Source organism: Streptomyces sp. NPDC001750 (assembly GCF_042892615.1).
GTDB lineage: Bacteria > Actinomycetota > Actinomycetes > Streptomycetales > Streptomycetaceae > Streptomyces.
Map to the genome: position 1 here is coordinate 172153 of NZ_JBIAUE010000014.1, position 50555 is coordinate 222707.

At 71.4% G+C, this 50555-nt stretch carries 50 protein-coding genes (1 of these 50 running past the window's edge); 29 read left to right on the forward strand and 21 right to left on the reverse strand.

Annotated features, from left to right (window positions below; genetic code table 11):
• The 3 genes from ACFYY6_RS22275 to ACFYY6_RS22285 all read left to right on the forward strand — a co-directional run.
• Positions 1-487, forward strand: the end of a protein-coding gene (locus tag ACFYY6_RS22275) for an ABC-F family ATP-binding cassette domain-containing protein (protein WP_351518263.1). It extends 1112 nt beyond the left edge of the window; 487 of the gene's 1599 nt are visible here — the last part of the coding sequence; its start codon lies beyond the left edge, outside the window; it ends in the stop codon at positions 485-487.
• A gap of 355 nt (positions 488-842) precedes the next feature.
• Positions 843-1064 carry a helix-turn-helix domain-containing protein gene (locus tag ACFYY6_RS22280; RefSeq protein WP_199883310.1) on the forward strand — a complete coding sequence of 74 codons (222 nt, stop codon included), beginning with the start codon at positions 843-845 and terminating at the stop codon, positions 1062-1064.
• A gap of 327 nt (positions 1065-1391) precedes the next feature.
• On the forward strand, positions 1392-2183 hold the full coding sequence (locus ACFYY6_RS22285; protein ID WP_389194755.1) for an enoyl-CoA hydratase/isomerase family protein: 792 nt from the start codon (positions 1392-1394) through the stop codon (positions 2181-2183).
• A gap of 143 nt (positions 2184-2326) precedes the next feature.
• On the opposite strand, the gene ACFYY6_RS22290 is transcribed toward ACFYY6_RS22285, so the two are convergent.
• Positions 2327-3061, reverse strand: coding sequence for a hypothetical protein (locus ACFYY6_RS22290; RefSeq protein ID WP_351518261.1), 735 nt, complete (start codon positions 3059-3061; stop codon positions 2327-2329).
• Between the two features lie 93 nt (positions 3062-3154).
• On the opposite strand from ACFYY6_RS22290, the gene ACFYY6_RS22295 reads away from it, so the two are divergent.
• The 5 genes from ACFYY6_RS22295 (at position 3155) to amaP (ending at position 5512) form a co-directional block, all read left to right on the forward strand.
• Entirely contained in the window at positions 3155-3625 is a 471-nt protein-coding gene (locus ACFYY6_RS22295; protein WP_351518259.1) for an Asp23/Gls24 family envelope stress response protein, read from the forward strand.
• Between the two features lie 63 nt (positions 3626-3688).
• Entirely contained in the window at positions 3689-3880 is a 192-nt protein-coding gene (locus tag ACFYY6_RS22300) for a hypothetical protein (RefSeq protein WP_073788426.1), read from the forward strand.
• Positions 3881-3885: 5 nt separating this feature from the next.
• Complete coding sequence (locus ACFYY6_RS22305) at positions 3886-4236, forward strand: hypothetical protein (RefSeq protein WP_389194757.1); 351 nt, start codon at positions 3886-3888, stop codon at positions 4234-4236.
• Positions 4233-4928, forward strand: coding sequence for a DUF6286 domain-containing protein (locus tag ACFYY6_RS22310; RefSeq protein WP_351518256.1), 696 nt, complete (start codon positions 4233-4235; stop codon positions 4926-4928). The genes ACFYY6_RS22305 and ACFYY6_RS22310 overlap by 4 nt, the downstream gene beginning before the upstream one ends.
• 5 nt (positions 4929-4933) lie before the next feature.
• Positions 4934-5512, forward strand: a complete 579-nt coding sequence (gene amaP / locus ACFYY6_RS22315; protein ID WP_351518314.1) for an alkaline shock response membrane anchor protein AmaP — start codon at positions 4934-4936, stop codon at positions 5510-5512.
• A 110-nt stretch (positions 5513-5622) separates the two neighbouring features.
• Here the strand turns inward: amaP and ACFYY6_RS22320 are convergent, their stop codons facing one another.
• The 5 genes from ACFYY6_RS22320 to ACFYY6_RS22340 form a co-directional block, all read right to left on the reverse strand.
• Positions 5623-6378 (reverse strand): SDR family oxidoreductase, encoded by a 756-nt coding sequence (locus ACFYY6_RS22320; RefSeq protein WP_351518254.1) that lies wholly within the window; start codon positions 6376-6378, stop codon positions 5623-5625.
• Between the two features lie 5 nt (positions 6379-6383).
• The gene (locus ACFYY6_RS22325) at positions 6384-8198 is read right to left on the reverse strand and encodes a glycoside hydrolase family 15 protein (RefSeq protein ID WP_351623476.1); all 1815 of its coding nucleotides are present in this window, start codon (positions 8196-8198) and stop codon (positions 6384-6386) included.
• Positions 8199-8301: 103 nt separating this feature from the next.
• Positions 8302-9117 carry an SURF1 family protein gene (locus tag ACFYY6_RS22330; RefSeq protein ID WP_351518251.1) on the reverse strand — a complete coding sequence of 272 codons (816 nt, stop codon included), beginning with the start codon at positions 9115-9117 and terminating at the stop codon, positions 8302-8304.
• A 174-nt stretch (positions 9118-9291) separates the two neighbouring features.
• Entirely contained in the window at positions 9292-9525 is a 234-nt protein-coding gene (locus ACFYY6_RS22335; RefSeq protein WP_073788416.1) for a hypothetical protein, read from the reverse strand.
• A 64-nt stretch (positions 9526-9589) separates the two neighbouring features.
• Positions 9590-10588 carry a DEDDh family exonuclease gene (locus tag ACFYY6_RS22340; protein ID WP_389194762.1) on the reverse strand — a complete coding sequence of 333 codons (999 nt, stop codon included), beginning with the start codon at positions 10586-10588 and terminating at the stop codon, positions 9590-9592.
• Positions 10589-10692: 104 nt separating this feature from the next.
• On the opposite strand from ACFYY6_RS22340, the gene ACFYY6_RS22345 reads away from it, so the two are divergent.
• Positions 10693-11406 (forward strand): VIT family protein, encoded by a 714-nt coding sequence (locus ACFYY6_RS22345; protein ID WP_351518249.1) that lies wholly within the window; start codon positions 10693-10695, stop codon positions 11404-11406.
• 121 nt (positions 11407-11527) lie between these two features.
• Here ACFYY6_RS22345 and ACFYY6_RS22350 read toward each other — a convergent pair whose 3' ends face one another.
• A complete protein-coding gene (locus ACFYY6_RS22350) occupies positions 11528-14626 on the reverse strand; it encodes an NACHT domain-containing protein (protein WP_389194765.1) in 3099 nt (1032 codons plus the stop codon).
• Positions 14627-14796: 170 nt separating this feature from the next.
• Here ACFYY6_RS22350 and ACFYY6_RS22355 point away from each other — a divergent pair, with 170 nt between their 5' ends.
• The gene (locus ACFYY6_RS22355; RefSeq protein WP_351623473.1) at positions 14797-15735 is read left to right on the forward strand and encodes a sterol desaturase family protein; all 939 of its coding nucleotides are present in this window, start codon (positions 14797-14799) and stop codon (positions 15733-15735) included.
• Positions 15732-16424, forward strand: a complete 693-nt coding sequence (locus ACFYY6_RS22360) for a lysoplasmalogenase (protein ID WP_351518245.1) — start codon at positions 15732-15734, stop codon at positions 16422-16424. The genes ACFYY6_RS22355 and ACFYY6_RS22360 overlap by 4 nt, the downstream gene beginning before the upstream one ends.
• Before the next feature lie 226 nt (positions 16425-16650).
• On the opposite strand, the gene ACFYY6_RS22365 is transcribed toward ACFYY6_RS22360, so the two are convergent.
• Positions 16651-18081 carry a CoA transferase gene (locus tag ACFYY6_RS22365; protein ID WP_351623472.1) on the reverse strand — a complete coding sequence of 477 codons (1431 nt, stop codon included), beginning with the start codon at positions 18079-18081 and terminating at the stop codon, positions 16651-16653.
• A gap of 85 nt (positions 18082-18166) precedes the next feature.
• Complete coding sequence (locus ACFYY6_RS22370; protein WP_351518242.1) at positions 18167-19702, reverse strand: S8 family serine peptidase; 1536 nt, start codon at positions 19700-19702, stop codon at positions 18167-18169.
• A gap of 312 nt (positions 19703-20014) precedes the next feature.
• Between ACFYY6_RS22370 and ACFYY6_RS22375 the strand changes: the two genes are divergently transcribed.
• The 3 genes from ACFYY6_RS22375 to moaA all read left to right on the forward strand — a co-directional run bounded on the left by ACFYY6_RS22375 (position 20015) and on the right by moaA (position 23288).
• Positions 20015-20383 carry a DUF485 domain-containing protein gene (locus ACFYY6_RS22375; RefSeq protein WP_351518241.1) on the forward strand — a complete coding sequence of 123 codons (369 nt, stop codon included), beginning with the start codon at positions 20015-20017 and terminating at the stop codon, positions 20381-20383.
• Positions 20380-22023, forward strand: a complete 1644-nt coding sequence (locus ACFYY6_RS22380; protein ID WP_351518240.1) for a cation acetate symporter — start codon at positions 20380-20382, stop codon at positions 22021-22023. Before ACFYY6_RS22375 ends, ACFYY6_RS22380 begins: the two co-directional genes overlap by 4 nt.
• A 275-nt stretch (positions 22024-22298) precedes the next feature.
• Positions 22299-23288 carry a GTP 3',8-cyclase MoaA gene (gene moaA / locus ACFYY6_RS22385; RefSeq protein WP_351525953.1) on the forward strand — a complete coding sequence of 330 codons (990 nt, stop codon included), beginning with the start codon at positions 22299-22301 and terminating at the stop codon, positions 23286-23288.
• 9 nt (positions 23289-23297) lie between these two features.
• On the opposite strand, the gene ACFYY6_RS22390 is transcribed toward moaA, so the two are convergent.
• The gene (locus tag ACFYY6_RS22390; RefSeq protein WP_351525955.1) at positions 23298-23540 is read right to left on the reverse strand and encodes a hypothetical protein; all 243 of its coding nucleotides are present in this window, start codon (positions 23538-23540) and stop codon (positions 23298-23300) included.
• A gap of 353 nt (positions 23541-23893) precedes the next feature.
• Positions 23894-24256 (reverse strand): DUF3099 domain-containing protein, encoded by a 363-nt coding sequence (locus ACFYY6_RS22395; RefSeq protein WP_351525956.1) that lies wholly within the window; start codon positions 24254-24256, stop codon positions 23894-23896.
• 234 nt (positions 24257-24490) lie between these two features.
• On the opposite strand from ACFYY6_RS22395, the gene ACFYY6_RS22400 reads away from it, so the two are divergent.
• Entirely contained in the window at positions 24491-24802 is a 312-nt protein-coding gene (locus ACFYY6_RS22400; RefSeq protein WP_351525957.1) for a GlsB/YeaQ/YmgE family stress response membrane protein, read from the forward strand.
• Positions 24803-24956: 154 nt separating this feature from the next.
• On the opposite strand, the gene tyrS is transcribed toward ACFYY6_RS22400, so the two are convergent.
• The 3 genes from tyrS to ACFYY6_RS22415 form a co-directional block, all read right to left on the reverse strand.
• Positions 24957-26222 (reverse strand): tyrosine--tRNA ligase, encoded by a 1266-nt coding sequence (gene tyrS, locus ACFYY6_RS22405; RefSeq protein ID WP_351525959.1) that lies wholly within the window; start codon positions 26220-26222, stop codon positions 24957-24959.
• Between the two features lie 247 nt (positions 26223-26469).
• Positions 26470-27864, reverse strand: coding sequence for a metallopeptidase TldD-related protein (locus ACFYY6_RS22410; protein ID WP_351525506.1), 1395 nt, complete (start codon positions 27862-27864; stop codon positions 26470-26472).
• 82 nt (positions 27865-27946) lie between these two features.
• Positions 27947-29470, reverse strand: coding sequence for a TldD/PmbA family protein (locus ACFYY6_RS22415; RefSeq protein ID WP_351525505.1), 1524 nt, complete (start codon positions 29468-29470; stop codon positions 27947-27949).
• Positions 29471-29813: 343 nt separating this feature from the next.
• On the opposite strand from ACFYY6_RS22415, the gene fabG reads away from it, so the two are divergent.
• A complete protein-coding gene (gene fabG / locus ACFYY6_RS22420) occupies positions 29814-30533 on the forward strand; it encodes a 3-oxoacyl-[acyl-carrier-protein] reductase (RefSeq protein WP_351525504.1) in 720 nt (239 codons plus the stop codon).
• A gap of 5 nt (positions 30534-30538) precedes the next feature.
• Entirely contained in the window at positions 30539-31306 is a 768-nt protein-coding gene (fabI, locus tag ACFYY6_RS22425) for an enoyl-ACP reductase FabI (RefSeq protein ID WP_389194773.1), read from the forward strand.
• Positions 31307-31525: 219 nt separating this feature from the next.
• Here the strand turns inward: fabI and ACFYY6_RS22430 are convergent, their stop codons facing one another.
• Positions 31526-32200, reverse strand: a complete 675-nt coding sequence (locus ACFYY6_RS22430; RefSeq protein ID WP_351525502.1) for a FadR/GntR family transcriptional regulator — start codon at positions 32198-32200, stop codon at positions 31526-31528.
• A gap of 154 nt (positions 32201-32354) precedes the next feature.
• On the opposite strand from ACFYY6_RS22430, the gene ACFYY6_RS22435 reads away from it, so the two are divergent.
• From ACFYY6_RS22435 to ACFYY6_RS22450, 4 genes are all read left to right on the forward strand, one after another.
• Complete coding sequence (locus ACFYY6_RS22435; RefSeq protein ID WP_351623469.1) at positions 32355-33647, forward strand: MFS transporter; 1293 nt, start codon at positions 32355-32357, stop codon at positions 33645-33647.
• Between the two features lie 26 nt (positions 33648-33673).
• The gene (locus ACFYY6_RS22440; protein ID WP_351525507.1) at positions 33674-33784 is read left to right on the forward strand and encodes an SGM_5486 family transporter-associated protein; all 111 of its coding nucleotides are present in this window, start codon (positions 33674-33676) and stop codon (positions 33782-33784) included.
• A gap of 235 nt (positions 33785-34019) precedes the next feature.
• A complete protein-coding gene (locus ACFYY6_RS22445; RefSeq protein WP_351525500.1) occupies positions 34020-34226 on the forward strand; it encodes a hypothetical protein in 207 nt (68 codons plus the stop codon).
• Between the two features lie 74 nt (positions 34227-34300).
• Positions 34301-34819 carry a histidine phosphatase family protein gene (locus tag ACFYY6_RS22450; RefSeq protein WP_351525499.1) on the forward strand — a complete coding sequence of 173 codons (519 nt, stop codon included), beginning with the start codon at positions 34301-34303 and terminating at the stop codon, positions 34817-34819.
• Between the two features lie 187 nt (positions 34820-35006).
• Here ACFYY6_RS22450 and serB read toward each other — a convergent pair whose 3' ends face one another.
• Entirely contained in the window at positions 35007-36263 is a 1257-nt protein-coding gene (serB, locus tag ACFYY6_RS22455; protein ID WP_351525035.1) for a phosphoserine phosphatase SerB, read from the reverse strand.
• Between the two features lie 428 nt (positions 36264-36691).
• On the opposite strand from serB, the gene ACFYY6_RS22460 reads away from it, so the two are divergent.
• Positions 36692-39346, forward strand: a complete 2655-nt coding sequence (locus ACFYY6_RS22460) for an FHA domain-containing protein (RefSeq protein WP_351623468.1) — start codon at positions 36692-36694, stop codon at positions 39344-39346.
• A 151-nt stretch (positions 39347-39497) separates the two neighbouring features.
• Here the strand turns inward: ACFYY6_RS22460 and ACFYY6_RS22465 are convergent, their stop codons facing one another.
• Positions 39498-40235, reverse strand: coding sequence for a transglycosylase SLT domain-containing protein (locus ACFYY6_RS22465; protein WP_389194778.1), 738 nt, complete (start codon positions 40233-40235; stop codon positions 39498-39500).
• Positions 40236-40689: 454 nt separating this feature from the next.
• Here ACFYY6_RS22465 and ACFYY6_RS22470 point away from each other — a divergent pair, with 454 nt between their 5' ends.
• A complete protein-coding gene (locus ACFYY6_RS22470) occupies positions 40690-41835 on the forward strand; it encodes a GAF domain-containing sensor histidine kinase (protein ID WP_351525032.1) in 1146 nt (381 codons plus the stop codon).
• On the forward strand, positions 41828-42469 hold the full coding sequence (locus ACFYY6_RS22475; protein WP_351525031.1) for a response regulator transcription factor: 642 nt from the start codon (positions 41828-41830) through the stop codon (positions 42467-42469). The genes ACFYY6_RS22470 and ACFYY6_RS22475 overlap by 8 nt, the downstream gene beginning before the upstream one ends.
• A 334-nt stretch (positions 42470-42803) precedes the next feature.
• Here ACFYY6_RS22475 and ACFYY6_RS22480 read toward each other — a convergent pair whose 3' ends face one another.
• On the reverse strand, positions 42804-43589 hold the full coding sequence (locus tag ACFYY6_RS22480) for a hypothetical protein (RefSeq protein ID WP_351623467.1): 786 nt from the start codon (positions 43587-43589) through the stop codon (positions 42804-42806).
• Positions 43590-43732: 143 nt separating this feature from the next.
• Here ACFYY6_RS22480 and ACFYY6_RS22485 point away from each other — a divergent pair, with 143 nt between their 5' ends.
• The 4 genes from ACFYY6_RS22485 (at position 43733) to ACFYY6_RS22500 (ending at position 47114) form a co-directional block, all read left to right on the forward strand.
• On the forward strand, positions 43733-44530 hold the full coding sequence (locus ACFYY6_RS22485) for an ABC transporter ATP-binding protein (protein WP_351525029.1): 798 nt from the start codon (positions 43733-43735) through the stop codon (positions 44528-44530).
• Positions 44531-44773: 243 nt separating this feature from the next.
• Positions 44774-45202 carry an NfeD family protein gene (locus ACFYY6_RS22490; protein ID WP_073788349.1) on the forward strand — a complete coding sequence of 143 codons (429 nt, stop codon included), beginning with the start codon at positions 44774-44776 and terminating at the stop codon, positions 45200-45202.
• 149 nt (positions 45203-45351) lie between these two features.
• Complete coding sequence (locus ACFYY6_RS22495; RefSeq protein ID WP_351525028.1) at positions 45352-46284, forward strand: SPFH domain-containing protein; 933 nt, start codon at positions 45352-45354, stop codon at positions 46282-46284.
• Positions 46285-46346: 62 nt separating this feature from the next.
• Positions 46347-47114 carry a sulfite exporter TauE/SafE family protein gene (locus ACFYY6_RS22500; RefSeq protein WP_351525027.1) on the forward strand — a complete coding sequence of 256 codons (768 nt, stop codon included), beginning with the start codon at positions 46347-46349 and terminating at the stop codon, positions 47112-47114.
• A 92-nt stretch (positions 47115-47206) separates the two neighbouring features.
• Here the strand turns inward: ACFYY6_RS22500 and ACFYY6_RS22505 are convergent, their stop codons facing one another.
• The 3 genes from ACFYY6_RS22505 to ACFYY6_RS22515 all read right to left on the reverse strand — a co-directional run bounded on the left by ACFYY6_RS22505 (position 47207) and on the right by ACFYY6_RS22515 (position 49349).
• A complete protein-coding gene (locus tag ACFYY6_RS22505) occupies positions 47207-47713 on the reverse strand; it encodes an HNH endonuclease (protein WP_073788343.1) in 507 nt (168 codons plus the stop codon).
• Positions 47714-47915: 202 nt separating this feature from the next.
• A complete protein-coding gene (locus ACFYY6_RS22510; RefSeq protein WP_351525026.1) occupies positions 47916-48449 on the reverse strand; it encodes a YbhB/YbcL family Raf kinase inhibitor-like protein in 534 nt (177 codons plus the stop codon).
• 117 nt (positions 48450-48566) lie between these two features.
• Positions 48567-49349, reverse strand: a complete 783-nt coding sequence (locus tag ACFYY6_RS22515; RefSeq protein ID WP_351526179.1) for a sporulation protein — start codon at positions 49347-49349, stop codon at positions 48567-48569.
• Between the two features lie 73 nt (positions 49350-49422).
• On the opposite strand from ACFYY6_RS22515, the gene ACFYY6_RS22520 reads away from it, so the two are divergent.
• The gene (locus ACFYY6_RS22520; protein ID WP_351526181.1) at positions 49423-50064 is read left to right on the forward strand and encodes a DNA-3-methyladenine glycosylase; all 642 of its coding nucleotides are present in this window, start codon (positions 49423-49425) and stop codon (positions 50062-50064) included.
• The last annotated feature ends 491 nt before the right edge of the window (positions 50065-50555 follow it).

Sequence of the window (50555 nt, forward strand, 5' to 3'; positions counted from 1 at the left end):
CGGCGGCGCCGAGAAGCCCGACACCGGCCAGATCGTCGAGGGCCACGGACTCAAGCTCGGCTACTACGCCCAGGAGCACGAGACCCTCGACCCCGAGCGCACGGTCCTGGAGAACATGCGCTCGGCGGCCCCCGACCTCGATCTCGTCGACGTCCGCAAGACACTGGGCTCGTTCCTCTTCTCCGGCGACGACGTCGACAAGCCCGCGGGCGTGCTCTCCGGCGGCGAGAAGACCCGTCTCGCGCTGGCCACGCTGGTGGTGTCCTCCGCCAACGTGCTGCTCCTGGACGAGCCGACGAACAACCTCGACCCGGCCAGCCGCGAGGAGATCCTCGGAGCGCTGCGCACGTACAAGGGCGCCGTCGTCCTCGTCACGCACGACGAGGGCGCGGTCGAGGCGCTCCAGCCGGAGCGCATCATCCTGCTGCCGGACGGGGTCGAGGACCTCTGGGGAGCGGACTACCAGGACCTGGTCGCCCTGGCCTGACCCGGGGCGGGCCGCCCGCGCGGCCCGTCCCTGATCCACTCCGCCTGGATCATTCGGCTCATGTGTGATCCGTCATCTGTGTGAGTCCGTCTCGTACCGCGTCGGCCGAGCCCGGCGGACAGTTGTCGGATGCACCCATTTGGGGGTACGACCCCCGTGTGGCCCTGACCTGGTCGTTCGTTTCCAGACCCGTTCTCACCCGGCTCCGCGGCCCTGAGGAATACGGGATTCCGAACGTACCGGGCCGTTTCCATGCCCGGAATCCCGTTGCGCAGACCTTGTCGAATGGGTGGCCAGGAAGCCCCCGAGGGGTGATCATGAGAGTCCAGAGCGCACTTCCCATGAGGAGGCACGGGTGGCCGAGACTCTGAAGAAGGGCAGCCGGGTGACCGGCGCCGCGCGCGACAAGCTCGCGGCAGACCTGAAGAAGAAGTACGACTCCGGTGCGAGCATCCGGGCGTTGGCCGAAGAGACCGGCCGCTCCTACGGATTCGTCCACCGGATGCTCAGCGAGTCCGGAGTCACGCTGCGCGGACGCGGTGGGGCGACACGAGGCAAGAAGGCCACCGCGGCCTGAGGGCCTGTCGTGTGACCTTCGACCGGAAAGCAGGCGCGGCATGGTGCGTGCGATTCCAAGGCGCGGGGGTGCCCTTGTAGTGGAGCTACCAGGGCATTTCGGTAATGCCGGAAGCATGCGTGTCAGGGCGTGGCCGACCGGTCAGAGGTCACCGGACAGGCTCTGAGGGGCTTCACGGATCGGGGCAGGTCGTCCGGACCTGCCCCGGGGTTCACCGGCTTCGGCCGTGGCCACCCGGTCGATCGTGATGTCGATCGGGTGGTTACTGTTCAGTCACTTAGCTCGGCATGCTGTTCGGCAAGCTGACTGACCGATCCGGAGGCCCCCATGACCTCGCTCGACTCCGTGCTCGACAAGGACGGCGTACGACTCACCGTCGACGACGCGGTCGCCACGGTGACCCTCACCAATCCGGCCAAGCGCAACGCCCAGTCTCCCGCTCTGTGGCGGGCGTTGACGGAGGCCGGACGGGCGCTGCCCGGCACGGTGCGGGTCGTCGTGCTTCGCGGCGAGGGCAAGTCCTTCTCCGCGGGCCTCGACCGTCAGGCGTTCACCCCCGAGGGGTTCGAGGGCGAGCCGTCCTTCTTCGACATGGCGCGCGGCACGGACGCCGAGCTCGACGCGACCATCGCCGAGTACCAGGAGGCGTTCACCTGGTGGCGCCGCAATGACATCGTGTCCGTCGCGGCGGTGCAGGGGCACGCGATCGGTGCCGGATTCCAGCTCGCCCTCGCCTGCGATCTGCGGATCGTCGCGCAGGACGTGCAGTTCGCCATGCGCGAGACCAGTCTGGGTCTGGTCCCCGACCTCACCGGCACCCACCCCCTGGTGCATCTGGTGGGGTATGCCCGCGCGCTGGAGATCTGCGCCACGGGCCGTTTCGTGCACGCCGCGGAGGCCGAACGCACCGGTCTGGCCAATCTGGTGGTGCCCGTCGGCGAGCTGGACGCCGCGGCTCGTGACCTGGCCGCCGCGCTGCTGGCCGCTCCGCGTGACGCGGTGGTGGAGACCAAGACGCTGCTGGGTGGTGCCGTCTCCCGCGGTTACGAGGAGCAGCGCGCTGCCGAACGTGCCGCGCAGGGCCGCCGCCTGCGCGACCTGGCGGGCATCACCGACTGACCGCCGGAGTGCGCGTTCCGGGCGGGCCGGGTCCTGCGGCCCGCCCGGATGCGTTGACGGCCACGGCGCATGAGCCGTCCGCGAGCGGTTCACGGACCGTCACCAGCGGACCATCACGAGTCGGACCGTCACGTGCCGGGCCGTCACGGGTCGGTGGGCGTGGCCGTCACCACCGCCGTGACCAGCACGGTCACCGAGGGGCGGCCCGGCACGGCGTCCGCCACCGCGGCCCGCACCGCACGCGCCACGTCGAGCGCCCGGTGGCCCCGCTCCGTCGCGAACTCGACCCGTACCCGCCCGGGTGTCGTGTGCACGGCCTCACCCAGTACCCCGGTCAGCGTCGCCACCCCGGGCACGCCCGCGGCGACGGCCGCCACCTCCCCCTCCGCCTTCGCCGGACGCACCTCGCCCGCCCCGACCGCAGCGGTCCCGCGCGGCGCGGGCGGCGCCTCCAGCAGCTCCGTCACCCGCAGGTCCACCCCGGACACCACCAGGCCCAGGTGCCGGTCGGCCGCCGAGAGCAGCGCCGTGCGCAGTGCCCCCGCCGCGGCGGGCAGCGGAGGGTCGGAGAACGCCGCCATGGTCGCCTCCATCCTCAGCGGGCCCGGCGGCAACGCACTGGGCGGCGGCTGCATCGACTCCTTCGACACCGGGCGCGGATCGGCCGAACGGATCCTCAGTTCCCCGAGCACCGGCATGGGCGTGGATCCTGTCCCCGGCCCGCTCGCCGCCTCCCGCAGCACCGTGACCGCCGCCCGTTCCGCGATCCAGGCGCCGTCCTCCGGGTCACCCAGCGGAAGCAGCCGCCCCAGGCCGGTCCGCCGCCGGATCGTCGCCGCCCATGTGTCGTCCCCGTGCGGGCCGTCAGCCGTCGTCATCAGCCCAGACTGCCGTATCCACGGCGCGAGACGGGGCAAGCACGCCTAATGTGGTCAAAGAGGTCCAATCCGTCCCCGAAGGGAAGAGTGGCGATGACCGACACCACACAACGGGTCCGTCCGGGGAACCCCGACGAGGAACCGGGCACGCTCATCAAGCGCGGCGGGGGAGACCCAGCCACCCGTGGTCGCACGACCATCGCGGACGGCGTCGTCGAGAAGATCGCGGGCATGGCGGCGCGGGACGTGGTCGGTGTCCATGCGATGGGCAGCGGGCTCTCGCGCACGATCGGGGCGGTGCGCGACCGAGTACCGGGCGGCGGCAGGTCCGTCACCCGTGGAGTGAAGGCGGAGGTGGGCGAGTCGCAGACCGCGCTCGACCTGGAGATCGTCGTCGACTACGGGGTGGCGATCGTCGATGTCGCCCGCGACGTGCGGGAGAACGTCATCGCCGCGGTCGAGCGGATGACCGGCCTGGAGGTCGTCGAGGTCAACATCGCCGTGAGCGACGTGAAGCTGCCCGACGAACCCGACGAGGAGCAGCCCGAGCCACGCCTCCAGTAGATCTCCGGGCAGGGAGTCCGAGCAGAGGCCCGGGCGGTCACCGAGGCAGTTGAGGAGCGCACGATGAGCATGGCGATGGTCGGCATGGTGGCCGGCATGGTACTCGCATTCGCCGGATACTTCGGCGGATTCGGGGCATTCCTGCTGGTGGCGGCGCTGGGAGCGGTCGGATTCGTCATCGGCCGGCTCCTGGAGGGCGACCTGGCGCCCGGTGACTTCCTCCGGGGTCGCGAGCGCGGCGACCGACGGCGGTGACGGCGTTGGCGGTGTCGTCGGGTGCGGGCGGCCGGGTGGTCGCGGGCGAGCGCGGAGAGACCAGGATCGCCGACCGGGTGGTCGCGAAGATCGCCGCGCAGGCGGCGAGGGAGGCGATCGACGTGCCGCCGGAGCAGGGTGCCCCGCCGCGTGCCACGGTCACGGTGCGTCGGGGAGCCGCGCGGGTCCGGATCGGCCTGGAACTCGCGTACCCCACGGACATCGGCCGCCAGTGCGGCGGCGTGCGCAGGCACGTCACCGAGCGGGTGAGCGCGTTGGCGGGGATGGAGGTGCCGGAGGTGGCCGTGCGGGTCGAGCGCCTGCACCCGACGGCGGTGGGCGGGAGGGTCCGATGAGCGGCCCCCCCGACCCTCGGTACGGCACCGGGCAACCGCCCGAGGACCGTCCCGGCGACCAGGGCGATGCCCCCGCCCCCGACCCGTCCGGTGCGTCCGCCTCGTCGGCCACCCACGCCCCGGTGCGGGCGCGGCACCGGCGCGGCGCCCGGGCCGGCCGCTTCTGGTCGGTGCGCCGCGTCCCGGCGGCGCTGCTCGCCCTGGTGATCCTCGGCGGTACGGGCCTGCTGCTCTACGACGTGGCGGCGGTACGGGCCGGCCGGCCCGCGATGCGATGGCGCAGGGCGCTGGCCCGTGAACTCGCGGACCGGCCGCTGCACGACGTGTGGGTGCTGACCGGCGCGGCGCTCGCGGTGGCGATCGGTCTGTGGCTGCTCGTGCTCGCGCTGTCCCCGGGGCTGCGCGGCCTGTTGCCGATGCGCCGGGACCGCCACGGTGTACGGGCCGGCATCGACCGTTCGGCGGCGGCCCTGATCCTGCGCGACCGGGCCCTGGAGGTGTCCGGGGTGCGGTCGGCCCGGGTCCGGGTGGGCCGCGGGCGGGTCCGGGTGCGCGCGGTGTCGCACTTCCGGGGCCTCGACGACGTACGGGCCGACCTTGACACCGTCATCGGCACCGGCATCGGGGAACTGGGACTGGCCGGGGTGCCGCGCGTGAGCCTGTCCGTCCGCCGTCCCACGAGGAAGGGGTGAGCCCGTTGCTCAGGACCGTCAACCGGGTACTGCTCGGCCTGGCCGGACTCCTGCTGATCTGCGGCGGGGGCGCGGTGCTCGCCGCCGGGCTCGGCCTGGCCGTGCCGTCCTGGTGGCCCTGGCACGGCGGGGACGACGTGCTGCTCGGCGCGGCCGACCGGGTCCGCCGACGCGACGAGGGCTGGTGGTGGCCCGTGGTGATCGTGGCCCTCGCCGCCGTGGTCGTCCTCGCCCTGTGGTGGCTGCTGGCCCAGGTGCGCCGCGCCCGTCTCGCCGAGGTGCTGGTGGACAGCGGCGACGGCGAGGGGGCGCTGCTGCGGGGCCATGCCCTGGAGACGGTGCTCGCCGACGAGGCGGCGGGCCTGGGCGGCGTGGCCCGCGCCCGGGTGGCGCTGACCGGCCGCCGCGACGCGCCGCGTGCGGCGGTACGGCTGCTGCTGGAGCCGCACGCGACACCGCACGAGGCACTCGGCCGGCTCACCGACGAGGCGCTGGCGCACGCACGGGACTCCGCGGGGCTGGCCGCGCTGCCCGCCGAGGTCCGGCTCGGGGCGGTCGGACACCGCCCGGAACGGGTGAGCTGACGGTGGCGGCCGTGGTGGCCGCCGTCGGCTTGGGCCCGGACGGGCGGACCGGTCCGGGAACCGTGCCGAGGGCCGCCGCCCGGGCGGACCCGGGCAGGAACCGCGCCGGGTCAGAAGCCGTGCCGGAAGCCGCCGTCGACCGGCAGCATGATCCCCGTCAGATAGGACGCCGCGGGAGAGAGCAGGAACGCCGCGGTCCGGCCGAATTCCTCCGGCTCCCCGTACCGGCGCAGCGGGACGAGCGCCGCGCCGGCGGCGCGGGCGGCCTCCGCGTCACCCGACAGGGCGTCGAGTTCACGGATGCGGTCGGTGTCGATCCGGCCCGGCAGCACGCCCACCACCCGGATCCCCCGGGGCCCGAGCTCGTCGGCCAGGGACTTGGCGAAACCGGCGAGGCCGGGGCGCAGCCCGTTGGAGATCGTCAGCCCGGCGATCGGCTCGTGCACGGAGCCGGAGAGCACGAAGCCGATGACACCGCCTTCGCCGAGGGAGGCCGCCGCGGCCCTGGCGAGACGGACCGCCCCCAGGAACACCGACTCGAAGGCCGACCGCCACTGCTCGTCGGTGTTGTCGGCGACGAAGCCGGGCGCCGGGCCGCCGACGCTGATGAGGATGCCGTCCAGCCGCCCGAACCGTTCGTGCGCGCCGTCGACCAGGCGCTGCGCCGAGGAGGGGTCGGCGTTGTCGGCGACGACTCCGACGGCGTCCGGCCCCAGCTCCGCGGCCGCCGCCTCGACACGCCTCTCGTCCCGGCCGGTGATGATCACCCGGGCGCCGTCCTCGGCCAGGGCACGCGCCGTGGCGTTGCCCAGCCCCCGGCTCGCGCCGGTGACGATGTACACACGGTCCTTCAATCCAAGATCCATGCGCCCTATCCTGCCTGGTCGGGCCCCAGGGCGTCGGTCTCCGTCGTGTCCTCGCCGACCAGGGCCATGGCGGTGCTCACCAGCCCGATGTGGCTGAACGCCTGCGGGAAGTTGCCGACCTGCCGGCGCGTGACGGTGTCGTACTCCTCGGCGAGCAGCCCCACGTCGTTGCGCAGCCTCAGCAGACGTTCGAAGAGATCCCTGGCCTCCTCGGCCCGCCCGGTCATCGTCAGGGCGTCGGCCAGCCAGAACGAGCATGCCAGGAACGCCCCCTCGCGGCCGGGCAGCCCGTCGATCGAGGACCCGTCCGTGCTGTAGCGGCGGACCAGGCAGTCGCTCCCCAGCTCCCGCCGGACCGCGTCGACCGTGCCGATCACCCGGGGGTCGTCAGGGGGCAGGAAGCCGGTCCGGGGGATCAGCAGGGTCGCGGCGTCCAGGTTCCGGGAGCCGTAGGACTGGGTGAAGGTGTTGCGCACCGGGTCGAAGCCCTTCTCGCACACCTCCCGGTGCACGGCGTCCCGCATCGCCCGCCACCGGTTCGCGTCCCCGGCCAGTGCCGGGTTCTTCTCCAGGGTGCGCACGGCACGGTCGGCGGCGACCCAGGCCATGACCTTGGAGTGCACGAAGTGGCGGCGCTGCCCACGGATCTCCCACAGCCCCTCGTCCGGCTCGCGCCAGGTGGATTCCAGGAAGCCGAGCAGGCTCAGCTGGAGGCTCCAGGCGTGCGGCTGGTCGTCCAGACCGGCCTCGCGGGCGAGCCGCAGCGAGTCGATGACCTCGCCGTACACGTCGAGCTGGCGCTGGCGGACGGCGGCGTTGCCGATCCGTACCGGAGCGGAGTTCTCGTACCCGCGCAGCCACGGCAGCTCCGCCTCGGGCAGTCGGCGCTCGCCCGACAGGCCGTACATGATCTGGAGGTCGGCGGGGTCACCGGCGACGGCCCGCAGCAGCCAGTCCCGCCAGGCCGCGGCCTCCTCCAGATATCCGGCCGAGATGAGGGCGCCGAGGGTCAGCGTGGAATCCCGCAGCCAGCAGAAGCGGTAGTCCCAGTTCCGTACGCCGCCGATCTCCTCGGGCAGCGAGGTGGTGGGCGCCGCCACGATGCCGCCCGTCGGGCCGTAGGTGAGCGCCTTCAGCGTGATCAGCGAGCGGATCACCGCCTCCCGGTACGGGCCCCGGTACCGGCAGGTGGCCGACCACTCGGTCCAGTCGGCCAGGGTGCTCTCCAGCGCCTCGAACGGGTCGACGAGGTCGGGGCGCGGGGAGTGCGAGGGGTGCCAGGTCAGCACGAAGGCGACCCGTTCACCCGCGGCGACGGTGAACGACGAGCAGGTGGAGAACTGCTGGCCCCAGGTCTTGACCGGAGGCTCGCTGCGCAGCCAGGCCGAGTCGGGTCCGGCGACCGCCACCCGGTGCCCCTGCGAGCGGCGCATCCACGGCACGATCGAGCCGAAGTCGAAGCGCAGCCGGATCACGGAACTCATCTCGACCCTGCCGCTGATGCCCTCGATGATCCGCATGACCTCGGGCTCCTGGTCGCGCTGCGGCATGAAGTCGATGACCTTGACCGTGCCGTTACGGGTCTCCCAGAACGTCTCCAGGACGAGGGACTCACCCGCGTAGCCGCGTCGGGTACAGACGTCGGCGCCCTGCGGCGCGATCCGCCAGTGGCCGTTCTCCTCGTCGCCGAGCAGGGCCGCGAAACAGGCGCCCGAGTCGAAGCGGGGCAGGCAGAGCCAGTCGACGGAACCGTTCCTGCCGACCAGGGCGGCCGTCTGCAGATCGCCGATCAGGGCGTAGTCCTCGATGCGTGGGGTCACGTTCTGGCGTGTTCCCGGACATGGGCCCCGTTAAGCAGTCCCGCCCCACGAGCGACGCTCCGCCGCCCACCGGCGACGCCCGGGGCCGGGCCGGACCCGGGCATCAGGCCGTGGCGGGTTCCGTCCGCTCCGGTTCGGACGCCGATCGCTCCTCGGCGGCCTGGGCCGCCGCGGCCGTGGCCCGGTCGAGCTTCTCCCGGCGGGCGAGGATCACGAATCCGACCGGGACGGCGGCGGCGAACAGCCACCACTGCACGGCGTACGCCATGTGCGGGCCGATCGAACTGTCGTCGGGGGCCGCGATCAGTTCCGGGGAGCCGTCGGACGGCTCGGGCGAGATCTGCTCGATGTAGCCGCCGAGCACCGGCCGGGACAGCCGCTCGGCCTCTTGGGAGCTGTTGATCAGCATCACCTGGCGGTCGGGCAGGTCCGAGATGTCCTTGATGCCGCTGGTGCCCGTCGTCTCGTCGGCCTTGAGCCGTCCGGTGACGGTCACCTCGCCCCGCGGCGGGGGCGGGACCTCGGGGAAGGCGCGCTGGCTGGCGGCGGCGGGCACCCAGCCGCGGTTGACGAGGATCGTGCCGCCGCCCTTGAGGTCGAACGGGGTCAGCACATGGACGCCGACCCGGTCCTCGGTGGAGGTCCTGCGGCGCACGACCACCTGGTGCGCGGTGTCGTACGTGCCGGTGGCCGTCACCGTGCGCCAGTAGTCGGAACGCGGGACCGTGTGCCCCGGCGAGGTGAGCGAGGCGACCGGAACGGGGGCCGCCTCGAGGTTGCGCGAGATCAGGGAGTTCTGCGCGACCCTGTGCTCGTGCCGGTGCAGCTGCCAGAAGCCCAGCTCGACCATCGTGGGAATCAGGACGAGGACGAGGAGGGCGAGGAGCAGCCACTGCCGGGTCAACAGGAAGCGGTACACCCCACGACCGTACAACTGCGTCATGGGGCGCAACGCGCAGGGGTGGGGAAGAGGGAAGGGCCGAAGGGGCGGGAGACGAGGGGCCGGGGACGGGGGGAGGGCCGAAGGGACGAGGGCCGAGGGGCCGGGGACGAAGGGACGGACCGGTGAAGGGGAGCGGACGGCAGCCGGTGGTCAGACCTTGTCGATGATGCCCACCCTCCCCTCGGCGCGGGAGCAGTGACCGCCGCAGTACCAGTGGCCGCCGACCTCGACGCCCTGGCCGATGATCTGGACCCGGCAGTGTTCACAGATGGGTGCCATGCGGTGAATGGCGCAGGCGAAGCAGTCGAAGACGTGCACCGCGCCCTGCGCGTGCACCTCGAAGGACATGCCGTAGTCGTTTCCGCAAACCTCACAACGTGCCATGCGCCACAGGGTCGGACGCGGGGGCGGCGGTGGGCGAGCGGCGGACGGGCGAGTCGCCCCCGGTTCACTCCGATGACGGCGCGTGCGGCCGCGTCGCCGCCGGGGCCACGTCGCGCAGCAGATGGGTGAACGCGCTCTCGTCCAGGATCGGCGTGCCGAACGACTTGGCCTTCACCGTCTTCGACGTCGCCGCGTCCGGGTCGTTGGTCACCAGCAGACTCGTCAGGCGGGACACGCTGGTCGCCACGTGCAGTCCGGCCTCGACGGCGCGGTCCTCCAGCAGCTCGCGGTCTATGGAGGTGTCCCCGGAGAACGCCACCCGCATGCCCTGCATGAGCGGCTTGTCCTTCTCGTACCGGCCAGGGTTCGGATACGGGCACGCCGGGCGCTTGCGCGAGGGACGCCAGCTGTTCTGCCCGTACGAGGGCTGGTAGCCGATCCGGGGCGTGACCGGGGAGTCCGACCACTCGGTCAACGGGCGGCACTCCAGCAACGGCAGCCGTACCCCGCCGTGCGCCGCCGCGTGCAGACTCGGCCGGAACGCCTCGGCCAGCACCCGGGCGTCGTCCAGCGCGTGGTGGGCGCGCCGTTGCACGACTCCGAAGTGCGCGGCCAGCGACTCCAGTTTGTGGTTGGGCAGCGGCAGCCGCAGCTCCTTGGCGAGCGCGATGGTGCACAGCCGCTGATCGACGGGGGCGGTGACCGAGGCACGTGCGTACTCCCGGGCCAGCATCGACCAGTCGAAGGCCGCGTTGTGCGCGACGAGCACACGGCCCGCGAGCCGTTCGGACAGCTGGGCGGCGATCTCCGGGAAGAGCGGGGCGCCTTCGAGGACATCGCTGGTCAGTCCGTGGATCCAGACGGGGCCGGGATCACGCTGCGGGTTGACGAGGGTGTACCAGTGGTCCTCGACGTCGCCCCGCTCGTCCAGCCGGTAGACGGCGGCGGAGACTATCCGGTCGTCACGAGCGAGTCCGGTGGTCTCCACGTCGACGACCGCGTACCCCCGGGGGTACGCGGTCGGCCACGGTGCTGCGGTCTGGCGGTCGTCGAGCATGGTCACAGAGAATACGGGCCGCGACTGACAGTCTCCTATTCCTGCGGGTGTGCGACGGCGGGCCGGGGCGGCGCGCGACCGACGGCCGGGCGGGGTGAGACCATCCCCCGATGACGGATATCCGGACGCATGACGAACCGCACGGCAACGGGCTCGGCGCGCGGCTGAACTGGCTGCGTGCCGCGGTCCTCGGCGCCAACGACGGCGTCGTCTCCACGGCGGGACTGGTGGTCGGTGTGGCGGGCGCCACCGGCGACCGGGGCACCCTGCTCACGGCGGGTCTGGCCGGGCTGCTGGCCGGTTCCATGTCGATGGCGGTGGGCGAGTACGTGTCGGTCTCCACCCAGCGCGACTCGGAACGGGCCGCACTGGCCACGGAGAAGTGCGAACTCGTGGAGGCCCCCGAGGCGGAACTGGTCGAACTCACCGGCCTGCTGGAGGGCAAGGGGCTGAGCCACGAGGTCGCCCGCGAGGCCGCCCTCCAGCTCACCGCCCGCGACGCGCTGCGCGCCCACGCGGAGGTGGAACTCGGCATCAACCCGGACGAGCTGACGAACCCCTGGCACGCGGCGGGCGCGAGCTTCCTGGCGTTCACGGCGGGCGCGCTGCTGCCGTTGCTGGCGATCGTGCTGCCGCCCGCGCCGCTGCGCCTGCTCGTGACCGTGCTCTCGGTGCTGGCGGCGCTGGCGCTGACGGGCTGGTGGAGCGCCCGCCTGGGCGACGCGGCGCCGTGGCCCGCGGTGCTGAGGAACATGGGCGGGGGAGCGCTGGCGATGGCGGTCACCTACGCGGCGGGGCAACTGCTGGGCGCGGTGGGGGTGTAGGGACGCCATGGGCGCCCGGCGTACCGGGCACGCGCTCATGGCGGGGCGGCGCCCCATGTTCCTCCGGTACGCCTGATTTCTCCGGTACGCCGGAACGCTGCCCGATGCGTGCGTTCCGGGTTCAGGAACGCCGGACGATGCGTTCGGGCGGGAAGAGTTCGGTGCCGGTGGCACGGGCGTCGTGGGAGAGGGCGATGGTCAGCTCGTTCCGATCGCTCAGCGGGGACAGGTCGACGGGGTGGGGCAGTGCCGTCAGATCGAGGGAGGTGAGGCGGGGCAGCTCGCGCAGAGGGTCCAGCCCGTCGGGTACCTCGCACCCGGACAGGCTCAGCGCGCGCAGTCCGGTGAGCGGTGACAGCAGTCGGAGGTCGAGCGGTGACAGGCGATTCAGCATGAGCGATTGCAGGTCGGCGAGTGGTGGCGCACCGGTGAGCTGGAGCAGATGCGTGTTGTCCCAGAGGGACAGTGTGCGCAGGGCCGTCCAACACTCCAGTCCCTCCAGGCGCATGGGCCGGTTCTGGGTGCGAAGCGTCAGATTGGTGATCCGTCGGCCGACGGGAAGTTCGCCGATGCACTCGATGAGGGAGGCGTGCCCCAGGGTGAGCCTGCGCAGATCGGGCATGTCGCGCAGGGGGCCGGGGTCCAGGTCCGGATGCAGGTCGACCAGGGAGAGCCATTCCAGACCGGGGCGGGCCAGCGGACCGAGGTCCCTGATCCGCGGGCACATGCTGAGGCCCACCTCGCGCAGCCGGGGCATGGCCGCGATGTGACTCAGCTCGTCGAGGGCGTGGTTGCGGAAGACGAACAGCCGTTCCACATCGCTCCGGGAGGTGATGTCGGGAAAGCATTCGTGATCTCCCTGGACATGCACGCCTCGCGCGGTGGGGATGTGACGCAGCGCGGCCAACTGGGCCTCGGTCCGTACGTAGACATGCGGTCCGGAGTCCCAGGACCGGTCAGCCAGGATCTCGCGCGCGTAAGTCTCCGCGTCGAAGGAACTCCACGCCTCGGAGAGGGCGTCAGTCACCAAGAACCGGTCGTCCGACCGGAAGCGGCCGATGACCTCGTAGGCGGCGTCACCCTTGATCTCCGCCGCCGTCCGCACGATCTCGGCCGCCTCGCGCTCGTTCACCTCGTCCGGGCCCGGCAGCAGTCCCAGCACCAGTTCACCGACCTTCGCGAGCGCATCGGTGTCCTCCGGAGTCGTCGGCGGCAGCAGCTTCGCGGTCCGGTGCTTCACCTCCTCCCGGACGTCCGGGTCCAGCTCCGGGGCGTGCTCCAGGCTCGCCGCCGCGAGCAGCACCAGCCGGTGGCCGAGGTCGGGGTCCTGGTCCGCACGGCGCAGCAACCCGCGCAGGAGCTCGGTCCGTTCGTCCACCCGGGCGTGCCCCACGGCCATCTGCACCACGTCGTCCCAGCCGTCGTCGTGCGCGTTGCGCACCAGCACCCCGAAGTCCCGCGCCTCCACCGCGGCCTTCGCGCCCAGGTGGTCCAGGAACGTCCGGTGCACGAAGTCCACGGCGCCCGGGGCCGGTTCGCGCAGCAGGCCGCTGCGGATCAGCAGGTGCGAGAACACCTGCTCCGCCGTACCCCGCACCTGCGGCATGGCCCGCAGCCAGTCCCCGACCAGCGTCACCGCCTGCGCGCGGTCCGCCTCCACCTGGCCATTGCGGATCAGCCAGTACGCCAGCCGCTGCAACAGCGCCGTCTGCTCCTCGCGGGTCAGATCGACGCCCTCCACGCCCACGATCTCGCGCTCGGTGTCCCGCCGGACCAGCAGCATGTCCAGCGCGGCGTCGTACAACTCCTTGCGGGCGCGCGGGAGCTGCATCCGCCGGTCCCGGTTGAGGGCGCACAGCAGCGCGCACATCAGCGGGTTCGTCGCCAGCCGGCCCAGGTCCCGGCGCGCCCCGACCGCCCGGCGCAGCGCCTCCTCGTACGTGTCGAGCCTCGTCCGCTCGTCCCCTGACGGGCACTCCGTCCGTGCCGCGTCGTGCCAGTGCCCGATGAAGGCGCGGATGTCCTCCCGCTCCATCGGCTGGAGGGAGTGCACGACGAAGCCCTGCCGGTCCAGCCAGCCGTCCGGGACAGCGGAGGGCCGGGTCGTCACCACGTAGCGGGCCTGCGGATAGGCCGCGATCAGGTCCTTGAGCCAGCGCTCGGTCCGGTTGCGCAGCCGCATCGGGACCTCGTCCACCCCGTCCACCAGGACCAGCGCCCGGCCCTCGGCCAGCAGTCGGTCCGCCCAGCCCGGGGGCGCCGCGCCGTGCAGCGGGACGCCGGTCGCGCGCAGGAAGTCGTCGGGCACGGGCAGGGACTCGTACGAGGTGAAGGCGCGCAGCCGCAGGACGAAGGGCACACAGCGGTTCCAGTCCGCGAGCCCGTCGGCGAAGGTGCGGCGCGCGGCGTTCACCGCCAGCCACTGCACCAGCGTGCTCTTCCCGGACCCCGCCGGACCGCGCAGCAGCAGCCGGTTGGTGTCCGCGAGCGCCTGTTCGACCCTGACCGTCACCCGGTCCGGGGCGGGCAGCTCCCACCGCTCCGGATCGGAGGAGTCGTGGGAACTCACCGTCAGGCCGATATAGGCCGTCTCCAGCGGCCATTCGCCCGCCGAGCGCCCCAGCGTCAGGCCGAAGAGACCCATCCGGCTGTGCGTGGCGGCCACGAAGTCCGCGTACCGCTGCTCGAAGTCCAGGGCCGCCGCCTCCGGGCGCGGACCCGTCCGGGAACGGACGTCCTCCATCAGCTCCCTCGTCCGTGCGGCCGAACGGACCTGCTCCACCGCCGCCCGTGCCGCGAACGACGGCTCGGCGGTCAGCTGCTCCACGACGTGCTCGCAGCACCGGCCCAGCAGTTCCTCGTACAGGTCGGTCGCGCGCTCCCCGAGGCCCGCGGCGGGCACCGGCAGTTCGGCGCGCAGCCGTGCCGGATCCAGGTCCAGTGCGAACAGCCGGTCCGCCGTCAGCCCGTCCGCCGCCGCGAACGCGTCCCGTACCGCGTCCACGGCGGCGAGCCGCTCGTGCTCGGGGAGATCCGCGTACGACTCCGTCAGACGCTTCCCGAGCACCTTCGCCAGGCGGTCCGGCTTCGCCGGGCGGGGAAGCGGGCGCACCGGATCCGGGACCAGCCCCGCGCCGGTCCTCGGCCGCACCAACGACCTGGCGACCGCGCCGGCCACCGTCGTGGCCAGCCGGAGCACCGCAACGTCCAAACCCTGCACGACAGTTCCTCCCCCGAGGTGGTTCCGTTCACAGGGATCGTACGACGCCCGCGCCGACGGGAGCGACGGAGGATTTGGCGGAAGCCACCAAAGACTGTTGACATCGCGTCTCGCATACTTGTTGGTAACAACGTCTGGTCCTCGGCGACGTGCGGCTCTACGGTGCTCGCATGCCGTCGAACCTGCCCGATGTCGTGCTCTGGTCCATACCGGCCTTCGTCCTGCTCACCGTCCTGGAGCTGGCCCTCCACCGCTTCCATCCCGACGAGGACGCCGCGGGGTACGAGGCGAAGGACGCGGTCACCAGCGTCACCATGGGGGTGGGCAGCCTGGGCTTCGACCTGCTGTGGAAAGTGCCCATCGTCGCGATCTACACCGCGGTCTACGAGCTGACGCCGCTGCGGGTCCCCGTGCTGTGGTGGACCGTCCTGCTGATGCTGCTCGCCCAGGACTTCCTCTACTACTGGTCCCACCGGGGCCACCACGTCATCCGGATCCTGTGGGCCTGCCACGTCGTCCACCATTCCAGCCGGAAGTTCAACCTCACCACCGCGCTGCGCCAGCCCTGGACGTCGTGGAGCGTCTGGCCGTTCTACGTGCCGCTGGTGGCCTGCGGGGTCCATCCGGCCGCGCTCGCCTTCTGCTCGTCGGTGAACCTCGTCTACCAGTTCTGGGTGCACACGGAACGCGTCGGCAGGCTTCCCGGGCCGTTCGAGTACGTACTGAACACGCCGTCGCACCACCGGGTGCACCACGCCTCGCAGGGCGACTACCTGGACCGCAACTTCGGCGGCATCCTCATCCTCTGGGACCGGCTCTTCGGAACCTTCACCCCCGAGACGCAGCGGCCCGTGTTCGGCCTCACCAAGAACATCGACACCTACAACCCGCTGCGGGTCGCCACCCACGAGTACGCCGCCATCGCCCGAGACGTGCGGGCGGCGCACAGCTGGGGCGAGCGCGCCGGGCGGATCTTCCGCGGGCCGGGCTGGCAGCCGACGGCGACCGCGACGGCCTCCCGGGACCTCCTGGCCGGTGCCGCCGCGGCCCCCGGCGCGCAGGCGCCGGACGCCCCCGCGACCCTTCGCACCGAGGAGCGTGCCGGATGAGCGCCGCCATCGGAACGGACCGCCGGGAACGTCTCGCCCGCGCGCTGCTCACCGCCTTCCTGGTGGTCGCGGCCGTCGACCTCGTCGCCCTGCTCGCCGACATCCCGGTCGCCGCCCGCGTCGCCAAGCCCCTGCTGATGCCGCTGCTGGCCGCGTACGCCGTCGCCCGGCGCGGCCCCCGGCTGCTCGTCGCGGCGCTGCTGTTCGGCTGGGGCGGCGACGTGCTGCTGATGGTCGACTCCGACACCGCCTTCCTCCTCGGGATGGGCTCCTTCGCCGTCGGACACGTCTGCTACCTGTGGCTGTTCGGACGCGCCCCGAGTTCGCTGTCCGTGGCGGTCGCGTACGCCGTCGTGCTGACCGTCGCCCTCGTGCTGCTCTGGCCGGGGCTCCCCGCCGACCTGCGGATCCCGATGGTCGGCTACAGCCTGCTGCTCACGGCCATGGCCTACCGCGCCGGTGTCCTCGGCCGGTACGCGGCCGTCGGCGGGGCGCTCTTCCTGCTCTCCGACACGCTCATCGCCGTCGGGGTCGCCGACGCGCCGAGCCTGCCGGCCCACAGCTTCTGGATCATGCTCACGTACATCGCCGCGCAGTTCCTGCTCGCGGGCGGGGCGCTCTCGCCCGGTACGCGGCCGTGGGCACGCGCCTCGGCCGTCCCCCCGGCACCGGGGACCCCGCGGCCGTGACCCCGCCACCGGGGCCGCCGGGCGGCGGGTGAACGACCCGCGGACGCGTACGGCCCGTTCAGCCCGCGTCCAGTGCTGTGACCGGGAAGGTTTGCCGGGTGGCTCGCGGCGTCGGGCGCGGTGCATCGCAAGGCGCGAGCATCGTCCGCGTACTGGACGTACGCAGGTGATGCGACAACGCCGCGAGGTGCCGTGCCGGGCGTCGCGAGCCGGTGAACCTTCCCGGTCACAGCACCGGCCAGACCGGCGCGTCCGAGCCCAGCGGGCCGGGCGGGCGCGACCAGTCGGCGGGCGAACCGTCGAAGCCGACCGGCGGCAGGGCGTGACGCAGGCGGCCGAGCGGACCGTCCGTCTCCGTCAGCCACTTCTCCGGATCGTACGCATCCGCCGCTCCGTCACGGGGCGCGGGCCGGGGGCCCGTGGGCAGTTCGTCGAGCAGCCACGCGGCGGTACGGGCGAGCGAGAGGGTGACCAGCCGGGAGCCGCCCTCCTCGAGCTGCCCGGTCAACGCGCGCAGCACGGCGGCGGCCAGCAGATAGCCCGTGCCGTGGTCCAGTGCCTGGGCGGGCAGCGCGCCCGGTGGGTGCTCCGCCCCGTCCGGGGCCTCGACCGAGGCGATGCCGGTCGCCACCTGCACCAGGCTGTCGAAGCCGCGGCGTCCCGCCCACGGACCGTGCCCCCACGCCGAGAGCCTGCCGATCACCACCCCCGGCCTATGGGCGGCCAGCGACTCGGGAGTCAGCCCGAACCGCTCGACCGAACCGGGACGGTAGCCGATGACCACCACGTCCGCGCCGGCCAGCAGCTCGTCGAAGACGGCCGAGCCGTGGCGGTCGGCGAGGTCCAGGTCCACGGACCGCTTGCCGAAACCGGTGTCGCCGTGCGCGTCCGGGCTCTCCGGCAGCTTCGGGGCGTCGATCCGCAGCACGTCCGCGCCGAGCAGCGCGAGCGTACGGGTGGCGACGGGGCCCGCGATCACCCTGGTCAGGTCCAGCACGCGCAGCCCGGCCAGCGGCAGCAGGGGGTTCTCGCCGGTGAGCGGCGAGGCGCGGCGCACCGGCGCGTCGTCGAGGCGGACCCGGTCCACCAGCGGCGTGTCCCGGACCGCGGCGCCCTGGGGACCGGCGGCCCACTCGCCGGGCGTACGGGCGGCGACGGCCAGGCCGCCCGCCGCGTACACGGTCTCCTCGATCTCGTCGCCCCGGCGCCCGGCGAACGAGGCGGCGACGGCGTCCGCGGCGGCCGGATCCGGGACGTCCTCGGGCAGGCCCAGCGTGCCGAGCAACCGGGCCCGGTGGTGCGGGTAGTTGGCGTGCGTACGGACCCAGCCGTCCGCCGTGCGCCAGAACCGGGACAACGGGGCGAAGGAGGTCGGCGCGCGCCCGTCGATCCGCAGATGGCGTTCGCTGGTGAACGCCGTGGCGACCGCGCCGTCGTCGACCCGGACCCGGGGCACGGGGCGCGCGGTGCGGAGCGCGGCCAGTTCGGCGGCGGCCAGCGAACAGACCGCGACCGAGGAACGGGCCAGCTCCATGACCGGCAGCCGGGCGGGCAGCAGCCCCGCCGGGCCGCCCGTCACGATGTGCGGGAGGAGCGCGGGGTCCCCGCCCAGCGCCGCCCATGCCTGCCGCGTTCCGGACACGTGTGCGTGATTCATCTCCGCACTATGGCACCGAGTGCCACCGGCCGGAAAGGGAGGGCGGCGGCCGGTGCCGGCCGCCGCCCCGGGATCCTCGCTGTCGCTACCAGCGGACCGCGTTCAGCGCGTTGACGACTCCGGCCCCGTAGAAGCCGTTGTCCTTCTTGCCGCCCTCGCACACGGCGTCGATCTCGCCGTCGCCGTCGATGTCGTACGGCGCGCCGCACGCGGTGGCGTCGGCCTCGACCGCCAGGAGCGCCTTCACCGCGGCCGCCGAGGCGTACGGGTGCTTGGACTTGATCAGCGCCGCGACGCCCGCGACGTGCGGGGACGCCATTGACGTACCGGCCTTGTAGCCGTACCTGCCGCCCGGCAGCGTGGACAGGATCAGACCGCTCGTGGCGGGCGCCTCGGGCTTCTGGTAGATCGTCGAGTCACCGCCCGGGGCGGCGACGTCGATCATGCCCTTGCCGTAGTTCGAGTACGAGGACTTCAGCCCCTTGGCACCGGTCGCCGAGACCGTCACGACACCGGGCAGCATCGCCGGGATGTCGAGGCACTGGCGCGGGTCGATCGTCCGGTCGACCGCCGTGGTGTCGTTCGGGCTGGTCGTGTCCTTGATCGTGGGGGCGGCCAGGTCGAAGGCGCTGTTGCCGGCCGAGGCCACGTTGACCGTGCCCCTGCGCTCCGCGTAACGGGTGGCGCGGGCGACGGCCTCGACCAGCGCACCCTGGTCGAGGTCGTCCTTGCAGTTGAACATCCACGGGTCGGTGTAATAGCTGTTGTTGGTGACGTCGATCCCGTTCTCGGCGGCCCAGACGAAGCCGCAGACGATCGACTCGGTGTAGAAGAAGCCGTCCGGGTTCGCCACCTTGATGCCGGCGACCTTCACGCCCGGCGCGACGCCCGTGACCCCGACGCCGTTCTTCGCGGCGGCGACGGTGCCCGCCACGTGCGTGCCGTGGTCGCTCTCCCCGGTCTTCGGACGCCAGGCGCCGTCCGACGTGTCCGGCGCCCCGGACACGCAGCTGGCCGAGGCCCCGCGGTCGAAGTTCGGCGCCAGGTCGGGGTGGGTGTCGTCGACGCCCGTGTCGATGACACCGACCGTGACCTTGCTGCTGCCCAGCGATATGCGGTGCGCCTGGTCCGCCTTGATGGCGGGCAGGTCCCACTGCAGCGGCTCCATCGGGTCCTGCCCGGCGGTCGCCTCCGCCGCCGCGGCCTCGGCCTGCGCGGCGGTGAGCGGCTGCTCGGCCCCGGTGTCCGTGGTGGCCTGCGGAACGATGGGGTTGGTACGGGTGGCTCCCGCCGAGTCGACGCCCTTGGCACGGCGGATCGTCTTGGCGAAGTCCGGGTTCTGCGAGTGGACGACGATCACGCCTATCTGCTCGTAGGCGGTCACCACCGTGCCACCGGCCGCGGCTATCGCCTTCTTCACCTGCTTGACGGTGCCGTGATGGGCCCGAGTGTTGACCACGTACGAGAGCTTCGGGCCGTCCGTCGACACCGTCGCCGAGGGCTGCGCGTCCGCCGGAGCGGCGGAGGCGGCCCCCGTCGGCAGGAAGCCGAGCGAAGCCGTGAGTGCCAGTCCGACGGAGATCGTCAGGGTGCGCGTCCGTCTGGAACCCAGCTGAGCCATGGGGTCTCCACATCATCAGTGCCGGGCGACCGGACACCGGCCGTACCCGGTCGCGTACATGACCAGTGAAGTTATCGCTGATCATCCCCGTTCATCAATGAGTAAGGCCGACCGATTTGACTGGACGGCCGCGCACGGACGCGTCCGGGGAGTGCGAACCGGCGGTGAACCACCGTCACACGCCGTCCGTGTCGTAGGCAGGGGCACCCGCCGTCACCCCGGGAGAGCGCACCACGCGCCCCCGGCCGGCCGCGGCTCCCCGGCGAAAACCCACCGTTCCCGTTCACCGCACCCGCGTCGCGAGGAGATTCCGTGACTACCGATGCAGCACCACCGCCCGAGAGCGTTACGGACACCCGCCCCGCCGAACCGACGACCGCGGCGTTCGTCGCGACCCAGGAGAGCGCGGAGTTCGGTGAACTGCGCCGCACCCACCGCTCGTTCGCCTTCCCGCTGACCGTGGCCTTCGTCCTCTGGTACCTCCTGTACGTCCTGCTGTCCAACTACGCGGGCGACTTCATGGGCACCAAGGTGTACGGCAACATCAACGTGGCCTTCGTGTTCGGCCTCGCCCAGTTCGTCAGCACCTTCCTCATCGCCTGGCTCTACTCGCGCCACGCCGCCGCGAAGCTCGACCCGAAGGCCGAGGCCATCAAGTCCCGTCTGGAGGCCGACGCATGAGCGCCGCACACCCCTCGCCCGCCGTCCTCGACCTGGCCGCCGCCTCCTCGACCGCCGAGCACCGGCCACTGATCATCACGCTGTTCGCGGTGTTCGTCGCCGCAACCCTCGGCATCACCGTCTGGGCCGGCCGACAGACCAGGAGCGCCTCCGACTTCTACGCAGGAGGCAGGCAGTTCACCGCCTTCCAGAACGGGCTCGCGGTCTCCGGCGACTACATGTCGGCGGCCTCGTTCCTCGGCATCGCCGGAGCCATCGCCCTCTTCGGCTACGACGGCTTCCTCTACTCCATCGGCTTCCTCGTCGCCTGGCTCGTGGCGCTGCTGCTGGTCGCCGAGCCGCTGCGCAACTCCGGCCGCTACACGATGGGCGACGTCCTCGCCTACCGGATGCGGCAGCGCCCGGTCCGCACCGCGGCCGGCGTCTCCACCATCGTCGTCTCGATCTTCTACCTGCTGGCCCAGATGGCGGGCGCGGGCGTCCTGGTCGCCCTGCTGCTCGGCATCACCAGCGACGCGGGCAAGATCCTCATCGTCGCGCTGGTCGGCGTGCTGATGATCGTGTACGTCACCATCGGCGGCATGAAGGGCACCACCTGGGTCCAGATGGTCAAGGCAGTGCTGCTCATCGCCGGTGCCCTGCTGATGACGTTCCTGGTGCTGCTGAAGTTCGACTTCAACGTCTCCGACCTGCTGGGCAAGGCCGCGGCGAAGAGCGGCCACGGAGCCGCGTTCCTGGAACCCGGCCTCAAGTACGGCGCCACCGGCACCTCGAAGCTCGACTTCCTCTCCCTCGGCATCGCGCTGGTCCTCGGCACCGCCGGTCTGCCGCACATCCTGATCCGCTTCTACACGGTGCCGACCGCCAAGGCCGCCCGTAAGTCGGTCAACTGGGCCATCGGCATCATCGGCGCCTTCTACCTGATGACGATCGCGCTCGGCTTCGGTGCCGCGGCGCTGATCGGCCCGGCCGAGATCAAGGCGAAGAACCCGGCCGGCAACGCCGCCGCCCCCCAACTCGCCGAATACCTCGGAGGCGTGGGCTCCACCGGCGGCGCCGTGCTGCTGGCGGTCATCTCGGCCGTCGCCTTCGCCACCATCCTCGCCGTGGTCGCGGGCCTCACCCTCGCCTCCTCGTCCTCCTTCGCGCACGACATCTACGCCAACGTCATCCGCAAGGGGAAGGCCACCGAGAAGGAGGAGATGCGGGCCGCCCGCTGGGCCACCGTCCTCATCGGCGCGGTCGCGATCGTCCTGGGCGTCTTCGCCCGTGACCTGAACGTCGCCGGGCTGGTCGCGCTCGCCTTCGCCGTCGCCGCCTCGGCGAACCTGCCGACCATCCTCTACAGCCTCTTCTGGAAGCGGTTCACCACCCGGGGCGCGCTCTGGTCGATCTACGGCGGCCTGGCCGCCTCGGTGATCCTGGTGCTGTTCTCACCGGTCGTCTCCGGCAACGAGAAGACGTCCATGTTCAAGGGGGTCGACTTCGCCTGGTTCCCGCTGGAGAACCCGGGGCTGATCTCCATCCCGCTGGGCTTCCTGCTCGGCTGGATCGGCTCCCTCCTCTCCAAGGAGGAACCCGACAGGGGCAAGTACGCCGAACTGGAGGTGAAGTCCCTCACCGGCGTCGGAGCCCACTGAGCCGGGCGGGACACCCATCCCGTCGCCGTCGCACCGTCGTGGCCGTGTCGCAGGTTCTGCGACACGGCCACGACGCTCCCGGAGTCGCAGGAGTGCCGTGCGCACCCCTCCGATGCCACAGGTCTCGCGTAGTCTCGGAAGAGTCGGCCGCAAGGGCCGGGCCGGACGTCGCGCCGACGGGCTCCGCCCGACGCCCGGCCGGAGCGGTGCCCGGGAAGCCCGGCCGATACCGCGACAGTCCGGAAACCGAAACCGGAGAACGACGGGGGGCCCACATGCTCATCGACACCTACGGCCGGGTCGCCACCGACCTGCGCGTGTCGCTGACCGACCGGTGCAATCTGCGCTGCACCTACTGCATGCCCGAAGAGGGCCTGCAGTGGCTGGCCAAGCCCGATCTGCTCAGCGACGACGAGATCGTCCGGCTCGTCCGCATCGCCGTCACCCGCCTCGGCGTCACGGAAGTCCGCTTCACCGGCGGCGAGCCGCTGCTGCGCCCCGGGCTCGTCTCCGTCGTCGAACGCTGCGCGGCCCTCGCCCCACGCCCCGGGCTCTCGCTCACCACCAACGGCATCGGGCTGGGACGCACCGCGGGCGCGCTCAAGGAAGCCGGGCTGGACCGGGTCAACGTCTCGCTGGACACCCTGCGCCCCGACGTCTTCAAGGCACTCACCCGCCGCGACCGCCACCACGATGTACTGACCGGCCTCGAAGCCGCCCGTGACGCCGGACTCACGCCGGTCAAGGTCAACACCGTCCTGATGCCGGGACTCAACGACGACGAGGCACCCGAGCTGCTCGCCTGGGCCGTCGAGCACGGATACGAGCTCCGTTTCATCGAGCAGATGCCGCTCGACGCCCAGCACGGCTGGAAGCGCGAAGGCATGATCACGGCCGGTGACATACTCCGGTCGCTGCGCACCCGCTTCACCCTCACCGAGGAGGACGGGAGCGCGCGCGGATCCGCGCCGGCCGAACGCTGGCTCGTCGACGGCGGACCCCACCGCGTCGGTGTCATCGCCTCCGTCACCCGGCCCTTCTGCCGGGCCTGCGACCGGACCAGGCTCACCGCCGACGGGCAGGTGCGCACCTGCCTCTTCGCCCGTGAGGAGACCGATCTGCGCGGCGCGCTGCGCTCGGACGCGCCGGACGAGGAGATCGCCCGGATCTGGACGCGGGCGATGTGGGGGAAGAAGGCCGGCTCCGGGCTGGACGACCCGTCCTTTCTTCAACCGGACCGGCCGATGTCGGCGATCGGCGGCTGACGGCGGCCCTCAGCGACCGGCGGCCCCGGACTCCCAATCGGCCAGCGTCACGACGTCCTTGAGGAATCCGCGGAGGCCCAGGAACGAGGAGAGGTGCTCGCGGTGCTCCTCGCAGGCCAGCCACGTCTTGCGGCGCTCCGGGGTGTGCAGCTTCGGGTTGTTCCAGGCCAGCACCCACACGGCGGCGGCCCGGCAGCCCTTGGCGGAACAGATGGGTGCGGCGTTCTCGGCCGCGGTATCGGGGGAGTTCACGTGATCAACCCTAGTGGGGCCGGGACAGATGGTCCGGGGCCCGGTGTCCGACCGGCACCCGCCCGTCGCGCGCCCCCGCGCATCCCGCCGCCGTGCGTCCCGCCATGACGAACAAACGTGCATCCCGCCACGACGCACAAAAACGACGCCGAGCAGCCACGGGGGGAGCTGCCCGGCGTCGGTCCGTCGCTCCGACGGGGGATGCGGAGCGCGTACGAAGTATGTCACGCAGACCGGGGTGCGGTGCACCGTAACTCCAGGATTGATCTGACGTCTTCGCGAATCCCGGGTTCGACGCGGACTTCCCGGGGACCGAAACCGGTCTCCAGGGCGTTACTACGGTTTCTCGTGGTTCACACGGGGTCTCCGCCACGCTTTTCGTCGTCGACGGGGCCCGACGGTGTCGTACCGGACACGGACGGGGCGTCGAGCGCCGGGCGTACCGGAGCGGGGATGAACGTCGGGGGGAGCGCGGGAGTGGTTTCCCGGCCCGCGTTGGCGATGACCACCGCCACGTACGGGAGCAGAGCTCCGAGGACCAGGGCCACGATCGCCACGTACCGCTCGACGTTCCACAACGACGCGGCCAGGATCACCGAGACCGTCCGCACGGACATCGAGATCACATAGCGCCGCTGCCTGCCGCGCACATCGTCCGCGAGCCCCTGCCTGGCTCCCGTGATCCGGAAGACCTCGACGGCGTTCTGCTTGCGCATCACGTCTCCACCACCCTTCCCCCAGCGCCCGGCGACCCGGGGGACACCTCGTTCCCGAGCCGGACATGTCCCGGTCCGGACCGCATCCACGGTACGCCCGGCGTCCGGAGGCTTCGAGGCCGGGGCGCGTCCCGTCCGCGCGATCGCGCATACGGACGCGTCCGGCATGCGACGCGGGGCAGCCGCCCCGACACTGGGCCGCAGATGCGACAGCGCGTCGCATGAGGAGGCGACATGGGCTGGCTGTGGGCAATCATCGTGGGACTCGTGCTCGGCCTGATCGCGAAAGCGATCCTGCCCGGCAAACAGAACATCCCCCTCTGGCTGACGGCGCTCCTGGGTCTCATCGGCAGCATCCTGGGCAATGCCGTCGCCACCGGGATCGGAGTCCACGACACCAAGGGCATCGACTGGATCCGCCATCTGCTCCAGCTGATCGGCGCGGTGATCGTCGTCGGTATCGGCAGCGGTCTGTGGGCCAGGATCCGTGGCTCCGGGAGCAGAGGCGCGGGCCGCGCCCAAACGAGCCGCGACCACCAGGTCTGATCCCGGACCACGACGCGCCGCGGCCGGACACGCGTCCCCACGTGCCCGGCCGCGGGCCGGCATTCAAGAACCCCGGCGGTCCGAGGCCCATGGCCGTCCGGGGCCGGTCGTCCGGGCGAGCCCGGATGTCCACCGACCCCCGGACGGCGCGAGATCAGCCGGTGACCTCGACGGCGGCGAGGTTCTTCTTGCCCCGGCGCAGCACCAGCCACCGCCCGTGCAGCAGCAGCTCACGGTCCGGTGCGCTCTCGCCGTCCGTGACCTTGACGTTGTTCACGTACGCTCCGCCCTCCTTCACCGTGCGGCGGGCACCGGACTTGCTCGGTGCCAGGCCGACCTCCACCAGGAGGTCCACCAGCGGGCCGAGCTCGGCGACCCGCGCGTGCGGGACCTCGGACAGGGCGGCGCCCAGCGTTGCCTCGTCCAACTCGCCCAGGTCGCCCTGGCCGAAGAGGGCCTTCGACGCGGCGACGACCGCGGCGCACTGGTCGGCACCGTGCACCAGCGTCGTCAGCTCCTCGGCCAGCGCGCGCTGCGCCGTCCGGGCCTGCGGACGCTCCTCGGTGACCTTCTCCAGTTCCTCCAGCTCCGCAGGGGTGCGGAAGCTGAGGACGCGCATGTACCGGGAGACGTCCCGGTCGTCCACGTTCAGCCAGAACTGGTAGAACGCGTACGGCGTCGTCAGCGTCGGGTCGAGCCAGACGGCCCCGCCCTCGGTCTTGCCGAACTTGGTCCCGTCCGCCTTCGTCATCAGCGGGGTCGCCAGCGCGTGCACCTCGGCGCCCGGCTCCAGCCGGTGGATCAGGTCGAGACCCGCGGTGAGGTTGCCCCACTGGTCGCTGCCGCCCTGCTGGAGGGTGCAGCCGTAGCGCCGGTACAGCTCCAGGAAGTCCATGCTCTGGAGCAGCTGGTAGCTGAACTCGGTGTAGCTGATGCCCTCGTCGGACTCCAGGCGCCGGGCGATGGCGTCCTTGGTCAGCATCTTGTTGACGCGGAAGTGCTTGCCGATGTCCCGCAGGAACTCGATCGCGGACATGCCCGCGGTCCAGTCCAGGTTGTTCACCATGACCGCCGCGTTCTCGCCCTCGAAGGACAGGAACGGCTCGATCTGCCTCCGCAGCCGCGACACCCACTCGGCGACCGTCGCCGGGTCGTTCAGCGTGCGCTCGGCGGTCGGCCGCGGGTCACCGATCTGACCGGTGGCCCCGCCCACCAGGGCGAGCGGCCGGAGCCCCGCCTGCTGGAGCCGGCGCATGGTGAGCACCTGCACCAGGTGGCCGACGTGCAGACTCGCCGCGGTGGGGTCGTAGCCGCAATAGAACGTGACGGGGCCGTCCGCGAGAGCCTTGCGCAGTGCGTCCTCATCGGTGGACTGGGCGAACAGCCCACGCCACTTCAGCTCGTCGACGATGTCCGTCACGGTACTTTCTCTCCTCGCATGTGCATCGGATGTGCGTCCGGACGCGTCGGGCGCGCCGGACGGCACCAGCCAGTCTAAGGGCCGTCCCGCAGTCCCCGGCGGGCGCGCGACGACAGCGGCGGCACCTCGCCGCGTTGTCGGAGCGCCCGCACACGTCCCGTATGCGGGCGCTCCTCCGCCCTGCGACGCACCGCGTCCGACGCCGCGCGCCGATCCGCCACCTATTGCCGGACAGCCCTCGGGCGGGTCAGACGCCGGGGCTCACGGAGCTCATGTTGAAGTCCGGGATGCGCAGCGCGGGCATGGCGGCCCGGGTGAACCAGTCGCTCCACTCGCGCGGCAGCGTCTTCTCGGTACGGCCCGCCTCCGCGGCCCGCGACAGCAGGTCCACCGGCGACTCGTTGAACCGGAAGTTGTTCACCTCGCCGACGACCTCCCCGTCCTCGACGAGATACACCCCGTCGCGGGTCAGCCCGGTCAGCAGCAGCGTCGCCGGATCCACCTCCCGGATGTACCACAGGCAGGTCAGCAGCAGGGCGCGGCCGGTGGTCGCGGCCACCATCTCCTCCAGGGACCGCTCCCCGCCACCGTCGAGCAGCAGGTTGTCGATCGCCGGCGCGACCGGCAGGCCGGTCAGCCCCGCCGTGTGCCGGGTGGTCGTCAGATGCTCCAGCCGGCCGTCCCGGATCCAGTCCGTCGACGCCAGCGGCAGACCGTTGTCGAAGACGGAGGCGCTGTCCCCGGACGCGTGGGCGATCACGAACGGCGCGGACTCCAGCCCCGGCGCGTGCGGGTCGCTGCGCAGCGACAGCGGCAGCTCGGTCAGCTTCTCGCCGAGCCGGGTCCCGCCGCCGGGCAGGGAGAACACCGTGCGGCCCTCCGCGGCGTCCCGTGCCGACGACGACCACAGCTGGTAGACCAGCAGGTCGGCCACGGCGGACGGCGGCAGCAGCGTCTCGTACCGTCCGGCGGGCAGGTCGACGCGTCGTTCGGCCCAGCGCAGCCGCCCGGCCAGTTCCGTGTCGAGTTCGAGGGGGTCGACGTCCCGGAAGTCGCGGGTGGAGCGGCCCGCCCAGGCCGACCGGGTGCGGTCGGGGGACTTGGCGTTCAGCTCCAGCGTCCCGTTCGGCTGGTCGTGGCGCAGGCGCAGCCCCGTCGACGTGCCGAGGTAGGTGGAGGTCATCTGGTGGTGGGCGAAGCCGTACAGCTCGCGGCCGCCCGACCGGGCACGGGCGAACGCGTCGCCGAGCGCCGGGGCGAACGCCGCGAAGACGTCCGGACCCGTCTCGGCCGGCGCGTCGGTGAAACCGGGGGACGGCGGCACCCCCTCGACCAGCGGCTGGGCGTCCTCCGCCGGACCGGCTCCGCGCGCGGCGGCCTCGGCCGCCCGCACCAGCGGCTCCAGGTCGTCGGCGGTGACGGCGGACCGCGACACCACACCGGACGCGGTGCCCTGCGCGCCGTCGACGGTCGCGACGACGGTGAGGCTCCGCCCCCGCGTCACCCCGTTCGTCGTCAGCGCGTTCCCGGCCCAGCGCAGATTCGCGGACGACTCCTCGTCCGCGATGACGACACACCCGTCGGCCGTGGACAGGTCGAGTGCCCGCTCGACGATCTCGTGCGGCTTGGTCACGCGGCTCATCGCCCGGCCTCCTGCGTCGTGTTGAGACTGTGCCCGCCCGGGGGACGCCCCCCGGACCCCCGGCCGGTTCCGTGGTGACCGCTCATCGCCCGGCCTCCTGCGTCGTGTTGAGGATGTTCACGCCCCGGAAGAGGGCGGAGGGGCACCCGTGCGAGACGGCCGCGACCTGGCCCGGCTGGGCCTTGCCACAGTTGAACGCGCCGCCCAGGACGTACGTCTGCGGACCGCCGACCTTCTCCATCGAGCCCCAGAAGTCCGTCGTCGTCGCCTGGTACGCGACGTCGCGCAGCTGGCCGGCCAGTCGGCCGTTCTCGATGCGGAAGAACCGCTGCCCGGTGAACTGGAAGTTGTAGCGCTGCATGTCGATCGACCACGACCGGTCGCCGACCACGTAGATCCCGCGCTCCACCCCGCCGATCAGGTCCTCCGTGGACAGCCCGCCCGGATCCGGCCGCAACGACACGTTCGCCATGCGCTGCACGGGGACGTGGCCGGGCGAGTCCGCGTACGCGCAGCCGTTGGAGCGGCCCAGCCCCGTCAGCTTCGCCATCCGCCGGTCCAGCTGGTACCCGACGAGTGTGCCGTCCTTGATCAGGTCCCAGGACTGCGCCTCGACGCCCTCGTCGTCGTACCCGATGGTCGCCAGCCCGTGCTCGGCGGTCCGGTCACCGGTCACGTTCATCACGGGGGAGCCGTACGCCAGACTCCCCAGCTGTTCGAAGGTGGCGAACGAGGTGCCCGCGTACGCCGCCTCGTAGCCCAGGGCCCGGTCCAGTTCGGTGGCGTGGCCGATCGACTCGTGGATGGTCAGCCACAGATTCGACGGGTCGACGACCAGGTCGTACGTCCCCGCCTCGACGCTCGGCGCCCGCATCTTCTCCGCCAGCAGGCCGGGGATCCGCTCCAGCTCGTCGTCCCAGTCCCAGCCGGTCCCGGTCAGGTACTCCCAGCCGCGGCCCACCGGCGGCGCGATCGTCCGCATCGAGTCGAACTCACCGGTGGTCCCGTCCACGGCGACCGCGGTCAACTCGGGGTGCAGCCGCACCCGCTGCTGCGTGGTGACGGTGCCCGCCGTGTCCGCGTAGAACTTGTTCTCGTGAACGGTCGTCAGCGAGGCGTCCACGTGCGTGACGCCCTCCGCCCGCAGCAGCCGCCCGCTCCACTCGGCGAGCAGTCCCGGCTTCTCCTCGTCCGGTACGGAGAACGGGTCGATCTCGTACGACGAGACCCACGTCCGCTCGCCGTGCACCGGCTCGTCGGCCAGCTCCACCCTCTCGTCGGACCCGGCCGCGGCGATCACCTTCGCCGACAGTTTCGCCATGGCGACGGCCTGCGAGGCGACCTTCGCCGCGGCGTCCATCGTGAGATCCACGCCCGAGGCGAACCCCCACGCCCCGCCGTGCACCACCCGTACCGCGTACCCGAGGTCGGTGGTGTCCGAGCTCCCGGCGGGCCGGGCGTCCCGCAGCCGCCAGGACGCGCTGCGCACCCGCTCGAAACGGAAGTCCGCGTGCACGGCCCCGAGCGCCCGGGCCCGGGCGAGCGCCGCGTCGGCCAGCGAGCGCAGGGGCAGGGCCAGGAACGACTGATCTACTTCGTGGGCCACGAAGGGCTCCCCTCCTCGGATGGGATCTGTCCTCTGACGGGTCCTGGCAGTGAATCATGCAGCGGGCCGCCGCCGGACGGCCACGGGGCGCGTGTGGTGTCGCGGCACCGTACGCGGTCCCGGACTCCCTGGCCACGTACGACAAACGGGCACCGGTGACCGCCGGGGGAGAGGGCCTGCCCGCGCGTGCCCCGGGATCGACGGAACGAGGCCGCCGGGCCCGAGGGAACTGTAGGAACTCCACAGTGCCCGGGGGAAGGCGCTGTCAGGGGCCGATTCCTCGCGGAGCGGGTGGTACCGATAGGTTTCCGAGGTACCAGACCGCTATCGAAAGGGTGATCCGTTGAGCCGCTCGGTTCTCGTCACCGGAGGAAACCGGGGCATCGGCCTCGCCATCGCCCGCGCTTTCGCCGCCAACGGCGACAAGGTCGCGATCACCTTCCGCTCCGGCGAGCCCCCCCAGGAACTCACCGAGGCGGGTTGCCTCGCGGTCCGTTGCGACATCACGGACGCCGAACAGGTGGAGCAGGCCTACAAGGAGATCGAGGACAAGCACGGCCCCGTCGAGGTACTGGTCGCCAACGCCGGTATCACCAAGGACCAGTTGCTGATGCGGATGTCCGAGGACGACTTCACGTCCGTGCTCGACACCAACCTCACCGGCACGTTCCGGGTCGTCAAGCGCGCCAACCGCGGCATGCTGCGGGCCAAGAAGGGCCGCGTCGTCCTGATCTCCTCCGTCGTCGGGCTGCTCGGCTCGGCGGGGCAGGCGAACTACGCCGCCTCCAAGGCGGGTCTGGTCGGCTTCGCCCGGTCGCTGGCCCGTGAACTCGGCTCGCGGAACATCACCTTCAACGTCGTCGCACCCGGTTTCGTCGACACCGACATGACCCAGGTGCTCAGCGAGGAGCAGCGCAAGGGCATCGTGTCCCAGGTGCCGCTCGGCCGCTACGCGCAGCCCGAGGAGATTGCCGCCGCGGTGCGCTTCCTCGCCTCCGACGACGCTTCGTACATCACTGGAGCCGTCATCCCCGTTGACGGCGGATTGGGCATGGGTCACTGATCACCATGAGCGGAATTCTCGACGGCAAGCGCATCCTCGTCACCGGCGTGCTGATGGAGTCCTCCATCGCGTTCCACGCCGCCAAGGTGGCCCAGGAACAGGGCGCCGAAGTCATCCTGACCGCCTTCCCCCGGCCCACGCTGACCGAGCGCATCGCCAAGAAGCTGCCGAAGCCGGCCAAGGTCATCGAGCTGGACGTGACCAACACCGAGCACCTGGACCGGCTCGCGGACCTGGTCCGTGACGAGCTCGGTTCGCTCGACGGCGTCGTCCACTCCATCGGCTTCGCGCCGCAGGACGCGCTCGGCGGCAACTTCCTGAACACTCCGTTCGAGTCCGTCGCCACCGCGATGCACGTCTCGGCGTTCTCGCTGAAGTCGCTCGCCATGGCCTGCAAGCCGCTGATGAACGAGGGCGGCTCGATCGTCGGCCTCACCTTCGACGCGCAGTTCGCCTGGCCGCAGTACGACTGGATGGGCCCGGCCAAGGCCGCGCTGGAGGCCACCTCCCGCTACCTCGCCCGCGACCTGGGCAAGGACGACATCCGCTGCAACCTGGTCTCGGCCGGACCGCTCGGCTCCATGGCCGCGAAGTCCATCCCGGGCTTCTCCGACCTCGCCAAGGTGTGGGACACCCGCTCCCCGCTGACCTGGGACATGGCGGACCCGGAGCCGGCCGGCCGCGGCATCGTCGCCCTGCTCTCGGACTTCTTCCCGAAGACGACGGGCGAGATCATCCACGTCGACGGCGGCGTGCACATGATGGGCGCCTGACCCCGTACGGGCCCTGAGACGCGACGGCCGCGTACCACCTGCGAACAGGCGGTACGCGGCCGTCGTGCGCGCCGGGCCGGGCCCGGTCCGCTCGCGCCGGGTCCCGGTCCGCTCAGGTCGAGAAGACGGTCGGTCCACCGCAGAATGTGGAGGAATTGGACTTTCGGACGGCGTGGAGGGCGTCGGCCCGCACGGATGCAGCGGGTTCGCCCGGTTCCGTCAGACCCGGTCCACCAGGCAGCTCAGCGCGTGGCTCGCGGCCTCGGCCGCCGCGGTCTCGGCGTCCCCCGCCCGGATCGCCTCGACCAGACGGCCGTGGTCCATGTGGTTCTCCGGCCGCAGCTCCCGGCCGACATTGCTCCTGAGACGGTCCCGCAGCAGGCTGCCCAGATCGGCGTACAGGCCGGTCAGCACGTCGTTGTGCGAGGCCGCGACGACGGCCAGATGCAGCGTCGCGTCCGCCTCGACGAACGCCTCGGCGTCGCCGTCGGCCCAGGTCTCCTCGCGGCGCTCCATGAGCGTGTCCAGCTGCTTCAGGTCCCGCTCGGTGCGCCGGGCGGCGGCCAGCCGGGCCGCGGACGACTCCAGGGTGGAACGCAGCTCGGCGATGTGCCGCGGATCGGCGTTGGCGAAACGGCGGTGCATCACCCCGGCCAGTTCACTGGTGGCGACCACATAGGTGCCCGAGCCCTGCCGGATGTCGAGCAGGCCGTTGTGCGCGAGCGCGCGCACGGCCTCGCGGACCGTGTTGCGCGCCACCCCCAGTTGCTCCACCAGTTCGGGCTCGGTGGGAATGCGCGAGCCCACGGGCCACTCGCCCGAGGTGATCTGGTTCCTCAGCTGGGCAATCACCTGGTCGGCGAGTGCCGAACGCCGGGGGGACGTCAGCGCCATGGTGCTCCTTGCTCGGGTCGCTCGGTCGATCGGGGGTTCGTGCGGGGCGTACGGGACACATGTCGTGCGCGGGGCACCCCGGATGTTCCCGGCCGTTCCCCGCTGTTCTCAGAGCATTGGACAAGTAATCATCCCATGATTCTATGATGAGCTCATGCCCGACGAGCCCCAGCCGCAGAACCGAACCCGGACCCTGAGCCCCACCGCCCCGGACGTCCGGGCCGGAACCCCGACCCCCCGCACCTCGCGGACCGCACCGGCCGCCAACCGGCTGCTCCCGCTGGTCGCTGTCGGGCTCGTCCTCACCGCGCTCAACCTCCGCCCCGCCATCACCAGCCTCGGCGCCCTCCTCGAAGAGGTGCGGGACGGACTGCACATGAGCGGCAGCGTCGCCGGTGTCCTCACCTCGGTGCCGCCGCTCTGCTTCGCGGTCTTCGGCATCACGGCCCCGCGCCTGGCCCGTCGCTTCGGGCCTGCCGCCGTCGTCTGCGCCGGCATGGTCGCCATCACCGCCGGTCTGGTGATCCGGCCCCTGGTCGGCGGCACGGCCGGCTTCCTCGCCGCCAGCGCGCTCGCCCTCATGGGCATAGCCGTCAGCAACGTCCTGATGCCGGTGATCGTCAAGCGCTGGTTCCCGGACCGCGTCGGCTCCATGACCGGGCTCTACTCGATGGCGCTGGCCCTCGGCACCTCGCTGGCCGCCGCGGTGACCGTGCCCATGACCAGCGCGCTGGGCGGAAACTGGCGGACGGGCCTCGGCGTCTGGGCCGTTCTGGCCGCCGTCGCGGTCCTGCCCTGGATCCCGCTGCTGAGGGACCGCGGCGGCGCCGCGGGACGGTCCGGGGCCCAGCACCGGGACACCCCGGAACTCAGGATCACCCGCAGCCGCACCGCCTGGGCCCTCGCCTGCTTCTTCGGCCTCCAGGCCACGGCCGCGTACATCACCATGGGATGGATGCCGCAGATCTTCCGCGACGCGGGGGTCTCGGCCGGCACCGCCGGAGTGCTGCTCGCCCTCACCATGGCGCTCGGCGTGCCGCTGGCCTTCGTCATCCCCAAGGTCGCCTCCCGGATGAGGAACCAGGGCCCCATCGTCCTCTTCCTCGGCAGCTGCGGCCTCGCCGGATACGCGGGCCTCCACCTCGCACCGGCCGGCGGGGCCTGGGCCTGGGCGCTGCTCCTCGGCATCTCGAACTGCGCCTTCCCACTCGCCCTGACCATGATCGGGATGCGCTCGCGCAGCGGGGCCGGAGTGGTTCGTCTCTCCGCGTTTGCGCAGTCCGTCGGCTATCTCATCTCGATCCCCGGCCCGTTGCTCATCGGCGTCCTGTACCAGCACAGCGGCGGCTGGGGACTGCCGCTCGCGCTGATGGCGGGCCTGATGGTGCCGCAGATGGCGGCCGGGTTCCTGGCCGGGCGGGACCGGACGATAGAGGACGAGTGCTGAGGTGCAAGACTGACCCCATGTCTCCTGTGCTCGACCCCAATCCCCAGAACGGTCAGAAGAAGCTCCTCCTCGTGCTCGGGGCGATGCTTCTCGTCACGGTGATCATCGGGGTGGTCGCCTCGATCGCGTCCCCCTGACCGGTCCGGGGCCGCTCACCCGTGCCGGTCGGACTCGTACCGCTCGGCCCGGGCCCGCACCGGCGTCTGTCCCGAGCGGCCCGATTCCCCGGCCGAACAGGCGGATGGTGGGGCCTGCCCCACCATCCCCTAGGGGGCTGGGCTCAGGGTGAAGTGGGTGGACCGCCGGATGGGACCGGTGCCCCGGCGTCCGTAGGTTCGTGGTTGTCGGAACCAGCGATCCACGGAGGCGGACATGTCGGCTCCCGCACCTACCCGGCCCACGGCCGCGCCCACGGGCGGACTCGACGTGCGGCTGCCGTGGTGGGCCGTCGCGCTGCCCACGGTCGCGTTCGCCGCGCTCCTGCTGATGATCATGGGATCCGGTGACGCCCACGCGGCGTCGGCCGACCCCGCGGTCGGTCGGCTGCTCGCGCGAGCCCTCGCCCTGTTCACCGGCTGACGTCGCCCGGGGTCTGCGCGGGAGCCCGTCAACCCCCTGCGCCGGGCGGCACGTTTCATGCGAAGCTGAGGTGTATGAGCGTCGATACACCTCGCAGGATCGTCCTTCTCAGGCACGCGAAGGCGGAATGGTCGCAGGACTCCGACCACGAGCGGCCGCTCGCGGAACGCGGCCGCAGGGATGCCCCCGTCGCGGGCCGCAAACTCGTCGACTCCGGGATCAACCTCGATCTGGCCCTCTGCTCCACCGCCGCCAGGACGCGCGAGACGTGGAAGCTCGCGGTGCACGAGATGCCGCGACGCCCGCGGACCGTGTACGAGGAGCGGCTGTACGAGGCGTCTCCCGGCGAGCTGATCGCTCTGATCAATGAGACCTCCGACGATGTGCGCGATCTTCTGCTCATCGGCCACAACCCCGGCATGCACGCGGTCGCCGACGCCCTCTCGGCGTCGGCCGAGGGAGACGCCCTGGCGAGGATGCACCGCGGCGGTTTCCCGACGGCCGCGTTCGCCGTCGTCGCGTTCTCCGGTTCCTGGAAGGGCGTGGAGCACGGCGTGGGCAGGCTCGTCGAGTACTGGACCCCCAACGACTGACCCGCCGTCCACGGCCCACCGCCGTCCACGGCCCACCGCCGTCCACGGCCCACCGCCGTTCGTCCGGCCCACCGCCGTTCGTCCGGGCCGCCTCATGGGAAGGGCCCCGGTACGGAAGCTCACCGCTTCCGTACCGGGGCCCTTCCCGTCGTCGGGGACATCCGAGGCGACGGACGCGACGGACGCGTCAGTCCACCAGGCCGTCGGCGGCCTCGACCTCCTCGCGGGTGATGCCCAGCAGGTACAGCACGGTGTCCAGGAACGGCACGTTCACCGCGGTATGGGCGGCCTCGCGGACCACCGGCTTGGCGTTGAAGGCCACCCCGAGCCCCGCCGTGTTCAGCATGTCCAGGTCGTTGGCACCGTCACCGATCGCGACGGTCTGCGCGAGTGGCACCCCGGCCTGCGCGGCGAAACTGCGCAGCAGACGGGCCTTGCCGGCCCGGTCGACTATGTCCCCGACGACCCGCCCGGTGAGCTTGCCGTCGACCACCTCCAGCGTGTTGGCGGAGGCGAAGTCGAGCCCGAGCCGTTCCTTCAGATCGTCGGTGACCTGCGTGAAGCCGCCCGACACCACCCCCACCTGGTACCCGAGCCGCTTCAGCGTACGGATCAGGGTCCGGGCGCCCGGCGTCAGCCGCACCTCGGCCCGCACCTTGTCCACCACCGACGCGTCGAGCCCCGCCAGCAGGGCCACCCGCGCGTGCAGCGACTGCTCGAAGTCGAGCTCGCCGCGCATCGCCCGCCCGGTCACCTCGGCGACCTTGTCCTCGCAGCCCGCGTGGGCGGCGAACAGCTCGATGACCTCGTCCTGGATGAGCGTCGAGTCGACGTCCATGACGACCAGCCGCTGCGCCCTGCGGCTCAGCCCGGCCGACACCACCGCGACGTCGACACCGATCTCGGCGGACTGTGTCGCCAGGGCCGTCCGCAGCTCCTCGGTGCCGGTTCCGGAGACCGCGAACTCGACGGCCGTCACCGGGTACTTCGCGAGCCGGAAGATCCGGTCGATGTTGCCGCCCGTCGAGGTGATCCTGGCCGCTATGGCGGCTGTCGACTGCGCGGTCAGCGGGTGCCCGAGCACCGTCACGTGGGAGCGCCCGCAGCCGCGCGGACGGTTGTCGCCCGTGCCGGAGATGATCTCGGCCTGGAGCTTCAGCGACTCCGCCCAGCTGTGCACGGTCGCCCGCAGATCGCCCTCGGTGGTGCCGGCCGCGTCCGGCGTCGTGATCAGCGCGCACAGGACGATGCGACCGCGGGTGACGACCTGCTCGATGTCGACGACATCGACCGAATAGGCCGCGAGAGTGTCGAAGAGCCCGGCGGTGATCCCCGGGCGGTCCTTCCCGAAGATCTTCACGAGAAGGGTGGGGGTGTCGGCGCCCTGGCGGGATTCCCCGGGCACGGGAGACGGCGAGGACTGAGGTGGCTGCGATGCGCTCATGGTGCTTCCACCGTATCTGTCCGCCTCCTCGCCCCGGCGGCCCGTCCCGAGGGCCGGACAGCGGCCCGCCCGGTGTTCCCGGCCCTCGTACCCGCCGTACGCGCACCGCGACGGAGCGCGTACGCAGCCCGGCTTCCCCGGGCCGGGGCCCGGCACCCGGCGTCGTCCGCCCGGTCGCGGACCGGCCCCGTTCCCTCGTGATTCACGCGGACTTCGCCGACGTTCACGCAGATTTCGCTCCCGTTCGGGGCACTCGTGGCGGCTTGCCGTCCTCCGGACCGTTCGTCCCGCCCGGTGGTGCCGCCCCGGGCCCCGCAGGGTCTTCACCCCTGCCCGGCTTTCGTATCCGGGACCGCTCCTGGAATAGTTCCCCACGATGTTCAGCATCCCTAGACCCCCTGCGACGGGGGTCAATCGGGGGACGACAAGTGGGGCGCGGAGTGCCGGAACTCGTACTTGAATTGAATGGCAGGACCTGGACGCTCGATCCGTCCAGGCCGTACACCGTGGGGCGCGATCCGCAGGGGGACCTGACGATCGAGGACGCCAGGGTGTCGTGGCGGCACGCCACGATCAGCTGGGGAGGCCGTGGCTGGTTCATCGAGGACCACGGCAGCACGAACGGCACCTATGCCCAGGGCCGTCGCATCCAGCAGTTGGAGATCGGCCCCGGCGTCGCCGTGCACCTGGGCAACGCCAATGACGGACCGCGGCTGAGCTTCGCCGCCGCGGAAACGGGTGCCGCCGCAGACGCCGGTGCCTACGGCGGACAGGGCGCGGGCGCGCAGCAGCCTCCCGTCCAGCAGGCCCAGCAGGCCCAGCAGCCTCAGCAGGCGCCCGCCCACCAGCCACAGCAGGCCGGTGCGGGCTGGCAGGGCGGCCAGGCGCCCGCTCAGCAGCAGCCGCACCAGGGCTGGCAGCAGGCCCCCCAGGGGCACCAGGCCCCTCAGGGACACCAGCCGCAGCAGCCCGTGCAACCCCAGCAGCCCCAGGTCCCGCACCAGCAGGCCATGGGGCCCACACCCGGCGCGGCCGGGCCCGGCGGTGTCGCGGGGGCCCCGTCGGTGCGCGGCGACCGGAGCCCGACCACGTTCCACCAGCTGGCCCTCGGCCGCGTGATGCGCATCGGCCGCGCGCTGGAGAACGAACTGGTCGTCTCCGACCTCCAGGTCTCGCGGCACCACGCCGAATTCCACGCGACGCCCGACGGCCGTTTCGAGCTCCGTGACCTCGGCTCGCACAACGGCACCTACGTCAACGGTCAGCCGCTCCCCAAGTCCGGTTCCGCGCTCATCGGCCCGAACGACATCGTCGGCGTCGGTCACTCGACGTTCCGCCTGGTCGGCGACCGGCTGGAGGAGTTCGTCGACACCGGTGAGGTCACGTTCTCCGCCCGCCACCTCACCGTGACGGTCGACGGCGGGAAGCAGATCCTCAAGGACGTCTCGTTCGGCGTCCCGGAGAAGTCGCTCGTCGCGGTCATCGGCCCGTCCGGCTCCGGCAAGTCCACCCTGCTCAAGGCGCTCACCGGCTACCGGCCCGCCAACCAGGGCGACGTGCTCTACGACAACCGGAACCTGTACAAGCAGTTCGCCGAGCTGCGCCAGCGCATCGGTCTGGTCCCGCAGGACGACATCCTGCACAAGGAACTCACCGTCACCAAGGCCCTCAAGTACGCGGCCAAGCTCCGCTTCCCCGCGGACACCACCGAGGCCGAGCGCGAGGCCCGCATCCACGAGGTCCTCGCCGAGCTCAAGCTCGACATCCACAAGGACAAGAAGGTCACCTCGCTCTCCGGAGGCCAGCGCAAGCGCGTCTCCGTGGCGCTGGAGCTGCTCACCAAGCCGTCGCTGATCTTCCTGGACGAGCCGACCTCCGGTCTCGACCCGGGCATGGACCGTGACGTCATGCAGCTGCTGCGCGGTCTGGCCGACGACGGGCGCACGGTCCTCGTCGTCACCCACTCCGTGGCCGAGCTGGCGCTCTGCGACAAGCTGCTCGTCATGGCGCCGGGCGGGGCCGTCGCCTACTTCGGCCCGCCGGAAGAGGCGCTCAACTTCTTCGGCTACACCACCTGGGCCGACGTGTTCTCCGCGTTCGAGAACTACCGCGACTACGACTGGGCGGGCCGCTGGCGCGGCTCCCAGCACTACCAGATGTACGCCGCGGACATCGACGCCGTCGCCGCCCAGCCCGTGCACATGCCGACCCCGCAGCAGATACGCCCGCCCAAGCCGCAGAGCTGGTCGGCCCAGCTGTGGACATTGATCCGCCGCTACCTCTCGGTGATCGCGTCCGACAAGGGCTTCATGGGCCTGATGGTGATCCTGCCCGCCGTGCTCGGCCTCGTCAGCGTGGTCATCCCGGCCAAGTTCGGCCTGGCGGCGCCGGAGCCGCCGTCCCGGTTCAACAGCGCCGCCGGCACGATCATGCTGATTCTCGCGGTCGGCATGTGCTTCAGTGGTGCGGCCAACTCCGTACGAGAACTGATCAAGGAACGCGTCATCTACGAACGGGAACGGGCCACCGGTCTCTCCCGTTCCGCCTACCTGATGTCCAAGGTGATCGTTCTCGGAGTCATCACGGCCCTCCAGGGCGTCATCATCTGCGGTATCGGCTTCGCCACCCGCAAGCTGCCCGACGAGGGCCTGATCATGCCGCCCGCCGTCGAACTCTGCGTGACGATCATCGTGCTCGGCTTCACCTCGATGATGTTCGGCCTGGTGATCTCCTCGCTGGTGAAGACCTCCGAGAAGACCATGCCGCTGCTGGTCATGTTCGCGATCGTCCAGGTCGTCTTCACCGGCATCCTCTTCCAGGTGTACGGCTCGCCGGGCCTGGAGCAGTTCGCCTGGCTGATGCCGTCCCGCTGGGCCATCGCCGGCGCGGGTGCCACCCTCGACCTCTCGCACCTCATGGCACCGTGGGACCCCAAGGACCCGACCGACCTGGACCCGCTGTGGGAGCACACGGCCGGTCAGTGGGCGCTGGACGTCTCGGTGCTGCTGTTCCTCGGCATCGTCTGCGGCTTCGCGGTCGCGCGACTGCTGCGTCGCCACGAGCCGGAGGTCATGCGCAAGTAGAGCCCCATGGGCCCGCGCGCGGACGGCCGTGCCATGGGCGCCGACGGGCATCGGCACGCACAACGCCGGAGGGCGGCACCCCAGCACTGGGGTGCCGCCCTCCGGCGTATGCGCGTCGGACGGGGGACGTACGCCGTACGCCTTGATCCGGTCAGTACGCGCTGTTGACGTTGTCGATCGAGCCGTAGCGGTCGGCGGCGTAGTTGGCCGCGGCCGTGAGGTTGGCGACCGGGTCGTAGATGTTCTTCGAGGTGCCGGGCACGTGGTACGCGTCGAACGTGGGCTGGATGACCTGGAGCAGGCCGCGGGACGGGACGCCGTTGCGGGCGTTGATGTCCCAGTCGTTGACCGCGTACGGGTTGCCGGAGGACTCCCGGATGATGTTCTTGTGCAGACCGTGGTAGGTGCCGGGGATGCCGTGCGCCCTCATGACGTCCAGCGCCTCCCGGATCCACCCGTCCAGGTTGTTCGCGTAGACCGGGGTACGGACCGTGGAGCGGCTCGCGGGGGCGTCCTCGACCTGGCTCCGGGCCTTGGCCTCGGCGACGGCGGTGGCCTTCGCCCTGGCGGCGGCCTCGGTCTTCTTCTTGACCGCGACTTCCTTGGCGCGGGCCTGGTCGGCGGCCTTCACCAGCTTCTCGGCGGTCGAGTTCTGCTCGATGAAACTGGCCTGCAGCGCCTTGGCGTGCGGGTTGCCGACGACGGAACCGAACACCACGGGCGCGGTGGACGCGGCGGCCTCGGCCTCGGTCTCGGGCTTGGACTCGGCGTTGGCGGGGACGAGCGAGAACGAAAGGGACGCGACGGCAGCGGCTGCGATACCTGCGAGGGAGAACTTCTGGGCCTTGTTCAGACGACTACGACGGGCGGGGACGCTGGACACGGTCATGCAGAGATACCTCTTCGAATCGCGGAAGTCCTCACGGAGGACGAAGACGGGAAGCGCTGCGTGCGCACCTCCGTCGGGGACGAGAGCAATTCTTAGCGCCAGCAAAATTCGCTGGCAAAGGTGTGACGTACGACCCCGGATAGTGGACCGGGGAGGCTCTCGATCGGGGCGGCCCGCGCTCCTGCACAGTGTTGCCGCACTTATGTGTCCACTAGCATCCTTCGTAAGTGATGTGGGTCCTATGCCCGGCCTCACACCGGTCGTCCGGCAAACTCACTAACCGTTGCTCAAGCAATTCGGAGGGTGAGGAGTCGGGATACGAGCCCCGAGAGCGCCCGCACCGGCCTCGCCGTGCGGCAGCGGCGGTCCGACGACAGGGCCTAGTTCCCGAGCCCTAAGCGGCAGCCGCCCACAGGCCGATACGGCGTACGCGTCCCGCTTGTACGGTGAGGCCATGAGCCATCGCCCACCGTCGGGCCTCGCAGCGGTGAGTGCCGCACTCCTCGCCATGAGCCGGCCACTCGAAGTGCGCGACGTTTTGAAGACGATCGTCGCCTCGGCCCGCGAACTGCTGGACGCCGAGTACGCCGCACTGGGTGTCCCCGACGACCACGGAGGTTTCGCCCAGTTCGTCGTCGACGGCGTCAGCGACGAGCAGTGGAGGGCCATCGGCCCGCTGCCCCGGCAGCACGGCGTCCTCGCCGCGATGCTCCACGAGGCGCGGCCCGAGCGCCTCGCCGACGTCCGGAAGGACCCCCGCTTCGGGGGCTGGCCCGCCGCCCACCCCGACATGTCCGACTTCCTCGGCCTGCCCATCCGGGACGGCGACGCGACCCTCGGCGCGCTCTTCCTCGCCAACAAGCGCTGCCCGAAACCGGAGGGCAGCTGCGGTTTCACCGCCGAGGACGAGGAACTGCTGTCGATCCTCGCCCAGCACGCGGCGATCGCCCTCACCAACGCCCGGCTGTACGAACGCAGCCGGGAACTGACCATCGCCGAGGAGCGCTCCAGGCTCGCCCATGAGCTGCACGACGCCGTCAGCCAGAAGCTGTTCTCGCTGCGCCTCACGGCGCAGGCGGCCACCGCCCTGATCGACCGCGACCCGGTCCGCGCCAAGGGAGAGCTCCACCAGGTGGCCGCGCTCGCCGCGGAAGCCGTGGACGAACTGCGCGCGGCCGTCGTCGAACTGCGCCCGGCCGCCCTCGACGAGGACGGCCTCGTCGCCACGCTGCGCACCCAGATCCAGGTCCTGGACCGCGCCCACGCGGCCCGGGTCACCTTCACCGGCAAGGGCGTACGCGCCCTGCCCGCGGCCCAGGAGGAAGCGCTGCTCCGGGTCTCCCAGGAAGCCCTGCACAACGCCCTGCGCCACTCGGGCGCCGCACACGTCGACGTCACCCTGACCCGGCACGGCAACGGCGCACGGCTGCGCATCACCGACGACGGCGGCGGCTTCGACCCCGCGGCGACCAGGCAGGCCGGCCGCCACCTGGGCCTGGTGTCGATGCGGGACCGCGCGAGCGGGGTCGGCGGAAGGCTCACCGTTGAATCGGCGCCCGGCAAGGGCACCACGATCGAGATGGAGATACCCGGTGGCTGACAAGATCATCAGGGTGCTGCTGGTCGACGACCACCAGGTGGTCCGCCGCGGTCTGCGTACGTTCCTGGAGATCCAGGACGACATAGAGGTGGTGGGCGAGGCGTCCGACGGCGCCGAGGGCGTGGCCAGGACCGAGGAACTCCGTCCCGATGTCGTCCTGATGGACATCAAGATGCCCGGAACCGACGGGATCGAGGCCCTGCGCAGACTCCGTGAGCTGGCGAACCCGGCCAAGGTCCTGATCGTCACCAGCTTCACCGAACAGCGCACCGTCGTGCCCGCCCTCCGGGCCGGGGCCTCCGGCTATGTGTACAAGGACGTCGACCCCGACGCCCTGGCAGGGGCGATCCGCTCGGTGTACGCCGGACACGTGCTCCTCCAGCCGGAGGTCGCGGGAGCCCTGCTCACCCAGGACGAAGGCGGCGGCACGGGCCGGGGGAGCACCCTCACCGAACGGGAACGGGAAGTACTGGGCCTGATCGCCGACGGCCGCTCCAACCGCGAGATCGCACGGGCCCTGGTCCTCTCCGAGAAGACCGTCAAGACCCACGTCTCGAACATATTGATGAAGCTGGACCTCTCGGACCGGACCCAGGCGGCCCTCTGGGCCGTACGGAACGGGGCGGCCGGCTGAGCCGAGCGGCACCGCTACCGGGCGCACCCCGGACGGTGCCGGCCGGCTGAGCGGAACGGCACCGTGACCGGGCGCACCCCGACGGCGCACGCGCCCGCGACCGGGCACGGCCGGAGGGGCGCACCGCGGACGATGCGCACGTCGCGGACGGTGTGCGCGCCGCGACCGGACGCCCTCGCAGGGTGCGCACCGCGACATGGGACGCCCGTCGGTGCGCGCGTCGCCCGTCCGGCGGGAGGTCCGGCCACGCGGACGCGACCGTCCCTCCACGCGCTCGGGTCTTCCCGCGCCCCGGCCGGGCGCCGACCCGCCCCGGGGGCGGCGCCCGCCGGACCTACTGTTCCCGCCCGCGCTCCTCCACGCAGGCGTTGTACGCGGCGACCTGCGCCCTCCGGGCCACCCGCTCGACCGGCCGCAGCGCCTCCGCACGTGCCGCGATCTCCGAGGCGCTCACCGCCCCGCCGTGCCCGTTCCCGTACGCCACCGAGACCAGCAGCCCGACCCGCTGTGCCAGCTCCAGCACCCGCACCGCACGCGGCGGATACCCCGGAGCCAGCACCTCGCGGCTCCGCTCCGCCCGCGCCCGGTACGCGTCCACCGCCGCCTCCGCCATCGGCCCGGAACCGGCCACGTCCAGCCGCGACAGCACCTCCGTCGCGTCCCGCAGCGCCTCGGCGAGCTCCCGCTCCGCCTCGCCCAGCGACGGCACGTCGGCCGGTGGAGCCTCCCGTACCGGCAGGCAGTGCCACACCACCTCGACGTGAAGATCCCCCTCCGGTCCCCGCTCGCTCACCTCGGGAACCAGCCCGTACGGGGCACCGGAGGCGATCACCGCCTCCTCCGCCTCCAGTGCCCGTGCGTTGAACTCCGGCGGACCGCTCAGCCCCAGCGGATGCCCCGGGGCGGGCAGCGCGACCCGGAACCCGCTCACCCCCAGGGCGCGCAACCGCCCGAGCGCCAGCGTCAGCCCCACCGGCCCCGCCTCGCCCGGCAGCCCCTCCACGCGGTGCACCGCGTCCTCCCCGACGATGGCGAGCACCGCGTCGTCCGGGGACACGAGTCCCGCGAGCAGCGCGTTCCCCCAAGCGGCCAGCAAACCTGAGCGTGGTTCCGAAAGCATGGGGACAGCCTAGGGAACAGGCGGGCGGCCCGGGGGCACTCGGGCCCAGCGCCGGGCACACTCCCGCGGTGGCGTAGATTTCCCTGGGAGCTGTGCCCACAGGCACGCGACGACCTCGACACTGTATGGGGAGACAACGCGCCATGAGCGATGTGCTGGAGCTGGTGGACGTATCCGTGGTCCGCGACGGACGTGCTCTGGTGGAAGACGTCTCCTGGCAGGTCAAGGAGGGGGAGCGCTGGGTCATCCTCGGCCCGAACGGCGCGGGCAAGACGACCCTCCTCAACATCGCGTCCAGCTACCTCTTCCCGAGCACCGGCACCGTCGGCATCCTCGGCGAACAACTCGGCGGCGTCGGCACCGACGTCTTCGATCTCCGCCCCCGCATCGGCATGGCGGGCGTCGCCATGGCCGAGAAGCTGCCCAAGCGCCAGACCGTCCTGCAGACCGTGCTCACCGCGGCCTACGGCATGACCGCCACCTGGCACGAGAACTACGAAGCCGTCGACGAGGAGCGCGCCCGCGCCTTCCTCGACCGCCTCGGCATGAACGAGTACCTCGACCGCAAGTTCGGCACCCTGTCCGAGGGCGAGCGCAAGCGGACGCTGATCGCCCGCGCCATGATGACCGACCCCGAACTGCTGCTCCTCGACGAGCCCGCGGCGGGACTCGACCTCGGCGGACGCGAGGACCTGGTCCGCCGCCTCGGCCGGCTGGCCCGCGACCCCTACGCCCCCTCCATGATCATGGTCACCCACCATGTCGAGGAGATCGCCCCGGGCTTCACCCACGTCCTGATGATCCGCCAGGGCAAGGTGCTCGCCGCCGGGCCCATGGAGACCGAGCTCACCTCGCGCAACCTCTCGCTCTGCTTCGGCCTGCCGCTCGTCGTCGAGCACACGGGCGACCGCTACACGGCCCACGGACTCCCGCTGTCCTGAGACGTCCGTGCCGAGGCGTCCGTACCCGGGGCGCCCGTGCTGAGACGTCCCTCCTGAGGCGTCTCTCCCGGGACGTCCTCCCCGGGGAGAGCGGAAGCCGCCGACCGCCCGACGGCCATCGCCCACCCCGGCTGCCATCGCCCGCCGTCCACCGCCGACCATGGGCCGCCCGGGCCGTGGGGCCGTCGAGCCTGTCCGCTTGCGCACTGTCCGCGAGGGCACCCGCGGTCCTACGATGACCACGTGGACATCGACGCGTGGGTGTGGTGGCTGATCGGCGCGGCGGGGCTGGGCATCCCGCTCGTCCTGACCGCGATGCCCGAATTCGGCATGTTCGCCGTCGGAGCGGTCGCCGCCGCGGTCGTCGCGGCGCTCGGCGGCGGCATCGTGGTCCAGGTGCTGGTGTTCCTCGTGGTCTCCGTGGCGCTCATCGCCGTGGTGCGCCCGATCGCCACCAGGCACCGCGCAGACCGACCCCAACTCGCCACGGGCATCGATGGACTGAAAGGCCGTCAGGCGGTCGTCCTGGAACGGGTCGACGGCAACGGCGGCAGGATCAAGCTGGCCGGCGAGATCTGGTCCGCCCGGGCACTCGACGGGGACCAGAGCTTCGATCCGGGCCAACAGGTCGATGTCGTCGACATCGACGGAGCAACAGCAGTCGTCATGTGACCGAATCACCCCCACCGCAGCGCGCGTTCTGTCAGACTCGAAGTCGATCATCATGAGATCGAGGGCGCAGCCGTTCTCGACCTCTTCACTCGATCTCGACCTCGATCACCCGCGATCCGTCGGCAACCGAAGGGCAATGAGGAACCACGATGCAACCGATCATCATCGTCCTGATCATTCTGGTGGTGCTCGTCTTCATCGCCCTGATCAAGACGATCCAGGTCATTCCGCAGGCCAGCGCCGCCATCGTGGAGCGCTTCGGCCGCTACACCCGTACGCTCAACGCGGGCCTGAACATCGTCGTTCCGTTCATCGACACGATCAGGAACCGCATCGACCTGCGTGAACAGGTCGTCCCGTTCCCGCCCCAGCCGGTGATCACCCAGGACAACCTGGTCGTCAACATCGACACCGTCATCTACTACCAGGTGACGGACGCCAGGGCCGCCACGTACGAAGTCGCCAGCTACATCCAGGCGATCGAGCAGCTCACGGTCACCACCCTCCGCAACATCATCGGTGGCATGGACCTGGAACGGACGCTGACCTCCCGCGAGGAGATCAACGCCGCGCTCCGCGGAGTCCTCGACGAGGCGACCGGCAAGTGGGGCATCCGCGTCAACCGCGTCGAACTCAAGGCGATCGAGCCCCCCACCTCCATCCAGGACTCGATGGAGAAGCAGATGCGCGCGGACCGCGACAAGCGCGCCGCGATCCTCCAGGCCGAAGGAACCCGTCAGTCCGCGATCCTCACCGCGGAGGGCGAGAAGCAGTCCGCCATCCTGCGCGCCGAGGGTGAAGCCAGGGCGTCCGCCCTGCGGGCGGAGGGCGAGGCCCAGGCCATCCGTACGGTCTTCGAGTCCATCCACGCCGGTGACCCGGACCAGAAGCTCCTCTCGTACCAGTACCTCCAGATGCTCCCGAAGATCGCCGAGGGCGATGCCAACAAGCTCTGGATCGTGCCCAGCGAGATCGGTGACGCACTGAAGGGCCTCAGCGGCGCCTTCGGCAACCTCGGCAACGGCGCCCCCGGATTCGACACCGGCGGCAAGGAGCGGCGGGAACAGCCCCCGGTCGAATGATGCGTACATGCCCTCGTGCATGATCGGTGCACGACGCATCGACCATGCACGGGGGAGTCGCCATGACCATCTGGGAGATGCTCGCCGTCTTCGCGGCGGGCATCGGCGCCGGCACGATCAACACGATCGTCGGATCCGGAACGCTGATCACCTTCCCGGTGCTGCTCGCCACCGGGCTGCCCCCGGTCACCGCCACCGTCTCCAACGCGCTCGGCCTGATCCCCGGCTCGATCAGCGGCGCCATAGGCTATCGCGTGGAGCTCGCGGGGCAGAGCCGCCGGGTCCTCAAGCTCGCCGTCGCGGCCCTGATCGGCGGTCTCACCGGGGCCACGCTCCTGCTGTCCCTGCCGTCCACGGCCTTCGAGACCATCGTGCCGGTCCTGGTGACGCTGGCCCTGATCCTGGTCATCCTGCAACCGCGCATCAGCAGGGCTGTCCAGCGACGACGCGAGCACAACGGCGGTCCCACCCGCACCGACGGCGGCCCCCTCCTCTTCACCGGGCTGATGCTCGCCAGTGTCTACGGCGGCTACTTCACCGCCGCCCAGGGGATCATCTACCTCTCCCTGATGGGGATGCTGCTCGACGACACGATGCAGCGGCTCAACGCCGTCAAGAACGTCCTGGCAGCCGTCGTCAACAGCATCGCCGCGCTCTTCTTCCTCTTCGTCGCGGACTTCGACTGGACGGCGGTCGTGCTGATAGCGGTCGGCTCCGCCCTGGGCGGCCAGATCGGTGCGAAGGTCGGCCGCCGCCTCAGCCCCACCGTCCTGCGCACCCTCATCGTCGTGGTCGGCACGGTCGCCATCGTCCAGTTGCTGCTCCGCTGACACGGCCGGCACACAGGAAGCCGCCCTCGCAGGAGGACGGGCTTCCCGTGTGTTCGACGCGTATGTCTCGGTGGGTGCCGCGCGTACGCCGACTACGCGGCGGCGTGATCCAGCCATTCCGGCAGCGCGGACCGGTCGTCGGTCCGCATCGCCAGCAGCATCGCCTCCGCGGGGGAGGGGACGAACGGCTGCCGCAGCAGCGGCATTCCGGCCTGCTCCGGCGTCCGGGCCGCCTTGCGGTGGTTGTCCTCGGCGCAGGACGCCACCGTGTTCAGCCAGGTGTCCTGGCCGCCCTGGGCCCGCGGCACCACGTGGTCGACGGTGCTCGCCCGCCGTCCGCAGTACGCGCACCGGTGCTGGTCCCGTATCAGCACGCCCCTCCTGGACCACGGGGCCTGTCTTCGGAACGGCACCCGTACGTACCGGCAGAGCCTGATCACCCTGGGCACCGGGATGTCCACGGCGGCGCCACGCATGCGGAGATCGGGGTGGGACTGCTCGACGACGGCCTTGTCCTGCAGCACCAGCACCACCGCACGGTTCAGCGTCACCGTCGACAGCGGCTCGAAGCTCGCGTTCAGCACCAGCGTGTCCCGCATCTCGCCCACCTCCCGTGTGCCGCCCGCCCCCTGGCAGGCCCGGAACAACTCTGGCCGGGCAGGCTGTGAGGGACAACGCAATAAAAAATGCCCTGCCCCGATCGCTTCAGGACCAGGGCAGGGCGAACAACGGGGAAACTCTGGGTTCCGGCGACCTCTCGGGCCGCCCGCCCGGGGTGGTCTCCCGGTGACGGCTCGGCGCCTACGCGGCCGGGGCCTCGTACTCACCGATCAGCTGGGCACGCCCCAGCGCGTGGAACCGCAGATTGAACCCGACGACCGCGGGCGACGTGTCGCTGTCGACCCCGAGCTTCTCGCTGTCGACGGCGTACACGGTGAAGACGTAGCGGTGGTTCTCGCCGGCCGGCGGCGCGGCGCCGCCGAAGTCCTTCGTCCCGTAGTCGTTGCGGGCGTGCACGGCCCCGGCGGGCAGTCCGGCGAACTCCCCGCTGCCCGCACCGGCCGGCAGCTCGGTGACCGAGGCCGGGATGTCGAAGAGCACCCAGTGCCAGAACCCGCTGCCCGTGGGGGCGTCGGGATCGAAGCAGGTCACGGCGAAACTCTTGGTCTCCGCGGGGAAACCCTCCCACCGCAGCTGCGGCGAAGCGTTCCCGGCCGCCAGCACCTGCGCGTCGGCCAGCACGGCCCCGGGGGCGAGATCGTCGCTCACCACCGTGAACGACGGCACCTCGGGATGGAAGTCGTGCGGCAGCGGCGCCCTTTTCTGCTCGGTCACGTCAGCACCTCTCCTGATCGCCCTGCCGCCGTCGGCAGGTCTTTCCCCGACCCTAGTGCCGTGGACGGCGGTGTCCGCGGGGCGGACACCGCCGTCCACGGCACCGGAACCGGATTGTCAGAACCAGTTGCGCCGACCGCCGACCTCGGCGAGCCACTGGTTGAGGTACGCCGCCCAGTCCGTCGTGTGGAAGTCGTTCAGCCCGACCTTGAAGGAACGGTAGGTGTCGCTGCCCTCGCTGAAGAGTCCCGGCTTCTTGTCCATCTCCAGGACGACGTCCATCTCGCGGTCGTCCGCGACGAACGACAGCTCCACCTGGTTGAGCCCGCGGTACTGCTGCGGCGGGTAGAACTCGATCTCCTGGTAGAACGGCAGCCGCTGGCGCGTACCGCGAATGTGGCCGCGCTCCATGTCCGCGCTGCGGAAACCGAAACCGAGCCGCCCGAAGGCGTCGAGAATCGCCTCCTGGGCCGGCAGCGGATGCACATTGACGGGGTCCAGGTCGCCGGAGTCCACCGCCCGAGCGATCTCCAGCTCCGTGGTCACGCCGATGTGCATGCCGTGCAGGTGCTGACCGGCGAACATCGTGATCGGCGTCTCCCACGGGATCTCGAGCCCGAACGGAACGACGTGCACCGCACCGGCCTGCACCTGGAACGCGCCACCGAGCCGGAGCTTGGTGAACTCGATGTCCTGCTTGGTCTCCGTGTCCTGCCCCTCGACCTCGACCCGGGCCTGCAGCCCCACGGAGAGCCCCTCGATCTGCTGATCCACGCTGCCGCCCTGGATCCGCACCTCGCCCTGGACGACCCCGCCCGGTACGACGTTGAGTTCGCTGAGCTCGGTCTCCACCGAAGCACCGCCGGCACCCAGGCTCGCGAGCAGCCGTTTGAAGCCCATGTTCTCTCCTCCTAGATCCTGACCCCTAGATACGCCCCAGGACCGCGGTCGGTTCCCGGTACCCTCGAACGTCATGACCGAGGGTCTGGAACGTACACCGCTCACCCGCGACTTCTTCGACCGCCCCGTACTGGACGTGGCCCCCGACCTGCTGGGCCGGATCCTGGTCCGCACCACACCCGACGGCCCCATCGAGCTCCGCCTCACCGAGGTCGAGGCGTACGCGGGCGAGGCCGACCCCGGATCGCACGCCTTCAGGGGCCGCACTCCACGCAACAGCGTCATGTACGGACCGCCCGGTCACGCGTACGTCTACTTCACGTACGGCATGTGGCACTGCCTCAACCTGGTGTGTGGCCCGGAGGGCAGGGCTGGCGGTGTCCTGCTCCGCGCGGGCGAGATCCAGGTGGGCGCCGAACTCACCCGGGTACGCCGGACCTCCGCCCGCAACGACAAGGAACTGGCCAAAGGACCGGCCAGACTGGCCACCGCCCTCGACATCGACCGCGCGCTCGACGGCACCGACGCCATCGCCCACCCCGGCAACGCGCTGCACCTGCTGCATGGCACCCCACCGCCCCACGACCGGGTACGCAATGGTCCGCGTACCGGAGTCGGCGGCGACGGAGCCACACATCCGTGGCGGTTCTGGATCGACGGCGACCCCACGGTGAGCCCCTACCGGGCCCATGTGCCACGCCGCCGCGCAACTTGACTCGCCCATGCGGACCACCTAATGTGGTCTGAGCCGTTTGAAACGGGCACTGTTGTCGGTGCGATCCATAGGATCGACCGAAGCAGCTCGAAGCGGCAAACCACTACTTTCGACACACACCCTCAGGGTGTGTTTTCGTCATGCCGTAATTCGGATTGATTTGGCTCGATTATGAGCGGTCCGAGAAATCGGTTAACGTAGTGGCCACGCCGAAAGGCGAAGGCCCTCCAACGGCCATCGGAATCGAAATTCGGACCGGAAACGGAACGGAAAAAGAATCTGGTAAGGTTGGAAAAGCCGAAAGGGAAAAGCGCGAAAGCGTGGGACCTGGAAGGCGAACCCGCTTCGACCGGGAATCGGACACGAAAGAGTCTGATAGAGTCGGAAACGTAAGATCGAAGGGAAAAGCCCGGAGGAAAGCCTGGACCGGAAGGTCGGGGTGAGTACAAAGGAAGCGTCCGTTCCTTGAGAACTCAACAGCGTGCCAAAAG

Coding starts and splice junctions, on each gene's coding strand:
- ACFYY6_RS22285 (WP_389194755.1), top strand. CDS start 1,392: ATGACCTCGCTCGACTCCGTGCTCGACAAGGACGGCGTACGACTCACC.
- ACFYY6_RS22290 (WP_351518261.1), bottom strand. CDS start 3,061: ATGACGACGGCTGACGGCCCGCACGGGGACGACACATGGGCGGCGACG.
- ACFYY6_RS22295 (WP_351518259.1), top strand. CDS start 3,155: ATGACCGACACCACACAACGGGTCCGTCCGGGGAACCCCGACGAGGAA.
- ACFYY6_RS22300 (WP_073788426.1), top strand. CDS start 3,689: ATGAGCATGGCGATGGTCGGCATGGTGGCCGGCATGGTACTCGCATTC.
- ACFYY6_RS22310 (WP_351518256.1), top strand. CDS start 4,233: ATGAGCGGCCCCCCCGACCCTCGGTACGGCACCGGGCAACCGCCCGAG.
- ACFYY6_RS22320 (WP_351518254.1), bottom strand. CDS start 6,378: ATGGATCTTGGATTGAAGGACCGTGTGTACATCGTCACCGGCGCGAGC.
- ACFYY6_RS22335 (WP_073788416.1), bottom strand. CDS start 9,525: ATGGCACGTTGTGAGGTTTGCGGAAACGACTACGGCATGTCCTTCGAG.
- ACFYY6_RS22345 (WP_351518249.1), top strand. CDS start 10,693: ATGACGGATATCCGGACGCATGACGAACCGCACGGCAACGGGCTCGGC.
- ACFYY6_RS22355 (WP_351623473.1), top strand. CDS start 14,797: ATGCCGTCGAACCTGCCCGATGTCGTGCTCTGGTCCATACCGGCCTTC.
- ACFYY6_RS22360 (WP_351518245.1), top strand. CDS start 15,732: ATGAGCGCCGCCATCGGAACGGACCGCCGGGAACGTCTCGCCCGCGCG.
- ACFYY6_RS22365 (WP_351623472.1), bottom strand. CDS start 18,081: ATGAATCACGCACACGTGTCCGGAACGCGGCAGGCATGGGCGGCGCTG.
- ACFYY6_RS22370 (WP_351518242.1), bottom strand. CDS start 19,702: ATGGCTCAGCTGGGTTCCAGACGGACGCGCACCCTGACGATCTCCGTC.
- ACFYY6_RS22380 (WP_351518240.1), top strand. CDS start 20,380: ATGAGCGCCGCACACCCCTCGCCCGCCGTCCTCGACCTGGCCGCCGCC.
- moaA (WP_351525953.1), top strand. CDS start 22,299: ATGCTCATCGACACCTACGGCCGGGTCGCCACCGACCTGCGCGTGTCG.
- ACFYY6_RS22395 (WP_351525956.1), bottom strand. CDS start 24,256: ATGCGCAAGCAGAACGCCGTCGAGGTCTTCCGGATCACGGGAGCCAGG.
- ACFYY6_RS22400 (WP_351525957.1), top strand. CDS start 24,491: ATGGGCTGGCTGTGGGCAATCATCGTGGGACTCGTGCTCGGCCTGATC.
- ACFYY6_RS22410 (WP_351525506.1), bottom strand. CDS start 27,864: ATGAGCCGCGTGACCAAGCCGCACGAGATCGTCGAGCGGGCACTCGAC.
- fabI (WP_389194773.1), top strand. CDS start 30,539: ATGAGCGGAATTCTCGACGGCAAGCGCATCCTCGTCACCGGCGTGCTG.
- ACFYY6_RS22430 (WP_351525502.1), bottom strand. CDS start 32,200: ATGGCGCTGACGTCCCCCCGGCGTTCGGCACTCGCCGACCAGGTGATT.
- ACFYY6_RS22435 (WP_351623469.1), top strand. CDS start 32,355: ATGCCCGACGAGCCCCAGCCGCAGAACCGAACCCGGACCCTGAGCCCC.
- ACFYY6_RS22445 (WP_351525500.1), top strand. CDS start 34,020: ATGTCGGCTCCCGCACCTACCCGGCCCACGGCCGCGCCCACGGGCGGA.
- ACFYY6_RS22450 (WP_351525499.1), top strand. CDS start 34,301: ATGAGCGTCGATACACCTCGCAGGATCGTCCTTCTCAGGCACGCGAAG.
- serB (WP_351525035.1), bottom strand. CDS start 36,263: ATGAGCGCATCGCAGCCACCTCAGTCCTCGCCGTCTCCCGTGCCCGGG.
- ACFYY6_RS22465 (WP_389194778.1), bottom strand. CDS start 40,235: ATGACCGTGTCCAGCGTCCCCGCCCGTCGTAGTCGTCTGAACAAGGCC.
- ACFYY6_RS22470 (WP_351525032.1), top strand. CDS start 40,690: ATGAGCCATCGCCCACCGTCGGGCCTCGCAGCGGTGAGTGCCGCACTC.
- ACFYY6_RS22480 (WP_351623467.1), bottom strand. CDS start 43,589: ATGCTTTCGGAACCACGCTCAGGTTTGCTGGCCGCTTGGGGGAACGCG.
- ACFYY6_RS22485 (WP_351525029.1), top strand. CDS start 43,733: ATGAGCGATGTGCTGGAGCTGGTGGACGTATCCGTGGTCCGCGACGGA.
- ACFYY6_RS22495 (WP_351525028.1), top strand. CDS start 45,352: ATGCAACCGATCATCATCGTCCTGATCATTCTGGTGGTGCTCGTCTTC.
- ACFYY6_RS22500 (WP_351525027.1), top strand. CDS start 46,347: ATGACCATCTGGGAGATGCTCGCCGTCTTCGCGGCGGGCATCGGCGCC.
- ACFYY6_RS22505 (WP_073788343.1), bottom strand. CDS start 47,713: ATGCGGGACACGCTGGTGCTGAACGCGAGCTTCGAGCCGCTGTCGACG.
- ACFYY6_RS22515 (WP_351526179.1), bottom strand. CDS start 49,349: ATGGGCTTCAAACGGCTGCTCGCGAGCCTGGGTGCCGGCGGTGCTTCG.
- ACFYY6_RS22520 (WP_351526181.1), top strand. CDS start 49,423: ATGACCGAGGGTCTGGAACGTACACCGCTCACCCGCGACTTCTTCGAC.